Annotated in this window: 52 protein-coding genes (1 of these 52 running past the window's edge); 34 read left to right on the forward strand and 18 right to left on the reverse strand. The window is 40.7% G+C overall.

Going from position 1 to position 57,671, the window contains the following annotated elements:
* The 13 genes from HMO_RS14885 to HMO_RS0111655 form a co-directional block, all read right to left on the reverse strand.
* A partial coding sequence (locus tag HMO_RS14885; RefSeq protein ID WP_010303388.1) for a hypothetical protein occupies window positions 1-283 on the reverse strand: 283 nt, incomplete at its 3' end.
* Between the two features lie 85 nt (window positions 284-368).
* Window positions 369-1,703 (reverse strand): hypothetical protein, encoded by a 1,335-nt coding sequence (locus tag HMO_RS14890; protein WP_010303390.1) that lies wholly within the window; start codon window positions 1,701-1,703, stop codon window positions 369-371.
* A gap of 445 nt (window positions 1,704-2,148) precedes the next feature.
* Entirely contained in the window at window positions 2,149-2,757 is a 609-nt protein-coding gene (locus HMO_RS0111600) for a hypothetical protein (RefSeq protein WP_010303392.1), read from the reverse strand.
* Between the two features lie 208 nt (window positions 2,758-2,965).
* On the reverse strand, window positions 2,966-3,682 hold the full coding sequence (locus tag HMO_RS0111605) for a hypothetical protein (protein ID WP_010303395.1): 717 nt from the start codon (window positions 3,680-3,682) through the stop codon (window positions 2,966-2,968).
* 1 nt (window position 3,683) lies between these two features.
* Window positions 3,684-4,664 (reverse strand): hypothetical protein, encoded by a 981-nt coding sequence (locus tag HMO_RS0111610; protein WP_010303397.1) that lies wholly within the window; start codon window positions 4,662-4,664, stop codon window positions 3,684-3,686.
* Window positions 4,661-5,023 (reverse strand): helix-turn-helix domain-containing protein, encoded by a 363-nt coding sequence (locus HMO_RS14895; RefSeq protein ID WP_010303403.1) that lies wholly within the window; start codon window positions 5,021-5,023, stop codon window positions 4,661-4,663. The genes HMO_RS0111610 and HMO_RS14895 overlap by 4 nt, the downstream gene beginning before the upstream one ends.
* Window positions 5,024-5,120: 97 nt before the next feature.
* Window positions 5,121-5,801: a hypothetical protein gene (locus tag HMO_RS0111620; protein WP_010303408.1), complete on the reverse strand. Its 681-nt coding sequence runs from the start codon at window positions 5,799-5,801 to the stop codon at window positions 5,121-5,123.
* A gap of 492 nt (window positions 5,802-6,293) precedes the next feature.
* A complete protein-coding gene (locus HMO_RS0111625) occupies window positions 6,294-7,175 on the reverse strand; it encodes a LysR family transcriptional regulator (RefSeq protein ID WP_010303411.1) in 882 nt (293 codons plus the stop codon).
* A 984-nt stretch (window positions 7,176-8,159) separates the two neighbouring features.
* Window positions 8,160-9,044 carry a LysR family transcriptional regulator gene (locus HMO_RS0111635; RefSeq protein ID WP_010303414.1) on the reverse strand — a complete coding sequence of 295 codons (885 nt, stop codon included), beginning with the start codon at window positions 9,042-9,044 and terminating at the stop codon, window positions 8,160-8,162.
* Window positions 9,045-9,594: 550 nt separating this feature from the next.
* Window positions 9,595-9,792 carry a hypothetical protein gene (locus tag HMO_RS0111640; RefSeq protein WP_010303417.1) on the reverse strand — a complete coding sequence of 66 codons (198 nt, stop codon included), beginning with the start codon at window positions 9,790-9,792 and terminating at the stop codon, window positions 9,595-9,597.
* A 116-nt stretch (window positions 9,793-9,908) separates the two neighbouring features.
* Window positions 9,909-10,490 (reverse strand): mobile mystery protein B, encoded by a 582-nt coding sequence (locus HMO_RS0111645; RefSeq protein ID WP_010303419.1) that lies wholly within the window; start codon window positions 10,488-10,490, stop codon window positions 9,909-9,911.
* Window positions 10,487-10,960 carry a mobile mystery protein A gene (locus tag HMO_RS0111650; RefSeq protein WP_010303423.1) on the reverse strand — a complete coding sequence of 158 codons (474 nt, stop codon included), beginning with the start codon at window positions 10,958-10,960 and terminating at the stop codon, window positions 10,487-10,489. Before HMO_RS0111650 ends, HMO_RS0111645 begins: the two co-directional genes overlap by 4 nt.
* Before the next feature lie 123 nt (window positions 10,961-11,083).
* Window positions 11,084-17,494, reverse strand: a complete 6,411-nt coding sequence (locus HMO_RS0111655; RefSeq protein ID WP_033444768.1) for an AAA family ATPase — start codon at window positions 17,492-17,494, stop codon at window positions 11,084-11,086.
* Between the two features lie 143 nt (window positions 17,495-17,637).
* Here HMO_RS0111655 and HMO_RS0111660 point away from each other — a divergent pair, with 143 nt between their 5' ends.
* From HMO_RS0111660 to HMO_RS0111690, 6 genes are all read left to right on the forward strand, one after another.
* Complete coding sequence (locus tag HMO_RS0111660) at window positions 17,638-17,904, forward strand: hypothetical protein (protein ID WP_175282125.1); 267 nt, start codon at window positions 17,638-17,640, stop codon at window positions 17,902-17,904.
* Between the two features lie 52 nt (window positions 17,905-17,956).
* Window positions 17,957-18,349 carry a conjugal transfer protein TraD gene (locus HMO_RS0111665; protein ID WP_010303434.1) on the forward strand — a complete coding sequence of 131 codons (393 nt, stop codon included), beginning with the start codon at window positions 17,957-17,959 and terminating at the stop codon, window positions 18,347-18,349.
* 353 nt (window positions 18,350-18,702) lie between these two features.
* Window positions 18,703-19,512, forward strand: a complete 810-nt coding sequence (locus tag HMO_RS0111670) for a ParB/RepB/Spo0J family partition protein (RefSeq protein WP_010303438.1) — start codon at window positions 18,703-18,705, stop codon at window positions 19,510-19,512.
* 10 nt (window positions 19,513-19,522) lie between these two features.
* Window positions 19,523-20,071, forward strand: a complete 549-nt coding sequence (locus tag HMO_RS0111675; RefSeq protein ID WP_010303441.1) for a ProQ/FINO family protein — start codon at window positions 19,523-19,525, stop codon at window positions 20,069-20,071.
* A gap of 226 nt (window positions 20,072-20,297) precedes the next feature.
* The gene (locus tag HMO_RS14900) at window positions 20,298-21,449 is read left to right on the forward strand and encodes a Fic family protein (RefSeq protein WP_010303448.1); all 1,152 of its coding nucleotides are present in this window, start codon (window positions 20,298-20,300) and stop codon (window positions 21,447-21,449) included.
* 242 nt (window positions 21,450-21,691) lie between these two features.
* Complete coding sequence (locus HMO_RS0111690) at window positions 21,692-22,378, forward strand: hypothetical protein (protein ID WP_010303450.1); 687 nt, start codon at window positions 21,692-21,694, stop codon at window positions 22,376-22,378.
* Window positions 22,379-22,540: 162 nt separating this feature from the next.
* Here HMO_RS0111690 and HMO_RS0111695 read toward each other — a convergent pair whose 3' ends face one another.
* The gene (locus HMO_RS0111695) at window positions 22,541-25,414 is read right to left on the reverse strand and encodes a Tn3 family transposase (protein ID WP_010303452.1); all 2,874 of its coding nucleotides are present in this window, start codon (window positions 25,412-25,414) and stop codon (window positions 22,541-22,543) included.
* A 123-nt stretch (window positions 25,415-25,537) separates the two neighbouring features.
* Between HMO_RS0111695 and HMO_RS0111700 the strand changes: the two genes are divergently transcribed.
* The 9 genes from HMO_RS0111700 (at window position 25,538) to HMO_RS0111750 (ending at window position 35,715) form a co-directional block, all read left to right on the forward strand.
* Window positions 25,538-26,158, forward strand: a complete 621-nt coding sequence (locus HMO_RS0111700; protein ID WP_010303456.1) for a recombinase family protein — start codon at window positions 25,538-25,540, stop codon at window positions 26,156-26,158.
* 735 nt (window positions 26,159-26,893) lie between these two features.
* Window positions 26,894-28,549: a hypothetical protein gene (locus tag HMO_RS0111710; protein WP_010303894.1), complete on the forward strand. Its 1,656-nt coding sequence runs from the start codon at window positions 26,894-26,896 to the stop codon at window positions 28,547-28,549.
* A gap of 75 nt (window positions 28,550-28,624) precedes the next feature.
* Window positions 28,625-29,176, forward strand: a complete 552-nt coding sequence (locus HMO_RS0111715) for a hypothetical protein (RefSeq protein WP_010303898.1) — start codon at window positions 28,625-28,627, stop codon at window positions 29,174-29,176.
* Between the two features lie 48 nt (window positions 29,177-29,224).
* The gene (locus HMO_RS0111720; protein WP_100070088.1) at window positions 29,225-29,794 is read left to right on the forward strand and encodes a hypothetical protein; all 570 of its coding nucleotides are present in this window, start codon (window positions 29,225-29,227) and stop codon (window positions 29,792-29,794) included.
* Between the two features lie 5 nt (window positions 29,795-29,799).
* Window positions 29,800-30,120 carry a hypothetical protein gene (locus tag HMO_RS0111725; protein WP_010303905.1) on the forward strand — a complete coding sequence of 107 codons (321 nt, stop codon included), beginning with the start codon at window positions 29,800-29,802 and terminating at the stop codon, window positions 30,118-30,120.
* Between the two features lie 464 nt (window positions 30,121-30,584).
* Window positions 30,585-31,151 carry a recombinase family protein gene (locus HMO_RS0111735; protein WP_010303909.1) on the forward strand — a complete coding sequence of 189 codons (567 nt, stop codon included), beginning with the start codon at window positions 30,585-30,587 and terminating at the stop codon, window positions 31,149-31,151.
* A gap of 94 nt (window positions 31,152-31,245) precedes the next feature.
* Window positions 31,246-32,355 (forward strand): Fic family protein, encoded by a 1,110-nt coding sequence (locus HMO_RS0111740; RefSeq protein ID WP_010303911.1) that lies wholly within the window; start codon window positions 31,246-31,248, stop codon window positions 32,353-32,355.
* A 510-nt stretch (window positions 32,356-32,865) separates the two neighbouring features.
* Complete coding sequence (locus HMO_RS14905) at window positions 32,866-33,927, forward strand: SagB family peptide dehydrogenase (RefSeq protein ID WP_010303913.1); 1,062 nt, start codon at window positions 32,866-32,868, stop codon at window positions 33,925-33,927.
* A 591-nt stretch (window positions 33,928-34,518) separates the two neighbouring features.
* Window positions 34,519-35,715 carry a class I SAM-dependent methyltransferase gene (locus tag HMO_RS0111750; RefSeq protein ID WP_010303915.1) on the forward strand — a complete coding sequence of 399 codons (1,197 nt, stop codon included), beginning with the start codon at window positions 34,519-34,521 and terminating at the stop codon, window positions 35,713-35,715.
* 527 nt (window positions 35,716-36,242) lie between these two features.
* On the opposite strand, the gene HMO_RS0111755 is transcribed toward HMO_RS0111750, so the two are convergent.
* Entirely contained in the window at window positions 36,243-36,479 is a 237-nt protein-coding gene (locus HMO_RS0111755; protein WP_010303918.1) for a hypothetical protein, read from the reverse strand.
* 1,218 nt (window positions 36,480-37,697) lie between these two features.
* Between HMO_RS0111755 and HMO_RS14910 the strand changes: the two genes are divergently transcribed.
* Window positions 37,698-38,393, forward strand: a complete 696-nt coding sequence (locus HMO_RS14910) for an FAD-dependent monooxygenase (RefSeq protein ID WP_010303920.1) — start codon at window positions 37,698-37,700, stop codon at window positions 38,391-38,393.
* Between the two features lie 945 nt (window positions 38,394-39,338).
* On the opposite strand, the gene HMO_RS0111765 is transcribed toward HMO_RS14910, so the two are convergent.
* Entirely contained in the window at window positions 39,339-40,313 is a 975-nt protein-coding gene (locus tag HMO_RS0111765; protein ID WP_010303922.1) for a ParA family protein, read from the reverse strand.
* A 398-nt stretch (window positions 40,314-40,711) separates the two neighbouring features.
* On the opposite strand from HMO_RS0111765, the gene HMO_RS15865 reads away from it, so the two are divergent.
* Window positions 40,712-41,770: a DnaA N-terminal domain-containing protein gene (locus tag HMO_RS15865; RefSeq protein ID WP_010303924.1), complete on the forward strand. Its 1,059-nt coding sequence runs from the start codon at window positions 40,712-40,714 to the stop codon at window positions 41,768-41,770.
* 15 nt (window positions 41,771-41,785) lie between these two features.
* Here HMO_RS15865 and HMO_RS15870 read toward each other — a convergent pair whose 3' ends face one another.
* Entirely contained in the window at window positions 41,786-42,247 is a 462-nt protein-coding gene (locus tag HMO_RS15870; RefSeq protein ID WP_175282126.1) for a GNAT family N-acetyltransferase, read from the reverse strand.
* A 400-nt stretch (window positions 42,248-42,647) separates the two neighbouring features.
* On the opposite strand from HMO_RS15870, the gene HMO_RS0111780 reads away from it, so the two are divergent.
* Genes HMO_RS0111780 through HMO_RS0111790 form a run of 3 tightly spaced genes read left to right on the forward strand, consistent with a single transcriptional unit; the run spans window position 42,648 to window position 46,907 of the window.
* Window positions 42,648-43,970 carry a flavin monoamine oxidase family protein gene (locus HMO_RS0111780; protein ID WP_010303932.1) on the forward strand — a complete coding sequence of 441 codons (1,323 nt, stop codon included), beginning with the start codon at window positions 42,648-42,650 and terminating at the stop codon, window positions 43,968-43,970.
* A 5-nt stretch (window positions 43,971-43,975) separates the two neighbouring features.
* Complete coding sequence (locus HMO_RS0111785) at window positions 43,976-45,376, forward strand: HAMP domain-containing histidine kinase (RefSeq protein WP_010303935.1); 1,401 nt, start codon at window positions 43,976-43,978, stop codon at window positions 45,374-45,376.
* The gene (locus HMO_RS0111790) at window positions 45,336-46,907 is read left to right on the forward strand and encodes a hypothetical protein (protein WP_139016886.1); all 1,572 of its coding nucleotides are present in this window, start codon (window positions 45,336-45,338) and stop codon (window positions 46,905-46,907) included. Before HMO_RS0111785 ends, HMO_RS0111790 begins: the two co-directional genes overlap by 41 nt.
* On the opposite strand, the gene HMO_RS14925 is transcribed toward HMO_RS0111790, so the two are convergent.
* A complete protein-coding gene (locus HMO_RS14925) occupies window positions 46,896-47,354 on the reverse strand; it encodes a helix-turn-helix domain-containing protein (protein WP_010303940.1) in 459 nt (152 codons plus the stop codon). The two genes, HMO_RS0111790 and HMO_RS14925, sit on opposite strands and share 12 nt — an antisense overlap.
* Window positions 47,355-47,825: 471 nt before the next feature.
* On the opposite strand from HMO_RS14925, the gene HMO_RS0111800 reads away from it, so the two are divergent.
* From HMO_RS0111800 to trbC, 14 genes are all read left to right on the forward strand, one after another.
* Window positions 47,826-48,227, forward strand: a complete 402-nt coding sequence (locus tag HMO_RS0111800) for a hypothetical protein (protein ID WP_010303943.1) — start codon at window positions 47,826-47,828, stop codon at window positions 48,225-48,227.
* Between the two features lie 13 nt (window positions 48,228-48,240).
* On the forward strand, window positions 48,241-48,528 hold the full coding sequence (traL, locus tag HMO_RS14930; RefSeq protein ID WP_010303946.1) for a type IV conjugative transfer system protein TraL: 288 nt from the start codon (window positions 48,241-48,243) through the stop codon (window positions 48,526-48,528).
* 6 nt (window positions 48,529-48,534) lie between these two features.
* A complete protein-coding gene (gene traE, locus HMO_RS0111810; protein ID WP_010303949.1) occupies window positions 48,535-49,125 on the forward strand; it encodes a type IV conjugative transfer system protein TraE in 591 nt (196 codons plus the stop codon).
* The gene (locus HMO_RS0111815; RefSeq protein WP_010303951.1) at window positions 49,106-49,813 is read left to right on the forward strand and encodes a TraK domain-containing protein; all 708 of its coding nucleotides are present in this window, start codon (window positions 49,106-49,108) and stop codon (window positions 49,811-49,813) included. Before traE ends, HMO_RS0111815 begins: the two co-directional genes overlap by 20 nt.
* Complete coding sequence (locus HMO_RS15875) at window positions 49,795-51,069, forward strand: TraB/VirB10 family protein (RefSeq protein WP_010303953.1); 1,275 nt, start codon at window positions 49,795-49,797, stop codon at window positions 51,067-51,069. The genes HMO_RS0111815 and HMO_RS15875 overlap by 19 nt, the downstream gene beginning before the upstream one ends.
* A complete protein-coding gene (locus tag HMO_RS0111825; protein ID WP_010303955.1) occupies window positions 51,066-51,431 on the forward strand; it encodes a TraV family lipoprotein in 366 nt (121 codons plus the stop codon). Before HMO_RS15875 ends, HMO_RS0111825 begins: the two co-directional genes overlap by 4 nt.
* A gap of 4 nt (window positions 51,432-51,435) precedes the next feature.
* The gene (gene traC, locus HMO_RS0111830) at window positions 51,436-53,934 is read left to right on the forward strand and encodes a type IV secretion system protein TraC (RefSeq protein WP_083821310.1); all 2,499 of its coding nucleotides are present in this window, start codon (window positions 51,436-51,438) and stop codon (window positions 53,932-53,934) included.
* An 11-nt stretch (window positions 53,935-53,945) separates the two neighbouring features.
* Complete coding sequence (locus tag HMO_RS0111835) at window positions 53,946-54,302, forward strand: hypothetical protein (protein ID WP_010303963.1); 357 nt, start codon at window positions 53,946-53,948, stop codon at window positions 54,300-54,302.
* A gap of 85 nt (window positions 54,303-54,387) precedes the next feature.
* On the forward strand, window positions 54,388-54,630 hold the full coding sequence (locus tag HMO_RS0111840) for a hypothetical protein (RefSeq protein ID WP_139016887.1): 243 nt from the start codon (window positions 54,388-54,390) through the stop codon (window positions 54,628-54,630).
* On the forward strand, window positions 54,627-55,118 hold the full coding sequence (locus HMO_RS14940; protein ID WP_010303970.1) for a S26 family signal peptidase: 492 nt from the start codon (window positions 54,627-54,629) through the stop codon (window positions 55,116-55,118). Before HMO_RS0111840 ends, HMO_RS14940 begins: the two co-directional genes overlap by 4 nt.
* Window position 55,119: 1 nt before the next feature.
* Entirely contained in the window at window positions 55,120-55,758 is a 639-nt protein-coding gene (traW, locus tag HMO_RS0111850; RefSeq protein ID WP_010303971.1) for a type-F conjugative transfer system protein TraW, read from the forward strand.
* The gene (locus tag HMO_RS0111855; RefSeq protein ID WP_029449047.1) at window positions 55,745-56,188 is read left to right on the forward strand and encodes a hypothetical protein; all 444 of its coding nucleotides are present in this window, start codon (window positions 55,745-55,747) and stop codon (window positions 56,186-56,188) included. The genes traW and HMO_RS0111855 overlap by 14 nt, the downstream gene beginning before the upstream one ends.
* A 23-nt stretch (window positions 56,189-56,211) precedes the next feature.
* Window positions 56,212-57,189: a conjugal transfer pilus assembly protein TraU gene (gene traU / locus HMO_RS0111860; RefSeq protein ID WP_010303973.1), complete on the forward strand. Its 978-nt coding sequence runs from the start codon at window positions 56,212-56,214 to the stop codon at window positions 57,187-57,189.
* A protein-coding gene (gene trbC / locus HMO_RS16570) for a type-F conjugative transfer system pilin assembly protein TrbC (RefSeq protein WP_010303974.1) crosses the window boundary here: on the forward strand, window positions 57,174-57,671 show its 5' portion. Its footprint extends 45 nt past the window's final position; only the first 498 of its 543 coding nucleotides appear in the window; its start codon is at window positions 57,174-57,176; its stop codon lies beyond the right edge, outside the window. Before traU ends, trbC begins: the two co-directional genes overlap by 16 nt.

A 57,671-nucleotide genomic window follows, 5' to 3' on the forward strand; every position in this document is an offset into this window, starting at 1 on the left:
CCTTCTTTCCACCTAAATTATAATCCCCAAAAACTTCTAGTCCTAACATCATAGAATTTTGGAAAATATGGTCGTATCCAACGGATAAACCTAAGTTTGCTCGAACGAGGTGATTCCCTCCTTTTGAGTAGATGGCATCGCGTACTCCCTCATGTAAATTTAAATCAATATTTGAATAGCTAGAGCCTAAATCAGCCCCTACATAGAACCCTTGTAACCCTTTCGCGTTAGCTGATCCTAAGGCTAAACATAAAGTGAAAATTGATTTGTTAAGTTTATTCATAATAGTCCTCTTATAAGTTAGTTTTATTGTTTAGTTCTGGTTTTTCCTTATGATTTAACTTTCTTATTGGCTAGTCACCATATGGTTATTCCCTTCTGAGTGATAAAGATGATATGTAATCCCATCTGTCCTCATCGGTGGAGGTTGCCGTCAGCGTAATAGGAGGCTGTAAACCTGGAGCTTGAGCTTGGTGGAGACGTTCAGCTTCCTCCTGTCGTTGACGCTCGTCTTCCTCGGCAGCGCGTCGAGCATCTTCCTCTGCTTTGCGTTGGCGTTCCTGTGCCTCGGCAGCTTGCCGATCTTCCTCTGCTTTACGTAGACGTTCCTCTTCCTCAGCAGCCTGTCGATCTTCCTCTACTTTGCGTTGGCGTTCCTGTGCCACAGCAGCTTGCCGATCTTCCTCTGCTTTACGTAGACGTTCCTCTTCCTCAGCAGCCTGTCGATCTTCCTCTACTTTGCGTTGGCGTTCCTGTGTCTCCGCTGCCTGTCGATCTTCTTCTAGGTTGAATGCCCCTTCAACTTCTTCAGCAGTTCTCTGAGGTTCTTCTTGCGTCTGCATAACAGCATCTTCTTGGAAAAGAGGAGGCTCTAAAGTATTTTTTTCAGGAGAAGGGATGTGATCGGCTACCTCTTCTTCTGAGCTAGAGGTCGTTTCTACCTCTTGGGCCTCTTCTCCTAATAATTTTGGGGCTACAGCTCTAGGAACGCTTGTATGTCCCTTCTTCTTACGGCGCTTCTTATGCTTTTTAGGTGTTGTTGACACCGCCGGCACTGCTTGAAGCTTCTCTGGATGATTAATTCCTATCCACTCTTCGTCCTCTGATTTAGGAGTTAGGGTGAATACAAAATTTAATGCAGGAATTCCTTTTTCTAAAGCATTACGAGCATGGGAAGCTTTAGCGTCAGGATTCTCTTTTTCATTCATGAGGTTGTATTGTTTAAGATACTCTTCACCTGCTAACTCAGGTAAGGAATACTCCAATCGGAAGTGATTCGCTTGCCAGTTATGGTGAAGCGGCAAAGGATTCTCTTTATAAAATCCCTGCTCACGAATAGTGTTAACATATTCCCTTAGTGCAGGACTTAAGGATAAGACTTGAGAGAAGCTCAATTCTCTTAAATGATCAACGATATGGATAATATCCTGACCTTTATTCCTTCTCTCTTCTAATCCCTGAATAATATCATTAACGTTTGATCCTACTTCATCTAGTTTCCATTCCTCTCCATTATTGAATTTTTGGAAAACACCGAGGCCTTTCGGCTGTGGAACTTCACTTTTGCCAAATAGCGTCTGAAGTAATTGAGTCTCATTTTCGAGGGGGCATTTAGGCATTGGCTTTTCCATAGCCAGCCCCACAGTCGTTAAGGAGACACAAAGGAAGGCAATTTCCTTAAATCTATTTAATAATTTATTCATATACACTCCTCGTCGTTTTATGGAAAAGTATTCTTATAGTAATACTCTTCATCAGGGTTAATATTTCTAACGGAAGATAGATACTGCTTTTGAGAACCCTTAAATTGAAAGGATATACAAATTCTTTCTTCCTTTTAGAAGGTGTTATAAAGATCTCTATGTAGGTTGCTAATTTAATTGTTTTCTCTTTTTCCTCCTATGCTTTCTCGTTTTTTAAATGTCTGCTCTAATTATGTGAAATTGATGTTAGAGCAAGGCAATCTTAACGGAGTGATCCAACTTTTGCTTGTTGATACTCCTATTTAAGCTCGGGTTTAATAGATGCTTCAGCATGAACTAATAAAGTTCCTGGATTAGAGGGAGCTTCCATAACGCCCAATGAAACTCCAAAGCAACAAGTACCAAACAATAATGAAGTAAAGAATTTCCTCATCACATAAGGCCCTTAGTTATTTTTATCTGTTGAATGATCACAGATAATGGGCTCAGAGTTATGCCGTGTAATCATGAATTTCTTGGATTTTTGCAAAATCCATCCTAGAAGAGGCAAACTGATAAGGAGTTCAAAGCTAACACCTAGGAGCATGGTAACCCCATATCTCATCAGCCAAATTGTTGGTTCTCCTAGCTCATTCAGATCAAAGAGTCCTGTATAATAGTTGATAAGGATGGTAAGTATTGCAGGAATGTTAGTAATAACGAAATATAGGCTCCAGCTTAGTCTCTGCTTCTGCGAGTGAATGGAGAAGCATGGATAGGACTTAATTAAAGCTTGATAAAGATATCGTTTGTCAAAGATAAGAAATAGAATAATTCCGGCTAGATATACAAACGAATATATTATACTGAATAGAATTATACTTTTTGCTCTATTAGGATCGACAACTGCCTGTGCATTATTAGGATCTAATAAATGAAGATCTTTAAAATAGTCTTGCAGCAATAGCTCGCTAAGCCCAAAAATTATGAGTGAAATAATGGGAAGGTAGATTCTTTTGCGCCACCATTGAGCGTAGATTAACAAAAGATCTTTGTAGTTTAATTTGTTCTGCATAATTGGCTCACTTTTATCTGATAAGAGATCTCGACGTTCATTCGCTTAACTGCTTGGTTCAGAATTTCTCTGCATAAAAAGGTGCACCATGACCTACTTCTGGCACCCAAGGCTCTATTCATTAGTAAGTTGGTCATCGTAGAGGACTCTTTTAATAATAATTGTCTTCATTAGAGAAACTCTCTTACGAGAGTTTCTAAGAGGCCTGTTAGGCAGCCGCAGCTGCTTTATTTAAACGACTCTTAACAGCATCAAGATGACGATTACGCCTTATCTCCACAGGTTCATCCTGATGTACTTTCTTTGGAGAAGAATTACCCCAGAAATAGTTATAAGCAGTCTTGCTGAGAGACCATGAAGTAGTTGCAGCATATTTGCCTACTGACAAAGATAGTTCACCAGTTTTAAGGACGGCTTTAGCTCCGTATTCAGCAATACAGCCACCGGCTTCCATTAAAGTCTTTTGAGCGAGTGGAGATTCAGATACCATAATGCCAAACTTTGTGGCAGCAGCAATACCCGTTACTCCACTGATTCCTATCACATTAAGTGCATAGGAGGCACCGTAATAAGCTCCCCATAACAGAGCAGCTGGACCATACATATAGCTCACTGCCAAGCCAGCACCTAGCGCTCCTAACTTGATGGCTGATGAAATACTATTGGTAGTGGCGGAGGTCTCTTCCACTTGGTTGGCTGAATGCAGTTCTTGTATTGTCGCTGTTGTATTGTCCAACTTTGATAAGGCAGGAGTTTCATTGACAACAGTAAATCCCTGCACTTTGGCATCTTGGTATTTAGGATTCTCCTGCTCGAGCCTTTTTAGAGACCAAACGTTGGATCCTTTCCAAGCTGTATGAGTATCAAGGGCGTAGCCTTGACTGAGAGGTGAAGCTAGTAATAAGCTCAAGATGAGTTTCTTCATTTTACTTCCTTTCTGTTAAGTGAAGAACTCCCGAGTCTCTCAGATACGGCGGTCGAATTCCCATCTGAGAGACAAGGGCTAGGTTGTAATGCGGCTGTCTTGATGCATAAGGTGAGACAGGCACTACGAAAGGCTCTAAATTATGAAAAACTGGATGATATAGAGACGGAATGCAGAATAGGGAAGGCAGATTATCTACATTTATCTTTTTTCTTAGAGAAGGCTCTAATTGTAATGTTTCTTCTATATCTTGCATATGGCGTGCAAGAATCTCATCTGTAAAAGCTAAGATAGCATTAATTTTGCCTTCCCCATCTATGGACAGGAAACTGCCAATAATATCAAGAAGGTAGTATTCTTGTGTGCATTGCTTCTCAAGAATTGATTCAATGTGCTCAATAAATAGCGGATTCGTCAATATTGAACCCTCATCACTAAGAGAGTGCCATTGCTTTAATAGAAATTGGCTAGAGTTTTGAGTTAGCTCTCTAAAATAATTGAGCTGGGCTTCTTTCAAATAGGTGCTAAGAATCTCTTTCGCTTTAGGATCCTTTTTATACAAATAAAAGTTGATAAGCCCTTCATTAAAAGCATTTACTGCTGCCTTATGATCTAGATCTGTAGTCAGGTAAATCTTCTGGATGTCTGGATCAGTTATTTTACGGCAAACTTCTAAACCACTGCTCTTTGCTATTTGATCACTAATTATGACACAGGAAACGGCTTCAAATCGTTGGGGATTATAGATCTCCTCATGAAGATAAATTATATTATTGCAATCTAATCCCTCTTCATAACTGCTTAAAATTCTCTCGAAGAGCATTTCAGATTTCTCACTCTTATTTAAATAGTTAAGAGCTGATTCTATACTAGTGAAGTATGAAATCTGAGAGTGATCATTAAGCAGACTTGTAACTGACGCTGGATCCTCAACGATACAAACAGTTTTAGTGGGGAAGAAGCACAGAGGAAAGTATGTCATTTGTTTTCCTTAAGAAGCTTAATCTCTTCAATCTTTCCATATAGATCACTAACCTTTATTTGAATTTTCTCCCCCAGAAGGGGATCGAAGGACACCCATAACGAATCATGCTCAATATGAAGAGAGGTTTCTTCGAAGCCTTGATAAAAGTAATTGGGTGTCACAGAGAGAGTCTTGCATATCTGATATAATCGGCTAACAGAAATACCCTCAGCTTTACGCTCATATTTAGAAATTTGTTGAGGCGAAATGCCTAGCCTTCTTGCTAGATAAGTTTGTTTCATTTTGAGCGCTTTACGCCTCTCTTTGAGTCGTTTAGCTATATAGGTTTCTATAGTAATTAATTTATTGACCATCATTTATGTAGTGCCTGCATTAACTGTAAGGTGAAAAAATCTTTCCAAATGAAATTTAGCCTCTCAATAGATTGCTCGTATTTCCTTTTAGATGCGAACCTTAGAAATTGAAAACTTTTGGAAAATAAACGACGTTCTCCTTCTTGGAAGGAATAAAAGTTTCTTTCTGAAGTGTTTTAGGGTTCCTTGCAAGGGAAACAGTAAAACGGTTAGGATTTTGCAAGTAAATTCTGAGTAAATTAGAAGATTTTTGTTCTGCCCAAAGGACCTGCCAAAGCTTAATTTTCATATCATTTATATAATTGAATAGAATTTCAGAGTATGGCTCCCAGGTGGGTAAGATTAACGTCTGACGTTTTCCATCAACGGTCATGCAATAGGATGTTGTACTAAATATGTCGCTCAACGTTGAGAAATGCTTAGCTTCGTCTTCTGAAAGTCTGAAGCAGACATCGTTCTTATTTAGCTGCTGAGCACAGAAGATTATGACTGTTAAACTTTGAAGCATTAATTCAATTAAGGCAGCATCAAAGAGAGGTTGGCAAGTGTCCTCCAATTCTGGAGATTCTTCAACATTAAATGAACTAATAATTAAAGAACCAATAGAATCATGAAGTTTTATTGTAATGCGATAGTCAGTCTGATTCTGATGAAGAATGATTTGAGGACCTAATGGAGAAGCTGAGCATGTAATCTTATAAGAAAAGATTAAATTATTCTGCTTCCATTTAGCTACCAAGCTTTTTAAAGCCTCTACCATATTGAGTCTATTCAAAAACATTATGTCTACCTTATGAATAAGTTATGCCTGAAAGCTTTGATAATTAAGATTTCATACTTTTCCAAATGGTATTTATACTTATTCATTATGAAATTTTTTCATACTATAGTCCTAAAAACATAGGAAATAAGCCTTTCTAATAAATTTTCTCTGAAGAATAGTAAAATTCTAGCCAAAAATAACTTAGTATAAAACGCCATGGAATATTTTTTATTGTAATATTTATTATGTAATACTATTTTTTTATTATAATTTTATATAAATTCTAACTATAAAGTGAAATAAATCAATACATTCTCCTTCCTTATTTAAAGATATCTATTGACTTTAGGAAGCAGAAAAAGGTAAGAACTTATTCGTATAATTATAGAGGTTGATAATCAACCTACAGTTTAAAAAATAAGGAGAATAATTGTGAAAAAAGTCAATCTAGAGAATACTCAAACTATACCTCATCTGTGTATTACAATAGCGAAATAAATTCATCCCAGACTATTTAGATTTCTTTAAAAGATATCTATATAATAAGTTAATCTTTTTAGAATTTTGTCTATGCTTTAAGAACGTAAAGTATAAAGGTATTACTTCTCCTTTTAGCTGGGGTAATACCTCTACAAGTTCGGAATCAGTTATAATTGGATAATCGGGTAATTCAACAATTCCATATCCTTTAAGAGCAGCATTAAACATTCCTTGTAAAGAATTTATAACGAAGTATGATTCCCTTGGAATTTCAGATCTATTTCCTACATTCAAGACCCAATTTGTACTTCCATATGGACTATAGTAGTTGTCTTTAAACGTGATTAGTTTATGCCTATCCAAGTCTTCTGGGTTCTCTGGTACACCATTTTTTTTTAAGTAAGAATGGCTTGCAAATAATTTTATGCGTGCATCTAGAAGTGGCATTTGCATTAAGTGAGGCTGATGAGGAATATAAGTACATATAGCTACATCTGTTTCATTAATATTAATGTTCTCATTTGTGGTGTAAATTCTAGGCTTTATTCCAGGGTATTTACTTAGAAACTCATCAAGATTAGGTGTAAGCCATTCAGAACCTACAAATGGAGTCGTAATAATTTTAATCTCACCTTCTACTTCATCTTCTTTTTCATAAAATATTCTCCCAAAACTATTTGCCTGTTGTAACATTTTCTCAGCGAAAGCATATAGTCTTTCTCCTTGGGGGGTCATCCGCACGCCGCTGGGTACACGTTTAAAGAGCTCTGTGTCCATTTGTTCTTCTAAAGCAGTAATTGCTTTACTTAAAGCGGATTGAGATAAATTAAGATTGTTAGCAGCGCGCGTTATATTACCCTCGCGCCCTACTTCGTATATCAAAATTAATTTTCCTAAGGGTATACTTTTCATGAATGAACCCCATACCGCTGCAATAAGTTATAGTAATTATAAGAAAGATTATTTAAAGCCAAGTTAAATATAATCACATTGCATATTGTGCTTGGGCTTTATCGCTAAGAAACAGAGAATAAAATATTTTTAAGGGATACTAACCATCTTTGAGCCAATACTATTTAGGAATTCAAAGAATTAAAGATAAGCTCAAATCATAACTTTCTATTCTTAATAGTTATCCGATTGCCCCATATCTTCTATCGGTTCTAATAATCATAGGGAACAAGCTGCTTAAGAATTCTTCATGGTGAGTCGAGGCACACATTTTTATAGAACCTTGAATGCATTAAACTAGAAAAGCTCGTCTTAACTTTAAAATGAGGGGCGGAAGAATTATATTGGTATGATTTATTAGCCCTATCTTTGTTGAAGGTAACAAATACGCTTAATTTAGGAAGCCATAATTAAAAAATTTCATAATATCTCCATGACAGTTTAAAAGTTATTAGTGAGCACGTTATTTGTAGAAAGTTGACATTCAGTAGAAAAATTTATATTTAGATATCGTGAAATTAATAAACCTTAAAAAATTAAGTTTTAGGAGAACAAAATTATAATGAATAAAAAGGAGACACATTATGAATGGTACTAATTTAGAGAATTTGGATGCTTTGCCTGCTGTTATAGAAGCTATAATTAAAAATAGGGATCTTTTAGATTAATAATGTGCCTATTAAAAAGGTATTTGAAAAAGATGTGAGAAAAAAATTACTAAATTAATCCCCTCTTACGCCATATTTAAAAGATAAATATTGACTTTAAAAAGGGTACAAAGTATGAACTTACGTGTATAGTTATCACAGTTGATATTCAACCTACAGTTTAAAAAATAAGGAGAACAATTATGAATAAGGTTAAGCTTGAAAATCACCATGCAATTCCAACACTATGTATGGTTATAATACCTAAATAAGCGTTATACTTCCGCAGCTAGTAATATTATTTCTCTTTTTTTCTTAAATACTCATATAGTGACTGTATTTTCTTTGATGTTGCTCGTGACTGCGGATATGTATAGTATATTTTTATTTCAGGACCTATAAGCTTAGGTAGAACTTCTACTAAACCTAACTTTTTTACAATTGAATAATCAGGAAACTCAATAATACCATATCCTTGTAGAGCGCAATTTAATAGTCCATGTAATGATTCTATTTCAAAAAATGATTCGCGTGGCGAGGTTCCAGGTTTATTCCCAACGTTAAGTAGCCAATTAGTACTACCATAAACGGTGTAATGGTTTCCCTTATAAGTGATAAGCCTATGCGCATTAAGATCCTCACTTGTCTCAGGAGTTCCGTGTTTTTCTAGATATCTCGGACTTGCATATAGGCGTGTATAAGCTGTGAATAGAGGCTTCTGAATAAGATGAGGCTGATGAGGTATAAAGGTGCATATGGCCACATCTGCTTCAGAAGGATGAATATCTTCTGACTTTATTAAGATTTTTATATGCACTTGTGGATTTTTCAGAATATAGCCCTCTAAGCAAGAGGTTAACCATTGTGAACCAAGGTACGAGGTCGTAACAATTTTTAGGTCACCCAGTAATTCGTCCTCTCTATCAAAGAATCTTCTCTCATATGCGCTATGCTCTTCAATCACTTTTCGGGCATAAATAAATAATCTTTCTCCATCAGGGGTGAGACGCATTCCACCAGGGATTCTATCAAAAATTTTAGTTTGCATCTGCTCTTCTAATGCAGAAATTGCTTTACTTAGGGCTGATTGTGATAAGTTAAGCTTATTTGCAGCTCGGGTTATACTTTTTTCGCGTCCAAGCTCATATATAAGTTTTAATTTTCCTAAAGGTATACGTTCCATAAATTAGCTCCATAGTGCTGCAATAAGTTATAATTATTATAAAAAAGATCACTGAAAGTCCAGTTAAGTATAATTATACTGCCTATTGTGCTTTGAATTTATTCCTAAAAAGTGGAGAATAAAAGGTTCTCAAAAGATAGAAATTCTCTTTGTGCCAATATTATTTAAGATTTTAAAAAATTAAGGATAGCTCAATTCATACGATTCTACTCTTTATAGTTATCTTATTGTCCGATAACTTCATTCGATAACAGCGAAGATTAAGTCAAGATCTCTACCTTACTTATATGATGAACAATTCTTTTATACTCTTAGAAAGCGCAAGCGCTTTGTAGGAATCCTTACTAGTATTGATAGATAGAAACTCTGACCTGTACTGCAAACAAGAGAATAAGATACTCTAACCGAAATTATTGTTTGCTTTTTGAAAATGTAAGATAAAAGATCTTTAAAAGATAAAATGAGCGCTTCTTAAAATAAAGCTTCACAGTTAATAATAAATGGTTTTTTCCCTGCTTATCACAGGGAAGAATTTTCTGAGCAATTTACTTTAAGATTTAGAGCACATATTCTTATAAGCCTCTGAGTACTTTAACTCTGGAAGGTATGAGTCAATTAGAAGACGTAAAGCGAAAAAGTTGTTTTGACGACAATCAACGGCTTCTACTTTTTTGGCGTCTGAAGAAAGCACTGGAATGAGAACCACTAATCCAAATAAAAACAAGGTGGCCCAATTAAACTTCGTCATAATCTCTCCTCTACTATTGTGATAATATAGTTATAACTTTAAACTCATCGCCCAGAAAGAAAAAATTTGATAAGAATTGATTCATTTATCTATGCCTATGAGGAAGGGGCTATCCCTTAGCTTACTGCAAATCTTAGAAGATCTGCATAATTACCCTGATCAGCTTCTCTAAGGCAGCGAATATATTCCTGGCGTGTTTCAGAGGCTTGTACGAGGCTGATTCTTCCCCAAGACAATCTTTTATTTTTAAGACTGTATAAGATAGTATCGCCCATCAGCCGAGATAGCCTGCCATTGCCGTTAGGATACGGATGGATGGCGACAAGGCGATGATGAAAACGGACAGCAATTTCTTCAGCTTCATATGTTTGGTTGTCTACCCAAAATTGTGCATCATCGCATAACATCTTAAGACAGGAAGTAATCTCATAAGGTTTTACGCCGATATTTGTTTGATGTTTACGAAAGCTCCCCGCCCACTTCCATGTTTGGTCAAACATTTTCTTATGGATTCTATTAATGAACTCAATGGTTAAAATGTTCCTTCTTTTACGTGAAAATAAGTATCTTTCAGCAACAAGAATATTGGCTTGCTCCCATTCATTTAGTTGGTGCTGGGTTCTTATATGGTTTGGGATGAGCTTGTCAGCATCATCTTCATTAAAAGGGGTAGCCCCTTCCTCGTAGGTAAAGATCATTCATCAGTTTCCCAAAGATAGGAAATATTCTTCCTCGTCTTAATTTCATAGCGGAGTTGATTAACTAGCTCTTCCAGTTGATCGAGAAGAGCCTCAGTTGTAGGTTTCTGGTTTTCTAATCCCATTGTATGACTAGTTTTGTCTAGCATAGCTTGGGCTTTAATTCTGATCTGTTTCTCAATTTTTTCTTCCAGCGGTTGATTCGGAATAATAAAATAGACGACTTGGCAATCCAGGACCGCCGCTATGTTCTCAAGATTTTTTAAGGTTATCGTTCCCTTAGCTTCTGATTTTTCTAGCTTGCTTATTGATTGAGGAGTAAGGCCCGCTCTAGAGGCAAGCTGCTTTGCAGATACTCCTAATGCTTCACGGATAGCTTTAAGCCACCCCCCACGTGGGACTTTTATTGAAATCAGATTTCTTACTATCCCCAAGTCTTTATCCAGGTGTTTTCTATTCAAGCCATGCATATCAGTTTTCCTCTAAACAGCCTCAAAACACAACTCATGAGTTGATCAAGCTTTGAGTTATATCAACTTATAAGTTAACATATGTTTCAAAAAAATCAACTTATAAGTTGATATATTTCTAGATCAGATGGAGATCTGATTTTGGCGTAGAGCTTGTTGAGATAGAAGGAGACTATGGTGAGCCCTTCTTTCTTGAGTGTCTAAATCTTGCGTTTTCTGGATATGCTGCACGGTCTGTTGAGCAGTATCGAACTGCGTCAACCCTTGAGTAATTAGCTTCGACGTCACCTCGACTGAAGCTTCAGGAGAAGATTTGCCTAACTTCTCGGCGGCCTTCTCTATTTCTTTAAGTTGAGGTTCTACTTGATCAACTTTGGTAGCAATCACTTGGTCCAGTTTTGTCTTAAGCTCCGGGCAAAGATTAGCGAAGATTGTTATGTCTTGGGCTAGCCCTTGCCGCACCCCTTCGGGGAGGAGGGGATAGCTCGCTTTAAGATCAGCACTTGTGGCTTCGACGACCGACCTAAAAGCGGCTTTAAACTCTTGCATTTGAGGGGGTGAATAAGGCGTCTCCATCGCTAAAGAGTCACTCTTTTTCAAAGCCAAAGCTTCTATGGCAGCGGTGGTCGATGTCTGATCGAATGACCTTAAGTCAGTGCTAGCAGCGGCGATCCGAAGCTCATGACTGCGGGTCTCTTGATAGACGAGCTGCTTTAAGAGATGAGCTTGGGACTCTTCTTTGATAGGGAGCCCAACCTGCTGGCATAAACGGTCAATGGCTAGATAAGTTCTTAAGCTCTCCTCTTTAATACGCTGAGACGATAGCGGCTGAGCCGGCGGGTTGGCCTGAATTAAGGCGTCGATCTTAGGTGCAAGGGCTTGCTTCACCTGTTGTTTTGCCTGCGAGGCAATTAGGGTCTCGGTCACGAGCTTTTGCGCTGTTTCTGGAGTCAAGCTCTCCGGATACCTGTCCGCGAGATCCCATTTTTGAGGCAGCGTCTTTGGAAGTCGGACAATGGCAATACTGTTAGCCCCTCTCTCTTGACACAGCTTCTCAACTTTATGAGCAGCGGTAAAGCCCGCTTGATCATTGTCCGGCCAAACGACGACATCTCGCCCTTGGATCGGACTCCAATCGGCGCGAGAGACGGCTTGCGACCCTCCGAGCCACGTAATTACAGCATAGTGCGGAAATTGCTTTTTAGCGGCTTCCGCAGTTTTTTCCCCTTCGACAATTAACACAGGAGCGGTCGGCTTTTGTGCTAATTGATCGAGGCCATAGAGCGGTGACTCTTTGCCAAAGCCTTGCCATTTCCAATAACATTGATCGGTTTTGAGATCTTTGACATATACCAATGGTGGGGTTTTCTTGTCCCCTGTTTTCAGATTCTCAATACGCACCACATACCCTAAGAGATGACCGTCCGCATCTCTATAAGCATAGCGCCCGGTTTCTTGGCTATCTCTCAATTGATAATTGAGGAACTTATTGTTGGCAATATCTACGGCTTCTTGAGGGGCCGGGAAGATCGGAATATAACGCTTGTCTTCCACCGCTTTTTCGGCCGTGGCTTTATAAGCTTGATAGTCGCTCCAAACCCTTTCTCGGCTGGTCCCTCCTACCCAGTCTTGCGCCCAATTGACCGCCTCTTTATAAGTTCCCCCGAGACGGTCCTGGATTAATTTAAGCGGTCCGCCAAAACTCCCCTGTTCAAAGTCGGCATAAAGGCCCTGCTTCGATCCAGCAATGTGAACTGATTTTGAGCCCTTGCGGCCAAAGCGAATTTGAGTGGCCGTCTTGCTATGAATGGCTTCACCCGCAAACAATTCTTGTGCCAGAGCGCCGATGTCATGTTTAAGCAGCCCTTCTAATTCAGAGACCGAATAACTCCGATTGCCCCGAGAAAACTCTTTAAAAGAAAGAGGGGCTTGCGCAGCGGCTTGTTCATAGTCTACGCGCGCTTGAGTCAACGTTTGGACTTGGTGGTCCAATGGAGGCTTAGAGGCTGCGTCACAGCGCTGCTGTGCTGCTTTTAAAATGGAGTGATTATGGGCTTCCTGTTGCCCCCGGATCCTCTCCTCTTGCGCCGTGATTTTCTGGTAAGCCTCAAAGTTGGTGGTGGCCAAATTCTGAACAACTTCATGCCCTAACGCTCTAAACTCTTTTGGTTGAATTTTGCTTTGATGCAGGAGTCCGTAAAGCGGCTTGGAGCTCTTCTTATAGAGATCCGATAAGTCGGTTTGGTGCTGCTTCTCCAGCCCTCTCAAGGCTCTGTCCAGCGTATCCTTTTCACAGCGATCAATAAACAGATAGCTCCTTGCCCGGTCTTCTAAAGAAAGATCTTTATTGAGGACTGTCTGGACAGCTATTCTCAGCTCATGACGATGTGCTTGGGTGTGCAGCTGTTCCTCTTTTAAACGGAAAGGCTTTGTAAACACCGAGAGATCGTCTTTATCAGCTATTACTAACCGGTAAGCTAAGGCATCCAATTTATCTCGCTCTTGAGCATATGTTGACCAACTCGGCTGATTGTAAAGGCTTACCTGTTTATAGGGAGTTTCTCCTCGCTCTTGCGAAATCTCCGCAAAAGCTTGGCCACAGACTCGACGCTGCGTCGTATAGGCCACGACCGTGTCCCCTAAAGCGACTTGAGACTCTGTCAGCTGCTGACCCTTAAAATCGATTTGATGGAGGGTCGCCGCCTGATACAGCTCTTTATGATTAATCTGATGGGTTTGAAGCATCCGATACGTGGGAGAGCCGGCGCCACTCAGGACCTTTACCTCTTCTTTTAATTCATGATCCAGAGCCAACCAATCGACCAGCTGAGAAGCCGGATGCGCTTTTTCAAGCAGGGTAGAGGCATTTTTAAATTGATGACAGAGATGCTGAAGCTCACCTAAATGCTGATGCCCTTTCAGCTTGTGCGGATCAATCTGAAACAGCGTACACAGCGACTGGGTTGTCTCAGCGTCATAAGGGGTGAGTTGATGGGCCAAAGAATAAACCACCTGGGTGGTCTGTTGCCACTTTTCGTAAGCTGGCGCCTGAGAGAAGACAGCAGAGGGGGCCTGAGGGGGTTCCTGTCCTTTGACCCAGCTATGACAAGCCGTTGCCAACTTCCCGGCCTCTCGGCAAGCGATCTTATAAGCCGCCAACAGCTGAGCTTGCTGCCGTTCTTCTGGATGGGTTAAAGTCCTTGCTAATTGGAAGCGGTTATAATCTTGAGCGGCCTGAGAAAGCTCTCCCAGGTCCATGCCTTGATCCCTTAAATAGCTATGAGTCAGTTTCGGTAAGCTTTGCTGTTTCTCATTAAGATGGCTGTCAACCAGCACTATAGCAGCGTGGCCTTTTTGATCGAACTCGGTTGTGGTCCAGAATTGCGGTTGCGTGATCTCAAAGGAAGCCCTTTGATAAGTCCTTAAGGCCACGTCGAGTTCGATCTTCGCTTGCTCAAACTCTTGCCGGTATAAGGCGTGGATAGCTTGCTTTTCAATGACACCAAAGCCATATCCTAAGGCTGATCCCAGTTCCCGCATAAACGGCTTATGGATCGCTTTCCTCAAATGAATCTCTAAGGCCAAAGCATCGCGCTGCTCCTTTAAGGCTTCATAAGCTTGATAGTGGGGATGGGCTTGCGCTAAAGCGCCAACGCCGGCTGTCTTAATCTCTTCCCATAAGCTGCGGCCTTCTTGAGCGAGGCTTACATAAGCTGTTAACCGCTCTTTGGCCAGCTTTTCTTCCTGGCTTAGCGGCCGTTCTTTCAAGCCACAGGTGATTTCAATTTGTTGACGTGTCAGTTTGGCTTGAGCGGCATACAAGGCATGCTGATCAAAGTTAGCTAGAATGGCTTGCCCAAAAGTAGCTCGCTCGGACGCTAAGATGTTGAGACGCTCTTTGACTTCGGCATTGCCGTAAATATCTTCATGCGCTATGAGCTCTGCCATTTCTAGGGTAATGAGGCGGTAAGATTCGACATTGGCAAAATAGCCGCGATTGGCATCTTTAATGGTATAATCTAACGCCATATCTTTATAAGAAGCTCGTCCCAAGACTTGCTGCAACTTGGCAAAGGAGTCAAAGTCACTTTGGGAATAATATAGCCGGGTGTCATAGCGGTGACGCGTTAAGGCCACATAAACAGCGGATGAATCCATATAAGGGGAGGCTAAGACCAACGTCCAATCTACGGTTTGCCCTTGCGACTTATGGGTCGTTACCGCATAGCCATGCGCTACACTCCCCGGCTTGAGGCAAGCGGAGTCTATCTGAGCGATCAGCGTGTCTGAGAGCTTAACTGTCAACCGGTGGTAAGAAGTGGGGCCTTCCTCCCCCTCTTTATTGAGTTTCTCGATCGCTTGAACGGTGCCGCGGCTGCCATTGCGAATAAAGTGATCGGAGGTTACGTCAACGGGCTTGCCGCCTGAGGTATCCCAAAAGGTGACGCCGTCATTGGTGCGATGATTCTTGAGAAAGACCACCCGATCCCCGAGTGCCAAGGACAGGCCCAAAACGTGCTCCTCTTGGGTAGGCAACAGTCCGACAGACTTGAGGTTTTGACGAATAGCTCGATTTAAGCCTGCACAACTTTCATTACTGTAGGCCAACACTAAACCATTGTGGGAAGAGGTCTGCAGGCGCTGCACATAGTCTTGGGCCATTTGACCATAAACCGCTTGATGACTGGCCTCTTTCGTGGCGGCTTGAGCTACCGCAGTTAAATGGCCCGCATTTTCATACAAGGCTAAGCCTTGATGAATATTCTGATTGGAGAACTCTAAGGCGGCTTCCTTCATGAGAGGCAGCTTTTGGCGATTGATCTCCTTTAATTCAAATCGCGCTTCTGGTTTAATATGGTCTTCCATATAACGGTGAATATCGCCGGCTTCAATGGCGCTAAATTGACGGCCATCACCGACAATGACCAACTTGGCCCCTTTAGCCGCCACCCGCTCAAGGATTTTCTGCCAGTCGCGCGTCCCAATCATACTGGCTTCATCCACAATGAAGACAGATTTAGAAGTCAGATCATACTTCGACTCAAAGTAGAGCGTCTTCTGCGCCTTGTCGCGGTCTTCAGCGGTCCAAGCTTGGCGTTGTTCCCCTTTGGCTGACAGAACACTGTGAGCGTAATCCAGCTTTTCCCAACGATTGAGATAAAACCGCACGGTTTCAGCAAAACAACCCGTATCATCGCCCAGATTCTTGGCCGCCGCGGCGGATAGCGCGGACCCTACCACGCTATAGCCATGCTTTTCATAAAGAGTTTTAAGAACGCGCATCGAGGTGGTTTTTCCTGCTCCAGCCCGGCCCACCAAAACACTGACCTGATCCGGACGGCATATACCATAGATGGCGGCTTCTTGTTCGGCATTAAGCCGCGCTTCTGGATTCTGCGACTCTTTTCGCAGCTGGACATTCACCCGTTCAATTTCTTTAGCAATCTTTTTCGCAGAGATGTCTTTACCCCAGCTGTTGTCTTTGAGCTTCTCAAAGGTCTCAACCGCTTGCGATTCGATGGAGTGATAGTCTTGTGAGGTAAAGCGGACTTCGGTGGAGACATCTTCGCCCAATAGGACGAGCTGATCTTTCAGAGCATGAAAAACAGTACTCACCGCTTGCTCATTGCCGGGAAAAAAGTCCTCTATCTTTTTGAGCAATTGCGGCATGGTAAAGGTCGCATGGGTCTTGGTCATATAATCAAAAATAATTGAAGGATTAGCCAGAATCCGTTCCTGGTTTTCTTCACGGATCCGGTGATTTTCTTGACTTAAAAAAGACAATTCCCCTTGGTGCATCAAGCGCTGGGCATACCATCCTTCATGCACCGTTGGCAGCAAATCAATCCCAAGATCCATATAACTGGACGCCGTAACACGCTGCTCATAACCATGTCGTTCAAGATGCTGGTTCGTTAAGTCGGCCCATAAATGGCGATGATTTTTAAGCCCCGCTCTCGTACACAAGTCTCGATTTTTGGTCTTCGAGATTTCTCCGTTTTCATCCAAAGTGCGATGCGAGACCATGATATGCGCATGAGGATTCCCTTCTTCATCATGCAGGCCATAGGTCACATAATGCCCGTTGCTAACAAAGGCACGATAGACAAATTGTTTAACAAGCTCTTGGCTTTGGTCGAGCGTCAATTCCCGCGGCAAGGCCGCAATAATATTCATGGAAATGCGAGCACTATTTTTATGATTTTCGAGCGCTTTAGCATTTTTAAAATAGCTCTCTGCCCAGGCATCTTCGAAAGCTTCTAACGCATTCCATCCTTCTAAAGTTTTAAAGGCAGCGGGTGCATTTTTCGGAGCTGACACGCCCCACGAATGAATAGCTTCCTGATCGCGTCGATAAAATACTGTCTCTTGATTGCGGGCATCAAGAAGCCTCTCCCCGGTAATATAAGCAGCCGATTGAACCGTACTGCGACCGGTCGAGCGAGAGACGTGCGACACTCGAAAATGCATGATAGCCATAACACTTATTGTAACGCTGTAGGCTTGCTTGCACAAGGGTGCGTAAGTGCGCACTCCAATTTTCTTGTCGTGACATCGGATTTAATGCCTAATTTTCTTTTTACTCATTCTTAACCCATAACAGTTCTCTTTTTTTCTTGCATTACTGACTTAGGCTCCGCCAAAATACACTTAAGTTATGCATAAAAAGGAAACCGATGATGTCAAAATCGAGCGCTCATAAATATCAAACCCTGCTCTCGCAAAAAGAACAAATTGAAGCGGAGATCAAAGCTTATGAAAGTAAACTGGGGGAAGATCTGATTGCTTTAATCCGACAGAAAGGCGGCTTCAAAATCGACTACCATCGCTTGTGTGGAGCTCTGGTTGAAGCGCTTCACTCCATTCCTAATTCATCTGATAAACATGCCACGTGGGAAGCTGATGGAAAGAAATATCTGCGAGCTTTAGAACGTGCTGTGTGATAGTCAGATTAATCAAACTGGCGACATTTTTTTTCTCTAAGGTTCCTCTTTCATGTCTTCGTCTCTTCCTCCCCGCATTACCTATGAAGCGCTGCAAAAAAAATTACAGCAGCTTGAAGTGCAAAAAAATCGAATCACCGCTTCGTTAAACGAGCAGCACCACCACCAGCAAAAAGTGACAAAATCGGATCGCAATAAACGCACCCGCACGCTGATCCAACTCGGTGGCCTGGTGAAGCTTTCCGGTCTCATGGCGATCTGTGACATTGACGAAGGCAATGACTTACAAGATGAGTTTTGCGAGATGGATAAGGCCGCCACTCTTCTCGGCATTTTAATGACGTGCGTTGAAAATATGAGAACTGATCTTAATCTAGAGCATATGGAGGCCTTCAAAGAAAAAGGCATCCGCGCCCTCAAAATGAGCCCCTATTATACCCGCTAATTGTTACCATTTTTATTTCCTTTTTTGACAAGATCTTTCTTAGCCGTCCTTTGGAAAGCTCCTTCCTATCTTTAAAGAGCCTTAAGATAATTTTTTAACTTTTAAATCGTGTCAGATCTCTCTTTCAAATTCTTCAATTTATGAGAATCCATTTTGATTCTGGCAGGTTTTTGTCTCACGTCACGTACGTGACACTCTTCACAGTCTGGACAGAGATTACTTAACTCTAAAGTTAATAATAAACTGAGAATTGTTTAGGCAGAGAAGGCTTGGTTTCTAATGATTTTCTTTTGATAATTTATATAGATTATTGTAAACTATAAATATAAAATCGCAAACTGATTGACGGACTGATGCAACTCATTGAAGTAGACCCGAAACTGTGCCAACGCTGGCAATTTGCCGATCGCTCGGGCTTTGAATTTGGCGATATTTATGCGCTCTCGCAAGATATCCTCAAACATGGCCAAATTGAACCCGCAATCCTGAGAAAAAGCTCACCGGGCCAAGAGACCTATGAGGTTATAGCCGGGAGTCGCCGCTGGAAAGCCTGTTTAGAAGTAAATATTCCTCTCAAAGGCATTCTCCAAGACTTAACCGACGAGCAAGCAGCAATCGTTCAGATTAAAGAAAACCAGCATCTGCCCTTATGTGATTACTCTCGCGGCATGTATTATGCCAAACTTCTCAAGGAAAACAAAATCACCAAGACTCAGTTAGCAGACTCCATTGGCTGCTCGCGCGCCAAACTTGATAATTATCTGGCCTTTGATAAAGTCCCGTCCCTGATCTGGGATACCGTGGGAAATTTAACTCGCGTCTCTTCGCGCTCGGCTGCCGCCATTTTAAGCTTAGCCAATAAAGGGGAAGCTTATGTGGAAGCTTTAATTGAAATTGCCGATGATATTCGCAAAGGAGCAGGCTGTAAAGCAATTGAAGAGAAAGTGCTCCACATTGTCACCGGCTCGAAAGGCATCCTTGACTGTCAGCAGAAAATTGTGTTGCCCTCAGGACAATCGATTGCCCGGTGGACTAAAAAGGGTCTTGAGTTTGAAAAAGAACTCCCGTTGAATCAGCAGGAAATTGCCCAAATGCTCATCAAATACTTCCAGACGACCTTAAAGTCTGGCGTTGTTTCTCTTCAATCAAAAGTCAGTGAATAATAGGACGCGCATGACTCGAAAGCCCCTTACCCTTAACCCTACTCAAGTTCAGCAAGCTCAAACCAAGCTCAATCAACTGAAAGCTTATTATGAGACAGGACAAGAACAAATTGCCCCTAAAGCTCCCCCTCTTCCTAAAGAGGTAAGTAAAGAGGCAAAGCAAAAAAAGGAGCAGCGACAACAGCAGCTACAGGCTCGAAAAGAGCGCGCCCAGAGCATCCGTAAGGCCTTAGAATGGCTGCAAGAGACCTACCCCCACTGCTTTAGCAAGGATACACCCAAGCCTCTTAAGAAACGCATTGAGAAGGATATTTTTGAGCATGAGTTACCTTTTGCTCGGATCTTGATCCGCTATACCTTAGCTTTCTATACAAGATGGCATAAATATCTTAAGGCTTTGATCGACGAAACCCATCGCCACAATCTCCAAGGCGAGCCCGTGGAAGAAATTACGGAAACTGATAAAGCTTACGCTTTAGAAAAACTCAAACACCGTAAAGAGCGCTACCATGCTCGCCTCAAGGCTAAGAAGGTTAAGCCCTCAAAGGAGACTCTTTAAATGGGAAGGGACGTGAACATTATAGTTATTATATTCCTCTTATATTTATTAGCTTGGCTTAAACCCTTTTCCTTTTTAAATTTAAGGCCTCAAAGCTGCCGCTGGTGACAGCAAGGACTTTGAGGGAAAAGTGTAAAAGATTGGCTCGGTCATACCTACCTTCCTATTTCTGAGGAAATAGAGATCTCGAGCTTATTCTCTTGCTAAGTGGTATCAAGGAACTCAAATGAATACACAATTTACCTCAACGGCAAGAGAGGATACTCCCTTCAGTAATGAGGCAGCTTTGGAGAAAAGGTCTCTGACCCCTGATTTTGAATGGAGTACCGCTCTTGTGAGGACTCTTTCGCGAGCGGATTACCTCCTAGGCAAACTAGCTCAAGAAATGAATCACCTCTCGCCTCTCTTTATTTCATCGCTCCTCCTTCGAGAAGCCGTGGCTTCCGCTCGGTTAGAAGGGTCGCGAGCCACCCTTCGAGAGATTTTCCTCAATAATACCGGGGCTTATACTCCTCTTTATCCTTGGGAAGTGAAGCAGATTGAGAATTATGAAAAGGCCCTCACTTATGGAATAGAGCAGCTGAAAGAGGAATCGATATCGCTGCCCTTGCTTCAAAAGGTTCAGCACGTTTTAGAACAGGATATTGCTATTCCTCAGGGAGATCCAAGAAAGTTAAGAACTAACTTAAGAGTCATTGCCTCTGTGGCGTCCCTCCTGTCGAAACCTCATCATAAGCCTCTGTCCCAGGAAAGTTTCAGCGAGAGCTTAGAAAAGCTTCAGCTTTTATTTCAAGATAAACTTCTTCCGCCCTTAATCCAGAGCGCCCTGTGCTATTCTCACTGTGTCACTTTAGCCCCCTCCTTAGGAATAAGCCCTCAAGTTGGACGATTACTGCTTAATTTAGCACTCGTGGATCGAAAAGTATTGCCTTTTCCGCTGCTCTCCCTAAGTCCCTATTTTGAGGCGACACGAGAGACCTATGACTGGCCTCTTGATCCTTCTCATAGGAAAGGCAGCCTGACTGAGTGGCTGATATATTTTATCAACGGTGTGGCGACTCAAACGGAAGATACGCTCGACAGATTACAACGCTTAAGTGATTTGTTAAGTGCTTGGCAGACACAGCTTACAAGAGCCGGCACCTCAGTAACGAGAAGCATTGTTCAGAATTTAGTGAAGAACCCTTTTCTTTTAACAAGTAACGTTGCGCGCGACCTTGGGGTCAATTATACAACCGCGCAAAAGGCTATCCATAAGCTGGAAGCTGCTGATGTTTTGAAGAAAATTCATGAGAGCAAATGGGGGCGGATCTATTATGCGGAAGAGGTCTTATCTATCTTAGAGAGACCGGCTAAGGTTAATGCAGACTTTCTATAAATCCGTATGAATTTAAGCATTATCATGCATCTCAAGTCCAGTCAGAGAGAATAAATCAATTGAGTTAGGATTGAAGGTAGCTTAGTTTGTTACCATAAAAGCCCCCAAAAAGGCCCGTTGAGAAAAATTAAGGTGCTCATACTGATTAAAAGACAAGGTAATCTTTAATATGCGTAAAAAATAAAACCAAGTTAATAGCCACAACTATATCTTTTTTTCTGTGTTACAGTTTCGCAAATCCCATGGAAGATCCACGAGAGGGAATTAGCTTACCAGAAAGCCGTATCCAGCCAGGTTCAAAACATCCAAGAGACTTAGATATTTCTTCTATCTCAACCTCTATTACAGAGACAGAATTTCCCCCAAATAAAAAAGTATGTCCTGGACCTGATACTGAGAAGGGAAAAGAACCATATTCAGCAATAGAGTTTCAGCAATACACCCATTCTCATCACAATTCCTATTGTAGTGATCCGTTAAGAGCACTCTATATTGATAAAGGAGCCAGGCTTAAGTATGAGGATCAAGAAGCAGGTTTCAACTGGGAGATTCCCCTTTGGAGGGAGGACGATGATAAATACTCTGAAATCACATTTGCTCACTTAGGCGTTCAGGGTAACAACCCCTTAATGGTTAAGTTTGAAATAGGAGTCGAGCAAGATGAAGAACAGGAGATCCAATGGTCTTTCCGAGATAATCTGGATGATAATAAAATACCTAAGCTCTATAACAACTCCCCTGAGCAAACTCCCATACGATTCCCTTCAGATAATCCAAAAATCGTAGTTGTGGAAGGTAAAAAGCTTGAAACCCAAAATACGCCTAAAATTCGTGATCCCCGTTACCCTAATTTATCAATTAAACCTGTAAAGCAAATCAAATCTAATTCAGCGATTAATAAAAAAATTACCCTGTTATTGATGTCATAGGAGAGCAAAGTAATGACTGTAGGGAAAATGGGTATCCCCATTCCGAAATAGCATTTTTAAATGATTTATGGGCTCATGATCTACTCTCTCCGCTCTTATCCAGAATTTGCCCTAGTAGGGGTAGTTTGCGGAAAAGTGCAGGAATTAGGGTTTAAGTTGTTTTCACCATTTATAAAATCCTGTGAGGATGATATGCTCCCATCCCAGAGGTGAGAGATGCGCCAGTTTTTCTGGTGGCACATGTATCCCCTGTTGTTTCATATCGTGAATAATGCGGCCAAGATGTTTGGTGTTCCAATAGATGATGATGGCGGTGAGCAGATTGAGATGCATCATGCGCAAATGTTGATTTTCGGATGTACGGTCTGTGATTTCGCCTCTTCGGTTGAAGTTCAGCGCACGCTTTAAGGCATGATGTGCTTCGCCTTTGTTAAGACCCATTTGCGCTCTTCGCTGAAGGGCAACGGAGCTGATCCAGTTGAGGATAAAAATGGTGCGTTCAATACGACCGATCTCGCGTAAAGCGATAGCCAGCTCATTCTGACGGGGAAAGGATGCTAGCTGACGGAGGATATCACTGGGAATCACCTTATGTGTCATAATGCTGGCAACGAGGCGGATGATATTTGGCCATTGCTGTTCAATGCGTGCGATGCTAGCTTTCACCTTGAAAGGCTCTTTCATTGCTTTCGGTATGGAGATGCCTTTTATACTATAGAGCCTTAGTGAGGATAGATTGCGCAAACGGGGGGCAAACTGGTAACCAAGCAGTGCGCACATAGCAAAAACATGATCGGTAAAACCGCCAGTATCCGCATAATGCTCTTTGATGCGCTTACCTGTATCATTCATGGTCAAACCATCAAGGATATAGGGTGCTTCATGGGCAGTAGCAGGAATGGTTCGGATAGCAAAGGGCCCGTATTGACCGGAAAGATGGGTATAACCTTTGAATCCGGGAGTAAAGCCTTGCTTGGCATTGACCACATTCATTGCTTCTCCAACACCCCCTGAAAAAAAGAACTGTCCATCAGAGGAGGATGTCGTGCCATCCCCCCAGGCGGCAGATAATGGCAGATTCTTATGTTTCTCTATAATGACAGCCAATGCATCTGTCATGGATTCACTGGTGACATACCAGCTAGAGATACGCATTAGTGACCAGAAGGAAGGATGCGAACTGCTGCATAGTGCCATTTTCTTCAGCCCCATATTAATGCCGCCTGCCAGCAATACATTAAGCAAACCAACCTTATCGCTACAGGGGGATCCGGTATGGACATGGGTAAAATTGTCGGTAAATCCCGTATCTTCATCGACTTCTGTGAGAATGTCGGTGATGGAAATTTCCGGCATCTGTTTATAGATATCTAATGTTAGCGTATCCATGCCTTCCGGCAGCTGGCGGTCAAGCCGGTTGACACGTATTTTGCCTTTCTCAATGTAGCTGTTCGGCAGTGTTCCCTGGCGTATCATCCGACTCACCTGCTTAATACCCTCCTCCAGCAATGCTTGACGCTCTGCAAGCCATGTATCCGGCTGCAGAGGAATAGGTAGGGACACGGTTTGCTCAGCCTGCTGTATCGGTAACAGCTGTTGACTAGTGTCCCGATGAGTGCAGGAATCATTCACCCAAATATCACGGGAACGCAGACCATCACGAATGGCAAACAATAGAGCTGTTTCCCAGAGTTTTCGTTCCGGATCATTGCCCATCCGCTTGCACCATTTCGGATTCGCAAAGCATATAGGCAAGTTACTATTTGCCTGCTTTTCTGACTGGTTTAACGCTTTCAGCAATTCAATTGCGTCAAGCAATGGCTGTGCCGCCTGATTACCTTCAAAAATGATATCTTCCAGCATACGCTGTGTGTATCGCCTAAATTTACCATAGCCCAATAGAACAAACTCCAGCGGCTCACTCCCCAGTTTTTTAGTCAGCGCTTTGGCAGTCATTATAAGCATTTCTAATGCATCTGTGCTCTGAATCACATCTGCCACAGCACCATTGGTGGCATGGGCTTTCAGAAGCTTCTTACCCAGTTGCACAAAGGATATAAGGGTTTCATTTGCCAGTTTCTTGTGATCAATCAACTGGTCATCACGCATGCGCTTGCAGTCACTATAAACCTTTCCCACAATCCGGTCATGCGTTTCCAGAACTGCGTCTATGATCATGGCTTTCCATTGGATAGCACAGGTGGCAAGAATCGCCATTTGTCGTTCTTCCTTAATATCACGCAATCCATCAGCATAGTATGCCTCACCCTGCTGTTGCAGCCAGATAACCCGATGTGTAGGAATACCATCCAGCAAAGACTCGGGAATATCTAACTCTTGAAGATATTCCAGCTTTTCCAGAAGCCGATTCACATCTGCTGAATTATGCCCAACTTCAAACCGCTTCAGCCAGCCATGTATCGTCAATCGCCCATCAACGGTTTCTTCTAACATGGCATGCAGATTTTTCTTCATCCTTTCATCGAGCCGTGAAGCAATGCGTCCTACAATCTCCCTCTCAGCTGCAAGACGGGCATCAGCGCATAATCTCTCAATCACTGTAATACCCGGTAGAATGATTCTGCGTTTCCGACATTCCTGTACAAACAATGTCGCCAGCTCAGCGTTATTACGTGTTTCTATTGCTGCGTGTTTTAGCCATATTATGAATTCAGCTTCAAAGCGATGGAATGGGAGATAACCATAATGTTGCTGCAAAGCCCTTAGATGCTCATATCTGGTAACAGATTTATAGGTAAACTTTAAAAGTTGTATCTCAGATAATCCTATCTGAGCACCGACAAAATCAATCAGTTCTTTGGGTAATACATCATCAGTATGCAGATAACGCCCCGGATAACGCAGGGCACATAATTGTAAAGCAAAACCAAGACGATTGTGAGCATCCTGCTTGCGTTTGATACGGATGATGTCCTCATCACTCAAGATATAATAAGACAACATCGAAGATTCATCTGATGGCAATGCCATTAAATCATTACGTTGTCGTTCTGTTAGGATTGGACGATGTACCATACTTCATTCCTTTTTTATTGTTTTTAGGGTGTACCTTAAAAGTACCGGCAATAAAGGTATTTTTATTATCTATAATACCATTTATACTGTACTGGTTTTAGAAAACCATATATACAGTACCAAATGATCAGAATTTATGGATATTTGAGAGCCAGTACCAAAGAGCAGAATGCCAAGCGCGCAAAACAAGCATTGGAATCATTTGTTGCTGATGCCAATTCGGTAATCAGTGGCTGGTTCATCGAAAACGAAAGCGGGGCTACATTGAAACGGCCTGAACTCTTTCGCCTCCTTGATATCGCACAACGCGGAGACATCCTTCTGGTCGAACAGGTTGACCGTATCAGCCGCCTCAATAGTCAAGACTGGGAACTATTGAAATCACAGATTACCGGTAAGGGCATTATTGTAGTGGCCTTTGATTTGCCAACCTCTCATCAGTTTATCAATAGCAGAAGCGATGAATTTACACAGCGGATGCTCACCGCTATTAACAGCATGATGCTGGATGTGCTGGCAGCTGTCGCCCGAAAGGATTATGAAGACCGGCGACGCAGACAGTCAGAAGGCATCGCCAAAGCTAAGATGGATGGCAAATATAAAGGGCGCCCTGCTAACCTTAAACGAAATGAAAATATTACCGCACTTTTGAACGCGGGTAAAAGCTATACCGATATTGTGAATATTCTCGGATGTTCACGATCTACAATCTCAAAAGTACGCAAATCTACACCCAAACCCTAATTCCTGCACTTTTCCGCAAACTACCCCTAGTAAGATAAGGGGAATAATAATAAAACTTTATTCTTATAATGATAATTGTTCTAAGTGCCAAGAAGCCCTGTGTAAGTTTCGCTCACATTTAGAAAAAAAAGTTAATGAGCAACTGGGAACAAGGTTTCCCATTTTCTTCGTATCTATTAACAACAAACCCTGGAATTGTAACCCTTATCATCTCATGAGCGACGCCGGATGTGAGGATAAGAGGGGAAAAGACGGTTTCCTATTTAATATAAATTCTTTAGATTTAAATCGATCTCCGGAAGAAGAGTTCGAAGATAAATGGAAAGAACATTCTATAAGTAAATATGTCCCAATGGAGAATTTTAGGTGTCTATCGCGTCAGCAGTATAAACCCTACACTCACTGCATTGAAAAATATCCTGAGGATTCACTTCCTAGCTTATTTTTAGGGATTCAAGTTCAGCGTTGGGTGAAGTGACCATACAGTATAAAATCACGCTGAGTTTCAACTCAACCTTCTCTCTTTAATCCCATAAGTTTAAGAAAAGGGTATAATTTTTCAAAGACTTAACTAAGGGAGAAGATTCGTGTTAATAAGTCGATTTCTTCCTGTTGCTTGGGCTGCTCCCCCCTATCATCTTTTTGCTTGTCATTTTTTAGGGCATTTTTTTGATTGGAAAATTTAGCATTTAATTCCTATATCTAAAGAGATATTTATGCAAGGGGCAGCGTGTAATGATTTGTAGAGCTATAAATTATTTGACTCATATATTTTGTACCTATTTTATTCTGACCAATTTTTCATTAATTGCATCAGCCATGGATGCTCCCGTACAAATCACAGAGGGAACACCTTTCAAGTTTAAGATCGGTCTTGAATTCCAAGAAGGCAACCATTTAGTTCCCTGGGCTAAAAATAATATCCATTTCCAAAAGAAGCCTTTGTTTTCCTTGAATAAGGGAATGCAAGAACTCTGGCACTTGGTCTTCGATGGTAGTGACCTTGAATTTGTAACGCCTCCTTTTGCCTCTGACCAACAGCAGGATCACCAAGACCTTGAAATCTGCATCAACACTATCATTGTGGCCTGTCAAAAACTCGTATCCTTTTATCATCAAGGTTCTCCAGTTACCCTGCGACAATGGTTTAATGCTCTAAAGGAAGATTTCTCGGGCCAGGACTTTGAAAGTTTATCCTTGTACGAAACTCCTTTATTTTCTCGCCTTCCGCAGGAACCTTTATCATTTCCTAAAGAAAACTACATGCCAGTATTCCAGCCTCAGATAACCATCCAGCATCCTTTATCCTATACTATTCCATTGGTTGTCACGCTTTTTGGTAATTTGGAAGGAGGAACGGGTAGTATTTACGATGAATTTGAAATGGCATTCCCCTTTTTGAATAGTTTAAAAAGCTCGCTAGATGACCCAGGACAATATTTTACTGAAGAAAATGGTTTACTGTTTCTCTTCGCTTACACAGTTTGGACGATGACGCCAGCGCGCCCAAAAGATTTTTATTCTTATGGTAACGAGCTTCAAGATGCTTTCAAGAGGGCTAGGCAGGTTGATGCAAAAAGGAATTTAGCTTTACTATCCCGTCGGCCTTTTTCTTTAATGTGGAAAGAAATTAAAAACCAACGCCCTGAATCTTCTTTACCTTCTTTCCGCGACTTATTTTGTGAAAGGGTCATCAATAATAATAAGCTTTTTAGTTCAAAGAATTTAGCGACCCATTTTCAATATGTTAATTATGGGGCAGAGTACTATGATAAAGAATTACAGAAGCGACAAGACCTTTCGCCCCGATTGCCTCAATTATATAGCTCGCCCGAAGATGAGATACCAGATTCTGTTAAGTTCTTATTATCCCAGGGCATTATTGGCACCGGTATGATTAAAGAGTCTGATATTTTAAATCACGGTTCGCCCAAACCCCGAATAATCTTCAAAGACTATTGGCAAGAGGCTCTCGAGAGTATTGATAATCCGCACATACGTTATGAGATTGACCTTACGAACCCTCAACAAATAGCAATTAATGAAATTGACTCACAAGTTGATGCTTTATCACCGCCTTACTTTTCGAGTGAAGATGATTCAATGGGAGCATACAACCAGTTTCACCCATCTTATCAAGAATTTGATGCCAGCTATGGCAAAGCCATTATAGAATTCAGAGGTATTAAATTTGCGAGCCTTTGGGCCTTAGAAGAAATGGAGATCGAGAATTTTGATAAATTAAGGAGGAATTTTCTAACGGGTGAGGATATAAATTCTGAATCAACATTAGAAACTTTACCCAGTCAAATAAAATGTTTAGTTTTATTTTTAAATCAGCCAGATATTTTTGAAAAGGCAAGAAGAATTATAATACATAATTTACCTTAACTCTGACCAGATAGAAGTAAGAATTAAATTATAATTGCATTAATCGCACAAAATTAATATTTAGGGAGATAGCCAATGATTAAGAAGATTCCTCTTATCACTGTTTTATTAGGGTGTCATTTAGCTCAAGCTGTAGAATTTAATTTTGAGATGCTGCAGGGTAAAGCAAGGGCTTTTGCGGAGGAAATATACGATAAAGAAATTATCCCTCAAGAAAGAATTGAAAAAACCTTAAGTTTTTGTCTCTTAAATGGTGAACCCTATGAGGATAGAGATCTGTATCTTACTCAAAAATCAGCACCAAGACTTTGTGAAGAAAAGGAATATTTAACCAAAACTTTTAAACAAATTGGGTGTTTCTTCAGAACTTGTTTAGAGATTTATAATAAACCAGACCTAAAAGAGTCAAAGAAAATAGCTCTCTCAATTCTCTTGGAGATGGTAACAGAGCGATTAGACTACCGCCTATGGCATATAGAAATTAGGAGAAAAGCATTAGAGGAATTGAAAGAAGAAGAGCAAAAGAAAACCCAAGACACAACCATGCCATTAATCTCCTCTAAAGCAAATCAGCCTCTTGTCAATAACACAGATAAGTCTAGAAGTCAGGACCTAATTGTAAAGTAATAAGGACGATAAAGTTAAGCAGGTAAATCTTTGCACTGGAGAGGGCCCTTGATCAAGAAGATTTCTCTTATCACTGTTTTACTATGGTGCAATTTAGGTCAAGCGGTTGAATTTAACTTCGAGATGCTGGAGGATAAAGCAATCGCTTTTTCAACTAAAATAAATAGGACACAAACTGTTCCCCAAGAAACAGTCGAAAAAACGCTAAGTTTTTGTCTCTTAAAGGGTGAACCCTATGAGGATAGAGATCTGTATCTTACGGAAAAGTCAGTACCCCAACTTTGTGAAGAAAAGAAATATCTCCTAGAACCTTTTAAACAAATTAAGAGTTTCTTCAGAACTTGTTTAGAGATTTATAATAAACCAGACCTAAAAGAGTCCAAAAGAATAGCCCTCTCCATTCTCTTGGAAATGGTCACAGAAAAATTAGACTACTATTTATGGCATATTCAGATTAGGAAAAATCCAAGCCTTTTAAGCGAAGAAGATAAGAAGAAGAATGGGGACACTAACCTGTCTTTGATTCCCCATAAGGCTAATCAACCGATTGCCAATAATACGGGAACAACTAGAGGTGAAGATCTAAAAGTAAAGAATAGGAGCAATTATTCTCTTTAGAAGCCATGCTATGCATAATAGGGTTAGCTCAAGCAGTTCAGTGCGATTTCCATGGCCTTAATAGTATAGCAGAAACCATTTTTAGCCGTTTATGTTTCAGGACTGTTAACCCTCAAGAGAGAAGAGAGGCCACGCTTGATTTCTTCTATCTCGATGGTAAGCCCAGCCATAAAAGCACTCCCTTTTTAGTGGAAAAGCTTGTTGTCGAGCTTTATAAAAAGAATACATATCTCTTAGATATCTTTAAGAGTGATGATTATTTTACCTACTCCCTCAATATTTATAATCAAGCAGGTCCAAAAGGTGGCTATTTCCATGCTATTTGAGCGAATCACAGAGCGATTTGAACAATACCGCTTACTCCTTAATATTATTGAGGGTAAGGAACCAGATAATAAAGAACAAGAAGACCACCCAAAGATAGCTTTCACCCCCTAAACGAAGCTGATAAATCTGCTCATTTAACAGCTAATAACAGCGATAGCTCTGTGAACATTATAATGAAATGAGCATACTTTTTGCCCTCTTTTTCGCTTGTCGATCCTGAATTTGAGATTAAGGGTCCTTAAATAAAAGGAAATAAGGCTAGGCGTTTAAGTGTGATGCATAAGCGTTCATCATATTGCCATTCTACTATCCACAGCAGAGAGACACTGTTAATTTAAAGTATACTCTAAACTAACAAATTAAAACCCCTTTAAAATGCGTAAAGATAGGGTCAAAAATTTTATTACTTTACATAAGTAAATTGATGTTTTAGACTCTAACTTAACAAAAATGAGGTAAATTGATGGCTGCTGGAAAAATCATTGGTTATATACGTGTCAGTTCGTTCGAGCAAAATCCTGAGCGGCAGCTAGAAGAAATAAAAACTGATCGGGTTTTTATTGATAAGACCTCAGGTAAAGATACGGAACGGCCCCAGTTAGCAGAGCTCCTTAAATATGTCCGGGATGGGGATACTGTTGTTGTGCATAGCTTAGATCGTCTCGCCCGTAACCTTGACGATCTGAGGCGCCTTGTTCAAGAATTGACAGCAAAGGAAGTCAAAGTTCACTTTATTAAAGAAAGCTTAACCTTTACTGGCGAAGATTCCCCCATGGCGCACCTCCTCCTCTCAGTTATGGGGGCCTTTGCAGAGTTCGAACGAGCTCTAATCCGCGAACGTCAAATGGAAGGTATTGCCATTGCTAAAAAGAAAGGCGTCTATAAGGGAAGAAAGCGGGCATTATCCGATGAACAATTAAAAGACATGCAGCTAAGAATTGCTAGCGGACAGAAAAAATCACATATTGCTAAATCTCTCGGGATAAGTCGAGTCACTCTCTATCAGTATTTAACATCTTGCGGAGAATGAACATTATAATATCCGCAACAAATGCGGAGATTGTGGTTGTGATTGCGGAGAATTTTTTCTATACTTTATTTAAGTAGAAATGAAGGTTTCCCCAATGTATATTCATGAGCTAACAGATTGGCCAAAATTTCGGTGGAATAGAGAAGCTATTCTTGAGCAACTTATTCCTATACGCCATCAACAAGGCCTGCTTATAGGGAAGATGGAATCTTTAGGATTTAATCTCCGAAAAGAGGCAGTCCTTCAGACACTTACTCAGGACGTTGTAAAGTCCAGTGAAATTGAAGGTGAGCTTTTAGATACCTCATTAGTTCGTTCCTCAATAGCCCGGCGACTGGGCATAGAGATAGCTGGGATAGATAAAGTTGATCGCAACGTAGAAGGCGTCGTTGAAATGATGCTCGATGCCACTCAAAAGTTTCAGGAACCTATTACTAAGGATAGGCTTTTTGCCTGGCATGCTTCCCTTTTTCCTACAGGGCGTAGTGGATTATCCCGCATTACCGTAGGTCAATGGCGCAAAGGACCCATGGAAGTTGTATCAGGTTATATTGGTAAAGAAAAAGTCCATTTTGAAGCCCCCTCACCCGAAAAGGTTGATCTTGAAATGGATGTATTTTTGGATTGGTTGAATGGTGTCTCACCCTTAGATCCTATTATTAAAGCAGGTATATCCCATCTGTGGTTTGTTACAATCCATCCTTTTGATGATGGGAATGGACGTATTGGACGAGCAATCGTCGATTACATGCTCGCTAAATCAGAGAAAAGCTCCCAGCGTTTTTATAGTCTCTCCTCTCAGATCCAACAGGAACGTAAGGATTACTATAAAATTTTAGAACAAAGCCAAAAAGGAGATTTGGAAATAACCAAATGGTTAGAGTGGTTCATTAATTGCCTAGGACGAGCCATACAAGGAGCGAGTAGCACCCTAAATGCTGTACTCTTTAAATCACAATTTTGGCAAGCTATCGACAAGTTTTCATTAAACGAGCGCCAGAAAAAGATTATCAATCTTCTGTTAAATGGTTTCGAAGGCAAGTTAACTTCCTCCAAATTCGCTAAGATTATAAAATGCTCTCAAGATACGGCCTATCGAGATATCCTCGAACTTCTTAATTTAGGCATCTTAACTAAAAACCCAGAAGGGGGCCGAAGTACCAGCTATTCTCTTGTTGATCTCCCAAGCTTGCTACTTAAATAAACGCTATCAGGAGGGGGTTATCCCCCTTCTCCCAGCTATTAAGACTTTCAAAGCTTCCCTAATGGTAATTGCTAATAATAAGACTATCGACATGCCATCCTAGTACAGCTCCCCTGTTGACCCTTCCATCTTATGTAGTTTTCTCGGCTTTTTCATTAGCAACCAAGTTAGTTTCTTTTTTCTAAACTCAAGGTTCACATTGTTAACTTAATAATACAAATCTCCCCTATAATTGCGTGCTCATGATATGAGCTATCCCTATCTATATAGACTTAAATCGTGCTCTTCCTAATAGCTGCTACTTTATTAACGGGCAGCCATAATTTTTATTTAATCCTCTCCATGTAGTTATTTATTCTTATAAAAATAATCTAAATAAAACGAAGACTAAGCTATTGTTTATTGGTATATTATATTCCTCTTTTCAAAGTTTATGGATAAGGGTAATGTTATGCATTGTATATGCTAAGAATAGCTTTAGGGCTGTAGGAAGATTTGAAGGAAAAACTTATGTATATTAATCCTAATCTATTTTTCTTGATTAAAGATGGTCAATTTGTGGTTTGGGACTATCTTCATCATACACAATTCACTTTGGAAGCTGAATATATGGAGCGGTTGCGGCTTTGGGCAGAGGGAAAAGTTGAAAGCTTATCTCCAATCGATGCTGAGTTAGAAGAGGCGCAGCTCATCGCAAAAGAGCCTTTCATTCAACAGGAGTGGGGATGGGATGATCTTTCTAAAATATATCATATCGGGACAAGAGATATTGCAGAGCATTTGATTGGGTTGAGCCGTGAAGAGTGGATTGAAAACTACTTAGCGTATTGTAATACAATTGCGACTCATCCCCCAGCCTTTCATATTCAAAGAGAAGCAGGAGTTAGAGTGCCTCTTCCTACCCCCGATCTTTCCCTGTTGGAGCAAGAAAAATATTATTCTGTGGTTAAAAGACGGAAAACCAACCGCCACTTTAAGGGGGAAAAAATTTCTTTGGAAGTTTTAAGTGCACTATTATTTGTGAGTTTGGGGCCCATTCATGAGAAATGGACTGATTTAGAAGAAAACGGTTTACAGATTTTGGGGCGGCGCAAATCTTTTCCTTCTGCAGGTGGACTCCATCCCGAAGAAGCTTATTTAATTGCCTTACGAGTTGAAGGCCTCACGCCCGGAATATATCATTATGATTCAGTTGATCATCATCTAACTCTAATTGAGGAAAAATTTGCGGAAGAAGAATTGATTCCTCTTCTGTATGGTCAATATTTTGCCGAGGGCCTTGCTGCAGGCATATTTCTAACCTCACGTTTTGAAAAAGCTTGGTGGAAATATCCTCACTCACGCGGCTATCGGATGACATTAATTGATATCGGTCATGCCTCCCAGTCTCTGTTATTAACGGCAACAGCTTTAGGGCTAGATACATGGATGACAGGAGCTTTTAGTGACTCTCAAGTGGAAAAGTTTTTATCACTGACTTGTACAACTGAACAACCACTCTTTTTTATTGGGGTTGGCCATGGTCATTATAGTACTATAGAACCACATATACTTTCTCAGCTGTCCATTTAAGAGTATATATTATTTGATATAAAGCATGACAGGAATTAACTCATATTTGCTATCGTTCATCATAAGCTCGCATTGTCCACCATTTGTCCATCGATAAGCCTTTAGGGTATTTTAGGTTAGGAGGAGAAAGCTCTTGTCGTCCATTTGCCAACCATTTGTCTATTGTTTGTCTCCCATTAAAAGAGCTTTGTTTAAAAGAAAGGTCACTGTTAGAAGAAAGTGAAGGACTTAAAAAAAATATAGTGAAGCAGACATATGACGGTAATTTAGGGGATATCGGCACTATTTATGTAGAATGATACGGTCTGATTTTGTAACAGTATCTTTTTATGCCTTCTCGTAACATGATCACACAAAGTTAGCTCCATAACCTACTTTCTGGCAACTTTCTATAAAAAGCAGAGACCTCTTTAGAAATTACTAGATAATTAACCTTGATTGCTAGCGTTTCTTTACATTACTTTGCTAAGAAATCAATAAGTAGACCCAATTGGATAGCCAGGATAAGAAAAACGCCCCATTTATTTACCTATAAAAGAAGTGTCAGATAAGCTAATCATCATTCAAATTGTTATTAGGACTAGTGAGAAAATGCACAATAAACGTGTAAGATTTTTTATAACTTTGTTTTCTGTTTTAGCTCTTATCAGTGAAAAAGCTAATGCTTCTGAAAGAAAAGAGGCTTTTGACGGATTTCTGGATTCGTTTAGATCATCCAAGCAAATGCAAATTCGAAGCCAATTATCGGACAGCGACTCGGAAAGCACCACTGAAGAGGTTTCTGAAGACTCTGATCAATGGTGTGGTAATGATAGACTCCCAGAGTGCTTCTTAGAGGATAAGTCTTTAAAGGATGCAACCCATAAATTATCCAGTTTCAAATTGGAAGAACAATCAACTCAGGGAAATTTGGGTGTTATAACAGCAATTTCTAGTCAGGAGTCTAGAATTCTTTTAAAGGCACCTCCTGCACCCGCTACAATCTCTGTAAGTGACAGTGAGTATGACGCTGATGCTGAAAATCAAGTCACAAAAAGAATGCCTAAGAAGAAATATAAGAAAAGGCTTCTATTAGGAGAAGCAGATTTCAGTTTTACGGTCGCCTTGTTGAAGAAGCATGAAATCAAACATCCGTATTTTCCCGAAGCAATTACTACAACAGAACTATTATCAGAAAACGATTTGAAAGCATTTTATCCAGAAAGTTTTAAGGAAAATATGAAATACTTACAAGAGAGAGGGATCACTCCTCTCTTCAATGTGGATGCTTGTCGAATTGCAACAGATTTTAATCAACGTCGTTTTAAACGGATACACTTTAACTTTCCGCACGATAAAAGTGATTATAGAGACCGAACTCTACCTCCTCTTATAGGAAACTTCTTTTTAAACGCTAGTGCTCTGCAGATTAAAGGTGATAGAGTCCATATTACTTTACCTCATCCCCACACAGAATCACGAGAGAAATTTTACCAGGGGTATGTTTATGGCATATACGATGCAAGTTATAAAGCTGGATATGATCTTATAAAAAAACGTACTTTTAATAATAAAAGATATCCAGGTTATAAACACTGTATAACGAAAAAGAACGAAAGTGCCAAGATCGCTGAAGAAGGACGAGAATATATATTTGAAAAGAAGAGAGAAGCAGAGATACATTTAACACCGCCCCCCTCTGGAAGGGAGACAACATATAAAAATGTTAGTTATAATGCTCTTCCTGAGTTAAAAACTGATGAAGATAGTAGCGATTATTTCAGCGAAACAGAAGATATTTCAGAATAATTAGTTTAATAAAGCTGTGAGAAAGATTTGTTACTGTCACACTTTTCTTTGCTTGCTAAAGGGCATGTTATTATGCTCATTGTATATAGAGTGAAGAGCGATGGGATAGAAAAAAGACTTATATAAGGCTATTTTTTGCCTCCAAGGATGCAGCCGTATAAACGCAAATGTGTTACTGCTAATTATATTTTTTGCTGCGTTATATGCTTGTTATCTCTCTTTGAAAATATTTTGTTGATGCTCTAAATCTGGGCATGATATAAGATTTGAGGATCTCTGATGTGTCAATCTGTGCCATTTTACTCGAATAGAGCTGTTACCGCTTTAACTTGCTAAAAGCCTTATGTCCACCATTTGTCCACTGTTTGTCACCCGATAAAAGAGTATTGTTTAGAAGAAAAATCACTTTTAAAAGAAAGTAGGAACTTAAAAAAATATAGTGGAGCAAACCTATGACGGTATTTAATCTTACTAACCGCCTCACGTCCACCATTTGTCCACCTATATGCTTTTAAGAAACCCTGAATTCAGGATAAGAAAGTTCTTGTCGTCCTTTTGTCGTCTTTTTGTCCACTGATCATTTCCGTTAAAAAAGCATCCTTAAGGAGAAAGATAACTGTTAAAAGAAAGTTAGGAACTAAAATATATAGTGGAGCAAACTTATGGCGGTATTTAATCTTACTAACCGCCTCACGTCCACCATTTGTCCACCTATATGCTTTTAGGATACTCTGAATCAGGATAAGAAAGCTCTTGTCGTTCATTTGCCGTCTATTTGTCCGCCATTTTTCAGCCGATAAAAGAGTATCGTATAGAGAAGATAAGCCACTTTTAAAAGAAATTAGGAACTTAAAAAATATAGTGGAGCAAACCTATGACGGTATTTAATCTTACTAACCGCCTCACGTCCACCATTTGTCCACCTATATGCTTTTAGAATACCCTGCATCAGGATAAGAAAGTTCTTGTCGTCCATTTGCCGTCTGTTTGTCTACCGTTTGTCATCCGATAAAAGAGCAATGTTATGAATTAGGATCACTATTTGAAGAAAGGGTAGAACTTTAAGAAATGTAGTCGGCAAACCTATGACTCTACTTTATCTTGCTAGAAGCCTCATGTCCACTATTTGTCCACCAATATACTTTTAATATACTCTAAATCAGGAGAGGACAACTTTTGTCATCCATTTGCCGTCTGTTTGTCCACTGTTTGTCGACCATAAAAAAGCATCAGTTATAAGTACGATAGCTATTAAAAGAAAGTGAGTAACTTTAAAAAATTTAGTGAGGCAAGGAGGGGTATTAGCTCTATTTATGTAACATAATGTAGTATCAAAGCTTAATATTTTTTTGGAGACGTATCTTTTTGCAAGCGCGATAATTTTTGTAAAAATCCGCAGGGCAATCATATAAGGATGGGATATCTATCGATATGGCTAAATCTTTTTTTATTTTTACACAAAGCCACTTTTTTATTCTAATCTCTACGGAAACTAAGGCACTTTTTTTTAATAGCCGCTTTCTATTAATTTAACCGTGGGCTTAAACTTTACTCAGATTACATTAAGAACTTTGTTCCATAAGCGTATAGGAATAAAACATAGTGATAGGTTAGTCTTTAAGTAGTATAAAAAGGCGGCCAAACGGAGAAAATTTTAAAGCTCAGCGTCAACTAGCATTCCTGTATCGTAATGATCAAAGGGTTGAGAAGGATGAAATGTTAGCAGCTAATTGGTCTTAGAAGACTGCTAAAAATAATTACTAAAGCCCCTCATAGCTAAGTTTATATGCAAAACTAGCTTGGCAATAGACAACATTAGAATAAGGAAACCAGAGCAATTTGCAAGCTTGCTTGCAATTGACAGTACCCTCATTATGATTCTACTTTGACAACAGTCTACCTTTTATTGAGATGTTTATTGAAGTTTTCATACCATTAAGGCTACTCTAGAAATAACTTTTTATAGCATTGATCAATAATTTATGCATCATAAATCAGACGTATGTATTTTAGGGGGCGGCCTTGTTGGAGGGGTAACAGCCTTAGCATTAGCCAACGCGGGGTTAGCAGTAACTGTTATAGATATTGAAACACCAGAACGCCTGTTAGACCAAAAACTAGATGGCCGGACCACTGCCGTCAATCTAGCCTCTGCTCAATTTTTTTCTACAATTGGCTTATGGCACTCTATGCAAAATTATGCAGCGCCCATTAACTTCATCAAAGTGTATGAGGGCGGCCAGCCGTGGTCGATCAACTTTGACCATCGTGATCGTGGCACGGAACCTATGGGCTATATTGTCGAGAATCGCTATATTCGGCAAGCAATTTTTGCGGCAGCTTTAAATCACCCGTTGATTAATTGGCAAGCGCCGGCCAAGACACTGGCAAAGAAAATTACTCAGCCTCAAGCTACCATTTATCTGGAAAATGGTTGTGAGATTAAAACCTCTCTGATAATTTGTGCTGAAGGCCGCCATTCGCCGAGCCGGGAAGAAGCGGGGATCAATAAAAAGCAGTTCCCTTATGATCAAAAAGGATTAGTCTTTTCGGTTTATCACGACCAACCCCATCACAATATTGCCTGGGAGGTTTTCCACCCTTCTATGATGGTACATTATTTGCTAACAGTCTTATGTCCGCCGTTTGTCCAACGATATACTTTTAAGCTTTTCTAAACTATGAGGAGAAAGCTCATGTCGTTCATTTGTCCACTGTTTGCCACCCTATAAAAAAGCAATGTTTTGAAATAAGATCACTATTAAAAGAAAGTGGGGAATTTTAAATAATTATAGTGGGACCAACCTATGACGGTAATTTTTGTTGCTAAGAGTCTCATGTCCACCATTTGTCCACTATTATTTATGGTGCTGCTAAATTAAAATACATAAAATAACAGGAACTATATTGTGTCGAATGTTTACATTTACTTAGAGTCCTCTAAAGGCCTTTCTTTGGGATCTATAAATTAGAAAGGCGAGCTTATAGTTCTAAAAATATTATGCTATCTATAATCTTACATAATCAGAATGTTATTATGGAAGAATATTAATTATAAATGAGCGCCATCCATACCGTCCTTGTTGAGATAATGCAACGCTAATAATTCCCTTCTTAATTAAACGGTCTAATGTTCTCTTCAAGCCTGATTCAGGAATTCCTATAGCGTCAAGAATTTGATTCTTATTTATTAGCGGAGTCGGTCCTCTAGAATTATTAGCTAAGGATAAAATATATTGATAAAGCTTTTTCTCATTACCAAATAGAAAAGCAGGGGAACTTAGTACCGTTTTATCCTTAAAATTAGTCTTACTCTTATCGGTTGATTTAAGTTTCCTATTAGCTAGAGAGCTATCATCAATTATAGGTGAACTTGATTCACCTGTAGGCTGATTAGGAGAAAAATTATCAGTATAGCGAGAAAAATCTGTCTCCTCATTTGATCTTGGATTAGGTTCTAATAGCTCAGAGTTTTGAGTGTCGTCTATTTGTCCACCATTACAAGTAAAATTTTTGCCGTTGTACGGCCTTTCTTCAGAAGATATGTCAGCTTTTCTTATCTCAACTTTTCCAGCCGTTATCTTAGTTTTATTTTTTTTAGTAACTCTTCTAGACGCATCTATTTACCCTTTCCCTTTTTTTGGGGACCAGTCTCTCAATCCTAACAATTCGCGGGTTAATTCATCAACATCTTCCCGCGCCGCTGATTTCTTTCCATTTTCAAATATTGACCTTTTTTCATGAACAGAATTCTTAAACTCAGTGTCAGTTCTAACAACAATAGGTATTAATTTATGAAGCATAGCAGCATCTTTAACTAAAGCATGCATATATATAGCGCCCAATTTTTCACGAGCATCATATTTGTTCCAAACTAGTTTATACTCAAGATCTTTTAAATTAAAATCTTTCTTAATCATCTCTATTTCTGAGACACTAAATTGCATACCATCAAGAGCATATTGATCGGGGTTGACTGGTATTACAATTAAATCAGAACCGCAGGTTACTGAAGCATTAATTCTATTAATTGCAGGCGGGCAATCCATAATTACCAAATCATAATTACTGCGAATTGGTTCTAGGAGTTTACGAAGCATATCTCTAATATTTAAAGAAACTTTCTGAGACATTTCATAGTCGAGACGAGAGTTATTTAGATTAGAGGGGATAATATCGAAAAATTCATTTACACTAATAATAGCATCCTTAATATCACATTCTTGCCTGAAAATGTTAAGAAATACTGGCTTAGATCTAGTCTCTATATTGAAGCAACGAGATGCATTTCCTTGCTGATCAAAATCAATAAGAAGAACTTTAGCACCATATTGTGCACAGCGATAAGCAAAGTTTGTTGCTAGGGAGGTTTTTCCGGCTCCCCCTTTAACTACTTGAAAGCTAATATTTAGATTTGGATAATGAAAATCCCTCTCGCATAACAGTTTTCTAATAACATTTGAGGGAATAATAATTCTCTTATTCTGATTCTGAGCTGTTTCCTCAGACTGATTGTTTCGCTTTTCAAGCAAAGTATAAGCCGTTGATTTACTGATTCCCAACCCATAACTTAATTCAGCTGGCGTTAATCCAATCATTTTTTTCTCTCAAATTTTACATTATATAAAAATCTTACTATAGAAATTTTTTTGTTAAAAGACTCTTTTTTTTTCAGAAAAAATATCTATAATGAAATTATACCATTTATACAGCTCGATTGCGATCAACAATTGGGATTGCACTACGTAAATGTTAAAGAGAGGAATAAATTTGGTGAAATTCACTATTTAATAGAAAACCCCTGCGGTCAACAGGGGCATCTAAATTGTGTTTACGCGAGAAACGTAACACTATAAATCTAACTTTACACTATCATTATATCATGTTAGTGTCAAGACGTTCTGTTTCTCGCGTAAATCTTAACGAATTATTTCGGAGGTTTATGCGATGTCTTTATTTCTGTCGTATCAACATCTGCTTTCTTTGGAGAAAACAGATGTCATATAATAAAACTACGTCTCGGGTAGTTATGCTTGAGACAGACGCAATTCGTCACTTTGGGGCAACTACAGCAGCATTTCTTAGTCAGCTCAATTATTGGATACAGGGAAACAAGTCAGGTGTTATCCATCAAGGAATGCGCTGGATTTTTAATACAGCACAGGAATGGGGTGAGCAGATTGGCATATCTGAGCGTCAAGTACGCCGAATTGTAGCGGAATTAAGAAAATCTGGCATAATCTTAGTAGAAAAGCTTGCCGATTATAAGTCAAATCGTACAAATTACTATACGATAAATTATGATAGACTCAGCCAGCTTTATCAAGAGCAACAGCTGTCATCAAATGCTTCCCAAGTGGCACGATCATCCGGACAAGATGTCAGGATGGTTAAAACAAAGCTTACAAACAAGAAAAATATTTTATCTGACAGACAGGATGAGTATCAAAAATCAGGATCAAAATCTTGCCCGTCCAATAAGTCTATACCTGCAGCTATTTCCACATTTAGTAAGCAACTAGACTGTGAAGCAAAAAAAACTAATTCTATTCAAGATATGCTCGCCTATTGGAATGCTATCTTTCCAAATAATGCGGTTGAAATGAATTCTAATCTAGCAAGGTTGCTTATGGCAGCCCTAAAAACAAAGTTCAACTCAGATATGCGTCAATGGCAACATTATTGTAAAACCCTTGAGTCTAGTGCTTATCTTACAGGAAAGGGGTTCAATTTATCCATTTATTGGGCCTTAAAGTATGTAACTATAGAACGGGTCAAAGTCGGCGATTTTGGAGTTAAAGCGGTTTCAATGCCTGAGGAGAAACATCAACTTGAAAAGGATTATATTGAACAGATTAATTGTTTATCGGAGTCAGAGAGATGTAAAGAAGTGCGTATGAAACTTCTTAAGGTTTACGGAGCATATGCTTATAGAAATTGGTTTCAAGCCTTGAAGTTCTTCGTAAGTGATGAAAAAATTAGTTACATTGCGCCGAACCTTTTTCATGCAGATTATGTAGCACGTGAATATAGGGAAATTCTTAGTCGAGTGTAGGGGCAGGCAATAAAATTACTTGTTGTTGGAAAGATCCTTTTTTAAATGATACTGTTTATAATTTTTATGGAAACCTTCTCTTATAAATTCTAATTTAAAGCCATGTTTTATATAGAAGTCAGAGCACTGCCACCATTCCATAGTAGAAACGGAAAGAAAGTTAAGATTACGTTGTTTAGCTATTTCTTCGGCCTTTGCAAGAAGTGAGGAGCCGATCTTCTGATTTCTGTAATCAGGCTCTATCCATAGAATATCAATAATAAAAGCCCCATAGAATTCATACCCAGACAATCCCCCAATAGTTTCATCTTTTTGATTCTTTACTGCAAGAGCAATACTTTGCACTTTTTTTAAGCCTGTTTTAGATACAGCTTCATTAGTAATCTTTGTCCCCAAATAGCTGTCAAATTCCTCAGGATCCTCCGCTTCAACGATCTTAAAGTTATACCTATCTGCATATGCAAAATTATTAGACATCAAGAAGCATCCTAAGATTATAATTAAGAACAATTTTTTGAAAGGCATATATCTTATATTTGCAACCATAGAGTGATTTCTCTCAATTTATCAACTTACTTAACTTAAATATACATAATCTATAAGATAAATGTTGTATCACTTCTTGTAATTATAATATAAGTGACATATTTGTGCACCTGCAGGTATGGAAGGAGGCTAAGGTCTTAACTTTCCTTACATATAGCACAAATTATTTACAAAGTACCTCCGTTTCCATTCCCTTAACTAAATAAGGAGAAATTGATTTCCCAGAAAGGCTTTTTGAATGTTACTAAAAGAGTTTAGGAGATACCTTTTGTCGAGAACAATAATTATTTGTTGCCTTATATTTTCAAAATTGGACGTTTGGAGTTCTGAAATGCCAGAAGAGCGAGTTGTAATTATTGGTGCCGGATTATCAGGATTAACTGCTGGTTACCATCTTAACAAGCAGGGGATAAAGGTGGATATTTATGAAGCTCGCAATAGAATTGGAGGAAGAGTACACACCCATTATTTCCCAGATGGTTCTTTCGAAGAAGCGGGAGGTAAAGAGATTAATGATGGAGGAGCAGCCGAAAGATTGAAAGCATTAGCTAATGAGACCAAATGCAGGATTAGAATAGAAGAAGAAACCTACAAGGTCGAAGCAATAAGCCAAGACAACTTCCATCCAGAAAATCTGTTCAATTTATCGCTTAGCTTAGATGCACAAATTTTGGTAGATTCTCATCAATATTCAAATCTAGGAGCACGCTTGGATAAATATCTTGGGAAAAATGCTTATTTTAGGAGGCTGGTTGAGACTTGGATTTCATGTTATGAAGGTGTAAATAGTCATGAAATATCAGATGAAAAAGGAAAATTAGTTCTCACTTGGCTTATAAATCGCATAGATCTGGGTATTAATGGTTTAAATAACGGAAGAAAAAGGCCAACTATATTTTTTGCTGAAGGAGCCTCAAAATTTGTAGAAAAATTAGCCGCCCCCTTACAAGATTGTATCCATCTGAATATGCCATTGCTAAGTATAAAGAGCAATAAGGATAAGGCTTTATTAGTATTTAAAAATGGCCAACAAATCGAGGCATCTCAAGTGATTTTGGCTACGCCTTTTCCTTCTTTGGCATCAATACAAATAGATTCTTCCCTTTGGCCAGAATTGCAGAAGAATCAGACATTAGGAGCCCTTAGAGAGGGGGCAAACGCAAAGATTCTTATTTCTGTAAAGGGATACAAGGTAGATGTGCCTTTTACTTTAACACCGCATTTTACTGCCTGGTGGAACTTTGATCGGACTGTACTAACAGTCTACTTTGGAGGCAGGGACTCATTACAGTCCTTTAGTACGCAAAAAGAGCAGAAGAATATTTTTAATCAAATCTGGCCTATACTTTGCCAAGTTTATTCTCATCTTAAAGATAAAGACATAACCGTTGAAGACTGTTTTTTTCTAAATTGGAATGATGAACCTTTTTCAAAGGGAAGCTATTCGTTTGTAAAAAGTGGTAATGAAGATTTGTATGAAATAACTTGTAAAAGCTTTCAGCATGAATGCCGTAAAATATTTGAGCCGCTTAAAGGCTTAATATTTTTTGCAGGCGAGCACACTTCTTTAACACACCCCAGCACAATGGAAGGTGCAGTTGAGTCAGGAGAGCGGGCAGCTAGAATGGTTGCTCATCAAATTTTTAATGGATAGGAAATATGAAAGAGATCTCTCCTAAAGTTAAGTTTGGAATCCAATTCTTAGGTGCTTTTAGCTTATACTTCAGCTGTATTTTATTAGCCGAGGTTCTTGATATCAGAAAAGAATTTTCAGAGAGAGTGGGATATTTTACAGATCAAATTGCCAGTGAGATTAATAAAGGGATATGGGGAACACGTCTTGCTCTGTTAGAGGCGGAGAGAGCCAGCAGTAATAAAGCCGAAGAAAGTAATTGGCATGCCTTAGGGGCTCAAGATATCCAAGAACTATCGGCGTTCAGTTTAAAATTCATAGCTCAACATTATTTTAATGGAAAGAGTCAAAATACAAAGCTAAGCCTTAACTCTGAAGAGCTGCATTTACCATTTTTACCTGAGATATTTGTGGGCTATATAGTAGATTTACAAGCTCAAGATTTTGCTTATAAGCAACCATCTTCTGTATTCTTAAAAGAAAGACTTAATCTACGCTTATTCCGGCAAAAAAATCTTTTGGCTCCTAATTTAGTTCTCATAATTGGTTTATCTCCTCACATTGATTTTTATTATATACTTCAAAAAATTCGAGAAAAGGCCCTATTTGGCTTTATTATCTTTCTAGGATTTAGCCTGCTTTTATTCCGAAGAATTATAAAAGTGCAGGAAGCCCTCAAATTTGAAAGAATAAGCCTTCTGGATCAAACTATAAAGCATGACAAATTAGAAAACTCATTTAAAGTGAATCAAGAGTATCAAAGCGATATCTACAATTATTTTATTGAAACATGTCAGTCCATCAATGAATTATCCAATATCCTTAAAGAAAGTAAACAAAAAGGGTCTAAAATAGTTTTTTCTCCATTACACGAAGTAAATTTTTTAGAAAATATAGATAGCTTAAGCTCTAACAAGTTACAGAACCGCGTAGGTTTTAAAGTAGAGAAAATTAACGTTAAAAATTTAATATTAGAAGTTTGGTCTTTACTTTATGAAGAGATAACAGTGAAAAGTATCAGAATCAGTATCGTAATAAGAGATGAGGCAGAAATATATAACGATAAGTTTAGATTAAAAATACTGCTGGTTAACTTAATAACTCGATCCATCCTCAATAGCCCTCAGGGCGGAACTCTTATATTTAGTGAAGATCGAGATGCAGATCAAAACTTATATCTTAAGCTAAAAGATGAAGCTTATGAGGATAGTCTCGACTGTAATATTGAAGGAAAGGAATCCATTTTCATTATAAATTCAGATCAATTAAGTGATCTAGCTAGAATACTTCAGATAAGTTTCTATAATAATCATAAATCTAGCCGTGGAAATGATTTGTTAATATGCTTGCCTATAACGCTTAAGGATCCTGATGAAAAAATAAAGTGTGAATGGGGAAATAGTAATGTTTTTAAACTACCTTATTAATTCCTTATTATATATCAATCTTGCTATTGGACAAATGGTTGCTTGTAGAGCTACTGATTCACATCAGTTTTTCGCTATTCTCCATAAGCAGGATAATTATCTCACAGAGTATATTTTAAGGCTTTTATTCTTGCTCGGCGGGCAAAACATCTCATTTGATATCCTCTTAAATGGATTAGAAGATAGCATTGAGAACAAGAAAGAAGTAGCTCTTTCCCTGATTAGAGATCTTGAAAGTAAAAATGTTTTAAGAACATCCATTGAAGACGGAGAACTTTTTATAAACTTACTCATCCATGGTGACGCTAGAAAAAGCATAAGTAATAAATATGCTTGGCAGGGCTCTATTCAAGGAGCTTTTCGGTTACTATCCCAGGCTTTCAATAAAGATTGGGAGCATCTAATTGTGTATGCGCGAGAAAACCCTCAAATTATTCAGATCGCTGAAAATTTCTTCAGCATTCTTGAAATATTGCAAGAGCAACCAGAAGATGTGCTGCCAATTCAGATCCATCTCTTAGAATACTACATGTATGCTACAAGAGAGCACAGCAAGGCTATTGAGCTAATGCAAAAAATAGAAAGAAGCCCTAATTTTAATCAGCTTTCCCCGGAGCTTTATGCACTCTTTATAAGCAACAAGGGAAATATTGTATCTACTCACTTTTCTTCTAAGCCAGAACTAGTCAAAATAGTTATCAAAGAATTGGAAACAAGTTTTAAGATATTTCATGAAAAGAAAAACTATGGAGAAGCTCTGAGGATTTTATCTTGTTGGGCACAAGCTCACATTATTGGCGGTAATTTGGAAAAAGCTATTTCCCTCTTACGAGATGGAGAGAGCTTGGTTACACGCGTTGATAGGGATCGCTATAAAGCAATTTATTATTATGTTTACTCATGGTGCTCCTTAGAAAGTGGAGAATATGAAAAGAGCTCATATTATGCAAATAAAGCAAGTTCACACCTTCATGCTAGCATACCTACACCATTGCATTTCTTCTCAAGAAATCTCAATGCAGATGCTTTGTATAACTTGAGGCGTTATAAGGAGGCCTATGAAGTAGCTTGCCGTTCCCTGAAGGAGGCTACAGATTTTAATTCCAATAGAGCAGCAGATTGGAAAGGAGAAGCTTTAGTTGTTATGGCTAAGTGTGCTTTACGATCTAAACAATTTAGTCTGGCTGAAAAACATATTAATGAGGCTGATATAGAGTATTTCAATTTTTTTAAATCATCTGTGAAGCATATCGATCAAGCTGCATTAAAAACAGTAAAAGGAGAAATTTTATTAGAAAAAGGAGACCTTGAAGCAGCAAAAGTAGCCTTTGAGGAAAGCCAGAAAATATATTCTACTTTATTAAATAAAGATTCCTGGTTCGATGAACAGGGAATTTTGTTTGAGCTACTTGCAGTTCTCGCAAAGAAGATGGGAGATAATCCCTCAGTATTATATTATTGGAAAGCACATAAAAAACAGTTTGGAGCTACACATCCAAGGACCATAAGAATTAAAGCTTTATTGGCTTAAGGCTTTCTGCAGATTTTTCTTGATGAACCATTCACCGAATCTCTTATCAACCAACTTTTCTTCAGTTCCTAAGCTAAAAGTATAGATTTCTCTTATAAAAAAGAGAATTTCCTCAAAAGAGGGGGTATAACCTTTGCTGTTAAGGTAGTGATCAACGAATTCAATAGTGTCAATTGCTAGCCTTTTCACCCAAGGATGCTGCTCATTCATTTGTAAGCTTTGAGGTTCAGGAATAGAGGGTGGCTGATCTCTAACTAATTCGTCCACAGTACATCCTAGTGTATTAGCAATCGCTAATAAGGTTTCCATTGTCGGATTTTTTGAACGGCCAATTAGAATATTCCTTACGGCACTTACAGATAGGCCGGCTCGCCTCTCCAAGTCGGCTGGAGTCATATGGGCCGATTCTATTAAGTTTGCTAATTTCTTTACAATAATTTTAGTCATGCATTCTTCTTAATTATATCTTCTAATAAAACCATATAAGATATCTCCCTGTTTAACAAGGTGAGAGCTTTGTAATTTAAAAAAGAAACTCTTATTAACATCAAAGCTTTATATGAATAAAAGTATCTCAATTAAAACAATAAATACCTGACAGAAATATAAGAGTATCTTCTCAATAGTTCAACAATTCTCTACAAGTAAATTATTTAACCACTGAATGGTAAGATAAAAAACTTAAATTTTTAACACAAAACATTGTACAGAAACTTAAAATATATGTATGCTTACTTATATAGATAAGTATCTATGCTAATACGCGAGAAACAGAACAAAATTTTTAGCTTAGTAAGTCAGGAGCAGAATTACATAGAAACCCTGCAAAACCTCAAAAAATTGAGCATCTGTAACGATTGGAGGAGTTTTTATTGTCGTAAAGAGATAACAATTTAAAAGCACAAAAGGAGGAGTTAGATGAACTTAGAGTTAGAAACCCAAGGGGGCTTCAGAGATAGAGCGAGAGAAATAGGGGTTAGATCGTTTGTTTTCCTTCAGAAACATGAGGCGGTGGTCGAGAAACTCGTATCTTTCAACCGCAGTTTCTTTTATGTAACGGTTGGGTTAATGGTTGCCTTATCTATGATTGATTGTGCGGATGCAATAACCGTTCAATCTTTGAAAGCTCCGATTCAAGAGTTAAAGAAAGAGATCTTTGGGGGATGGATGTTTGTTGTCCAAATCATTTCTGCGGTTGGGGGAATTGTCATTTCTGTTATTGCTCAAAGCTTAAAACCTCTAGGATGGGGTGGGGCGACTGCTGTAACAGCCCACTTTTATGACAAGTATATTGGCGATGGTAAATCTGGTTTGATTTAGTAGGAGACTCTTCATGTCGGGTAACCGTCACCTTATTCTTAATCATGTGGATAGCCCGCTCAAATATTTATTATGGACAAAAGGAGAAGTGGCCTTATACATAGGTCCGCTTATGGGCGGCTTAGTTTGTGACCAATTGACCGTGGGAATAGCTATATGCGCCGCCAATTACTGGCTCAATAGACAGTATAAAAGGAGGTTCGGCAAAGGGCAATTCCAAGCTGTGGCTTACTGGTTTTTACCTTCTCACGGGCAGTTAAAGAAGCTCCCTCCCTCTCATATCCGAGAATATTTAGGGTAGAGTCCGATGAAGTTCAATTTGAGAGAAAAACGTCTATCGCATCTGGTGCTCCAACGCAATGTGTTGGCTGGCTTAAGTGCGAGTCTGTTAACAATCTGTACAATTCAAGCAGCGTGTTTATTCTTCAAATCAGAAAAAACAATCGTGGCTCCTTTGGAGCTGGAGCATAGCTTTTGGATAGAAGGAAACCGGTTTTCTCCCAACTATTTAGAAGAGATGGCGGGGTATTATACCCATCTGCTCTTAGATGTCACCCCAGCCAATATTCTCTATCAAGGCGATGTCTTGTTAAGAGCGGCCGAACCAGCATCCTATGGCACGCTCAAACAGAAACTCTTTGAAGAGAGTCATCGCTTAAAAAAAGAGAACCTATCTTTGGCGTTTTCACCCGTTGAATTTCAGGTTTACCCGGACCACCTGATGGTTGACGTCACGGGGGACTTAATGAGCTATGTAGCCGATAAAAGGGTCTCTCAAAACCGAGAAACCTATCGTGTCACCTTTTCTTCTCAAGGATCTCGCTTGTTCTTGAAGGGGTTCTCGTTGGTGGCATCAGATAAGAAAGAAGAGGAGTTCAATGATCAATCGCAAGATTAATGCTATGGTGGTCGGCTTAGGGATCTATTGGGCAACCGCTCTCTATGCCGGGTCTCAAGTCATCCATATCGATGCAAACACACGCTTAGAAGCTACCATTGCCCGAGATTATTTGAACCGAATTGCGGCGTCGAATGATCGCATTACGGAAGTCTTTGGCGATGAAGCGACTTATGCGATCCAAACCGATGAGGTTAAAGGCCAGATCTTTATTAAGCCCTCTGAAGCCAATGGGCTCAAACCCATCTCGTTAACCTTAATTACAGAGTCGGGTCAGGTCCAAGATTTGACCTTAAAGCCCAGTGACCAAGGGTCTGCGACGGTGATCTTGAAAGGCTCTAAAAAGAGTTCTCCTAAGGTTGAGGCTTCGGCTCAGTATTTGGAGTCCCCTTTACCCGTGCAAGAAAAAATGATCCGGGCTATGAAAATGTTGGTTCTAAGTCAGTTTCCAGAAAGTGACAGAGAGCGGCCCGATCGCAAAGAAGTCGATGGGGTGTCGATTCGGCATAAAAAATCTTTCCACGTGGGACCTTATCAGGGGCATCATTATGAGCTAACCAATACCACAGAAACCTTACTGGATCTGGATGAAAAAGCCTTTTATCAGATAGGAGACCTAGCCTTAAGCTTAGGAGCTAAGGTGCTTCAAGCTCAGGGATCCACATCATTATGGGTCATTCACCGATGAAACTGCCAAAACTCGCCTTAGATCAGATTAAACAGCGTCAAGTTATGCTCTTTTGGGGACTTGTCAGCGTAATAACGCTACTTCTTGTTACGGTTGTCGTCTTACTCGTCAACCAAACAGAAGGCAAGATCGATCCTCAACGGAGCTATAAAAGCGAAATTTCAACCGCAACGGCGCGGCTGAGCCCGCAAGAAACCTGGATGGAGCAGGTCAAAATTGAGAATGAGTTACAAGCCAAACGGCTAGAAGCTCTTGAAAAAAGTCTTGAGAAGATTCTCAAGCTCAACTCAGAAAAAGCCCCCAAAGAAATTGACCAGCCAACTCAAGTGGCCGAGCTTCAATCGGAACTCAAGCAAAGCATGCTTCCGTCTCAAGAGCTACCTATGGCCCCCAGCGGTTATCCAGGGGTTTCCCAACCTATAAGACAGCCAGCCTTTCGCTCGGCAGGAATTCAAAAGATGAGCCTCAATCTCGTCAATTCGCGCCAAGATCAACTGCTTAAAACGGTTGACAACTATATTCCAGCGGGTTCATTTGCCCCAGCGGTAGTGTTGGAAGGGGTAGATGCCAGTACCTCAGTGAATGCGCAAGGTGACCCTCGGCCAATCACCCTGCAAATTACGGAAGATGCCTACTTACCGTCAAATTATCGCTCGAAACTCAAAGGCTGTTTTGTCACCGCAGCTGCGGCAGGGGATATGTCGTCGGAACGGGCTTATGTGCGCTTAGAGAAACTGAGTTGTGTGGAGAAGAAAACTGGCGAAGTGATTGAGATCAATGTGAAAGGGCATTTAGTCGGCGGAGATAGTAAAGCCGGTCAACGAGGCCGTTTAGTCGATCGTACGGGGCCGTTAATGCGTAATGCGGCGGTAGGGGGATTCTTGTCCGGAGCGGCGGAGTTTATGAGTCAGAATCGCAACCCCATTAAATTCTTACCGTCGGGCTTGGCGGAAACCCAAACAACCCCGACCACGGATCTCTTAGGGCAAGGATTTTCCAAGGGAGCTAGCTCTGCTTTGGATAAGTATGCCGAGTATTACATTAAACGAGCCGAGCAAATGCAGCCTATTATTGAAGTTGCCTCGGGGCAAGAAGTGGCGGTGATCTTTACTGAAGGATTCTCTTTGTCCGAAAGTCTGACCCGTACAGCGATCTCGAAAGCCAATGACCATAAACGCTATCAACAACTGAATCAGATCAGTGAGGGCGAAAAACCGGTTGAGGCATGGTTACCTAAGGAAGGAGAACACCCATGAAAAAGACCTCTCTACTATTGCTGGCAAGCTTGTTGTCAGCCTGTACCGTTGGTCATGAAGAGTTTAACTGTCCCAATGACTCTAAAGGGTATGGCTGTAAAGGTCTTAAAGAAGTCCATGCCTTGGTCAATCAAGACAAAAAAGAGGAGGCCCCTATCCTCAGTCCTATCGCCCCTCATAAGGTTGATCTGAGGAAAGTTGCCTCTTCAGATCAGGCGATGATCCAACGCGCTCAAGAGGAACACTTACGCATCTGGATTGCCCCGTTCCAAGATGACCAAGGCAACTTCCATGAACCCAGCGTCATTCATACGGTCATTCGGCCATCTTACTGGCAGATGAATACCATTAATTGGGAGTAGAGAGATGAGAATGTTGGCGAAGTTAGGCGAAAAGCTGTTTCAAAGTTTTGGCGAACGGGATTATGGAGATGCGGGCCAATCTTCTATTCGGGATGCCTATGCCCAAATGGCGGCCTTTCATAAACTGTGTGATCTGTTTCCTTATGACAGCTTTGATGAAACCTATGCGGTGTTCATTAATGATGAAAGTGTCGGGTTTATCGTTGAAACACCCCCGCTTGTGGGCTCGTCAGAAGAGATGCAACGGGAGATCTCGAATCTGTTTCTCAACATTTTTCCGGAAGAATCCGGTATCCAGTTTATGCTTTGGGCGGATCCTCATATTGGTGACCAGTGTGAAGCGTATTGCCAAGCCCGGGCCGGGCAGGGCGAAATCTATGAAGAGATGGCGAAACATCGCGCCGCTTATCTGAAATCGTTAGTGTTTAACTCGAAACTCAGCCCGTTTGTTTTACGCAATTTCCGCTGTGTGATCAGTTTTAATATCAAAACGGACAAAGTTACCTCCTTTGTTTTAGAGCGCGTCCATCAAATTCTGACCCAAGTGACCTCGACGCTTGAGATGGTCGGGCTCTCGGTCAAAGTGTGGCGGCCTGAAGATCTCATCAATACCTTGCAGGGGATCCTTCATCTCGATTTAGAGCAGACAAATGCTGAGACCTACCCTTGGAATCCATTGCAACGCCTATCAGATCAGTTGCATGACCCCTCGTCTAATGTTGTCCTCAAGTCTAAAAAAATCTATTTGAACGATGGGAAGATAGAAGCGCGGGTGTTGAAAGTAATGCAATACCCGCCGGAATGGTCGTTACATGCTATGAAATTGCTGATTGGGGATGAGCAACGGGATTTAGCGCAAATTCCCTGCCCGTTTATTTTACATTATGGGATTTATATTCCTAAACAAGAGGCCCATAAGACCAAAATTCTAACCAAGGCGGCCTATGTTGAGCACCAAGCAAATTCACCAATCGGTAAACATTTGCATTCTATTCGACGAGAAGCTGCAGAGTTGGCGTTCGTGAAAAATGAGTTAGAAAAGGATGGCCGGATTATCTATAGCGAGATGAATCTGGTCCTCTTATCTACCCCGGATCAGATCACCAAAGCTCAAAGTATCGTTACTAACTATTATGCCTCAAAAGAATGGAAGTTGAAGCCAATCACCTTTACAACCTTTCCCAGCTTTTTAATGGTTTTCCCGATGATGTGGGACGAAGAGCGGGTCCAGGATGTTTTGAAACTTAAAATGCATAAAACAACTTTATCGACGGAATCAGAGAATCTCCTTCCCCTCCAAGGAGAATGGCATGGGACCAAAACTCCGGCCCTGATGTTGGCCGGTCTAAATGGCCAATTATTTAACTGGTTCGTGTTTGACAATAACTCAGGAAACTTTAATGGGGCTGTGATGGGTAAATCCGGCTCTGGCAAGTCGGTCTTGATGCAAGAAATAACTGCGGCAACGCTGGGGATTGGCGGACAAGCTTTCATTCTCGATGTCGGCCGCAGCTTTGAGAAAATGTGTCTAGCGCTCAAGGGGCAGTTTATCCAGTTTACCTCTCACACCCCTATCTGTTTGAACCCATTTTCTTCTGTTCCGACCGATCATCTGGAAGAGACTGCTGACTCTTTGTCAGCTCTCAAATCTGTATTAGGGTTAATGGCGGCGCCCACTAAAGGATTATCCGATATTGAAAGTTCGATCTTAGAAGAAGCGATGATGAGCGTTTGGGAAAACCAAGGCACAGACACCACAATTTCAGACATTGCCACCTATTTGACCTCCAGTTCGGATCCCCGCTCTAAAGATCTTGGCCGGATGTTGTTCCCTTATACAAAAGACGGAAGCTACGGTCGATTCTTTAATGGCAAATCCAATGTTGATCTAGATGATAAACTGTTTGTGGTTGAGTTTTCTGACCTAGAGTCCCGACCGGACTTGAGGTCGGTCGTTCTTCAAGCTATGTCCTTAAAAATTACTGATCGCGTCTATCGCTCCGATCGCTCTTATCCTCAGATGTTAATTGTTGATGAAGCCTCGGACCACTTGATGAATATCCATGAAAGCAAATTATTCGATACAGCGACCCGTCGGTTCCGTAAATATCAAGCGAGCATCATTATCGGGACGCAAACAGTCGAAGATTTCTTTCAAAATCCTGGTGCCGAAGCGGCTTTCAATAACTGTGAGTGGCAATGTTATTTGAACCAAAAACCGAGTGCGATCGAGCTGTTAAAAAAGAATAGCAAACTGGTTTTAACACCAAAGCAAGAAGCCCTCATGAAATCGTTGAAAACTGTGCAGGGGAAATATTCGGAAGTGATGATTAATGGTCCGGATGGGTATGCGGTGGGGCGGCTTATCTTGGATCCGTTCTCGATCCTGATGTATTCGACGAAAGGCCAAGAATATACCTTGGTCAAGAAACTCGTCGACCAAGGGTATAGCGTCAATGACGCGATTCAGATGCTGATGGATTCGAATCGGCACGCAGCATAAGGAGGAAGAGGATGCGCAAAGTAATGGTGATCTTAGTCTTGGCCGGAAGTTCTCTGGCAGACTCGGGGAGTCAGGTAGACCGGATTCCTTATGCCAAGCCGGTCGTGAGAATCTCTCTGCCACGAGTATTAGAGGTGATGGGTCGCCTGCAAGAAATCGAGCGCCAAAATGAGGCGCCGAGAACTCTTTTATTGTATACCCTGGACGATCGACTCGAAAAGCTGATGCATCACCTGAAAGGCTTGATCCACGCCTATGAGCAAGAGGAAAAGGTGCGCTTGGATATTACGGCGATCGAGGAAGATACACCCGATTATACGGATGACTTTATAGAAAAAATGAATCAGAAAGTAGGCCACAATGAATAAATGGATGGGAAGCGTGATGGCGGTCATAACGGTTATCAGTTTTGGAACCGTTCTTTGGAGCGCCCAAAGCCACCCGAAGTACGGGGTGATCGACATCAACTACATTGTAGTTGAGCAAGCGAAAATCTTGGCGAAAAAAAATCCAAACGCGCCTGTATCGCCGCAGCGGCTTCGGCAAATTACCGACCACCTTAAAGAAACAGTGGGACAGTGGTGTGCCGACCACAAGGTCCTCTTATTCTCGAAAGGAGCCCTATGGGGCGGAGAGCTACCCGATTACACCCAAGAAATCTTGACAGTCCTTGAGTTGCCAAGGAGCGACGCATGATCTCGATGGAGTTTCTCAAATCGCGTCAGCAATGGAAGCAGTGTGGAATAGCCTTCATTGTCGGGATGCTGGGCATGAAAGTAGTGGAAAAGAATATCCATTTTGTGGTAAATAGCACAGATTCCTTGCCTTACAAAGCGTTCCTTCATCTCCCCAACAAACTGCCGCAGAAAGGGGACTATACCTTGATAGATTCGATTTGGTACGACGCCAAACTGATTAAACAAGTGGTGGGGGTTGCGGGGGATGAAATTGCTTATACCCCGCAAGGCGAGTTAAAAATTGGGAATCAGGTTGTGGGCACACCCAAAAGCCAAAGCCGAGATGGGCGTCCCTTGACTCCCCTCAAACCCCAGATTATTCCAACAGGCAAAGTTTTTCTGTATGCGCCCCATTCGTCAAGCTTTGATTCTCGCTACGAAGAGCTTGGGTTGGCGCCGATTGAAGCGCTTCAAGGCACCGCTTATCCTTTAGACCGGGGGTCCTAGGATGCGACTTTTATTTCTAGTGGTACTCTTGGCTTGTCATATTAGCTGCCCAGCAAAAGATCTAGGGTGTTTTGGTGCTACTTTTCCGATTGCAGAAGAAAGCTTGCTACAGGTGCTGGAGTCTAAGCTTACCCAGATGTATCAGTCCGGCCAACTTGAAATCCATCAAAAGCAGCTGCAAGAGCGGATGTCTCATAAGGCGCTAAATCCGTTAGCGGTTCCGGGGCTGAGGCGGGCCCAAGAAGCTAAAACCTTTCTGTATGATCCCAGCATCACGGTGCCCTATGACCTCAAAGATCAGGACGGGCGCATCTTTCATGGCGCCGGTACCCGGGTCAATCCTTTGACGACCCATCGATTGACCAAGCCTTTACTCTTCTTCAATGGCGAGGACCCTGATCAAGTTGCGTGGGCTCTCTCGCGCCACCAGAAAGATCCCAGGAGCAAACTGATTCTCGTCCAAGGATCGCCGTTCCATCTCTCCCAAACTCACGAGCTTCGGTTTTATTTTGATCAAGGAGGCGCCTTAATCAAAAAATTGGGGATCCGCGAAGTTCCGGCCCTGGTGACCCAACACGAAGATCACCTAAAAATTACTATTATTGACCTGACCCAGGAGACGCCGCATGACACCAAATAACCTACCGCCGCACCGACCTTCTCTGTTCCAGGAAATTGTGGGGCTGTTAAAAGATCATCCTCAAGCTGCTAAATGGCTAAAATTCATTGGCGGCAGTTACCTGATTATCCAGGTCCTGACTCTTTTCTTTGGGGCTGCCATTCTCTATACGGTCTGGAATGCCTTTCACGAGAACAAGAGCCGTTTTGACAATCACCTCGCTGAGCTTAATCAGCTTGTCAACGACCCAGAAAAGAAGTCTGCTTTTGAAGACTTTGTTGAGCGATTTGATCGATCGGTTGAAGAAATTGACCGCTGGAATACGACCAAGGAATCAAGACCACCGATTTCCCCACCACATCAGCTTACTCTTGGAGATAGCTTGGTCAAGGATTTACATTCCTCCCCAGATGCCGAGGATAACGAGCCTGAACCAGTAATTAACCGCTAGCTTGCCGGGAAGGAAAAAAACTAATGGTGAGACGGAAGATGATCCTCATTTGGTTGTTTATGAGCCTGGCTGTAGCTCAAGCCAAGTGCAACGGCCGCTTCGTTAATCCCCTTACGGATGTGTGTTGGAGTTGTATCTTCCCGATCACCATTGGTGGGGTGCGAGTCTCAGCTTCCGGGGAAGATACGCCGAATGTAACCACCCCTTTATGTACGTGTACGACGCCGTTTCGCCGGGTCGGGATTCCCATCTCGTTTTGGGAGCCCGTGCGCTTGGTTGATGTGACCCGGGAACCTTATTGTCTGGTCTCCATGGGGGGGATTCAGCTCATGCGTCAGGGAGTGAAAGGTCATGGCGCGGTCGACAACGGGCGGACTGGTCGCATGCGGTCCAGCTTTTATCAAGTTCACTGGTACATGTATCCTTTATTGTACTGGCTCGAACTTCTGACCGATTTTATCTGTATGGAAAAAGGCGATCCCGATTTAGCCTATATGACGGAACTCGACCCTTTCTGGGATGATGATGAAACGGCCTTCATTTTAAATCCGGAAGCGGTGCTCTTTGCCAATCCCGTAGCTCAAGCCGCTTGTGCTGCTGATTGTGTGGCCGCTAGTGCCGGGTTTCCGTTGGATCCTTTATTCTGGTGTGATGGGTGTCAAGGCAGTTTGTACCCATTTGTTGGCACGGTGGCTGCCCATGTGGGTGGGGTCCAAGCCAGTTTGTTGTTGGTTGGGCGGATGATTGCAAAGCTTCACCGTCAAGGACAGCTTTGGGGCACCATGGGACCGATGGGGTGGTGTGATCGGTATCCGATGCCGATTTTGAAGAAAAGTCAGTATAAAACGCAAATGGTCTATCCAATTCCTTCCACCACATCGCGTCAATGTCATCCCTTGGGGCGGAGTGAACAGCTTTGGGCGAGCGGTAAAGAGTTTCCCTATCAAGGAGAAGACTTTGGCTATCTGATTTGGAGGAAACGATCATGTTGTCTTTTGTAAAGAGCGGTTTTCTGTTTTTATCGTTGGCTCAGGCGACTCCGTCGGTGGAAGACCTCCAGCAGAATCCCGCCTATGCGGCTGGGGTAGCGTGGGCCAAAAAGATGGCGCAAGCTCCTCAAAGCAAGGATGAGAAACATTGTTGCCAAGCTGCGGCTTACTTAAATAAAGCCGTTCAAGAACGACCCCGTCTTTCTGAGCGCCAGATGGTGAAGCAGAACTCAGAGCAAATTCTGGTGTTTGTGTCGTTTTCCATGCCAGATGCCTCTCTTAAAGCTTTGGCTCATTCTGCCGCCCTTCAGCCGGTGACCTTGGTATTGCGCGGACTGATTGAGAATAGTTTCAAAAAGACTGGGGAAAAGGTTAAGGATCTCAACACTGCCCTGGACATTAATCCCCAAGCCTTTGAGGATTATCACGTTACTCAAGTGCCGACCTTTATTCTTGTACGGCACGGCAAAGAAGTTGCGCGGTTGTCTGGTAAT

This window comes from Candidatus Odyssella thessalonicensis L13 (assembly GCF_000190415.1).
Lineage (GTDB): Bacteria > Pseudomonadota > Alphaproteobacteria > Paracaedibacterales > Paracaedibacteraceae > Paracaedibacter > Paracaedibacter thessalonicensis.

What these genes read in the sequence shown, in the direction of transcription:
- HMO_RS14890 (WP_010303390.1), bottom strand. Translation starts at nt 1,703, where the DNA reads ATGAATAAATTATTAAATAGATTTAAGGAAATTGCCTTCCTTTGTGTC.
- HMO_RS0111600 (WP_010303392.1), bottom strand. Translation starts at nt 2,757, where the DNA reads ATGCAGAACAAATTAAACTACAAAGATCTTTTGTTAATCTACGCTCAA.
- HMO_RS0111605 (WP_010303395.1), bottom strand. Translation starts at nt 3,682, where the DNA reads ATGAAGAAACTCATCTTGAGCTTATTACTAGCTTCACCTCTCAGTCAA.
- HMO_RS0111610 (WP_010303397.1), bottom strand. Translation starts at nt 4,664, where the DNA reads ATGACATACTTTCCTCTGTGCTTCTTCCCCACTAAAACTGTTTGTATC.
- HMO_RS14895 (WP_010303403.1), bottom strand. Translation starts at nt 5,023, where the DNA reads ATGATGGTCAATAAATTAATTACTATAGAAACCTATATAGCTAAACGA.
- HMO_RS0111620 (WP_010303408.1), bottom strand. Translation starts at nt 5,801, where the DNA reads ATGTTTTTGAATAGACTCAATATGGTAGAGGCTTTAAAAAGCTTGGTA.
- HMO_RS0111625 (WP_010303411.1), bottom strand. Translation starts at nt 7,175, where the DNA reads ATGAAAAGTATACCCTTAGGAAAATTAATTTTGATATACGAAGTAGGG.
- HMO_RS0111635 (WP_010303414.1), bottom strand. Translation starts at nt 9,044, where the DNA reads ATGGAACGTATACCTTTAGGAAAATTAAAACTTATATATGAGCTTGGA.
- HMO_RS0111640 (WP_010303417.1), bottom strand. Translation starts at nt 9,792, where the DNA reads ATGACGAAGTTTAATTGGGCCACCTTGTTTTTATTTGGATTAGTGGTT.
- HMO_RS0111645 (WP_010303419.1), bottom strand. Translation starts at nt 10,490, where the DNA reads ATGATCTTTACCTACGAGGAAGGGGCTACCCCTTTTAATGAAGATGAT.
- HMO_RS0111650 (WP_010303423.1), bottom strand. Translation starts at nt 10,960, where the DNA reads ATGCATGGCTTGAATAGAAAACACCTGGATAAAGACTTGGGGATAGTA.
- HMO_RS0111660 (WP_175282125.1), top strand. Translation starts at nt 17,638, where the DNA reads ATGATGTCAAAATCGAGCGCTCATAAATATCAAACCCTGCTCTCGCAA.
- HMO_RS0111665 (WP_010303434.1), top strand. Translation starts at nt 17,957, where the DNA reads ATGTCTTCGTCTCTTCCTCCCCGCATTACCTATGAAGCGCTGCAAAAA.
- HMO_RS0111670 (WP_010303438.1), top strand. Translation starts at nt 18,703, where the DNA reads ATGCAACTCATTGAAGTAGACCCGAAACTGTGCCAACGCTGGCAATTT.
- HMO_RS0111675 (WP_010303441.1), top strand. Translation starts at nt 19,523, where the DNA reads ATGACTCGAAAGCCCCTTACCCTTAACCCTACTCAAGTTCAGCAAGCT.
- HMO_RS14900 (WP_010303448.1), top strand. Translation starts at nt 20,298, where the DNA reads ATGAATACACAATTTACCTCAACGGCAAGAGAGGATACTCCCTTCAGT.
- HMO_RS0111690 (WP_010303450.1), top strand. Translation starts at nt 21,692, where the DNA reads ATGGAAGATCCACGAGAGGGAATTAGCTTACCAGAAAGCCGTATCCAG.
- HMO_RS0111695 (WP_010303452.1), bottom strand. Translation starts at nt 25,414, where the DNA reads ATGGTACATCGTCCAATCCTAACAGAACGACAACGTAATGATTTAATG.
- HMO_RS0111700 (WP_010303456.1), top strand. Translation starts at nt 25,538, where the DNA reads ATGATCAGAATTTATGGATATTTGAGAGCCAGTACCAAAGAGCAGAAT.
- HMO_RS0111710 (WP_010303894.1), top strand. Translation starts at nt 26,894, where the DNA reads ATGATTTGTAGAGCTATAAATTATTTGACTCATATATTTTGTACCTAT.
- HMO_RS0111715 (WP_010303898.1), top strand. Translation starts at nt 28,625, where the DNA reads ATGATTAAGAAGATTCCTCTTATCACTGTTTTATTAGGGTGTCATTTA.
- HMO_RS0111725 (WP_010303905.1), top strand. Translation starts at nt 29,800, where the DNA reads ATGCTATGCATAATAGGGTTAGCTCAAGCAGTTCAGTGCGATTTCCAT.
- HMO_RS0111735 (WP_010303909.1), top strand. Translation starts at nt 30,585, where the DNA reads ATGGCTGCTGGAAAAATCATTGGTTATATACGTGTCAGTTCGTTCGAG.
- HMO_RS0111740 (WP_010303911.1), top strand. Translation starts at nt 31,246, where the DNA reads ATGTATATTCATGAGCTAACAGATTGGCCAAAATTTCGGTGGAATAGA.
- HMO_RS14905 (WP_010303913.1), top strand. Translation starts at nt 32,866, where the DNA reads ATGTATATTAATCCTAATCTATTTTTCTTGATTAAAGATGGTCAATTT.
- HMO_RS0111750 (WP_010303915.1), top strand. Translation starts at nt 34,519, where the DNA reads ATGCACAATAAACGTGTAAGATTTTTTATAACTTTGTTTTCTGTTTTA.
- HMO_RS0111755 (WP_010303918.1), bottom strand. Translation starts at nt 36,479, where the DNA reads ATGAACGACAAGAGCTTTCTTATCCTGATTCAGAGTATCCTAAAAGCA.
- HMO_RS14910 (WP_010303920.1), top strand. Translation starts at nt 37,698, where the DNA reads ATGCATCATAAATCAGACGTATGTATTTTAGGGGGCGGCCTTGTTGGA.
- HMO_RS0111765 (WP_010303922.1), bottom strand. Translation starts at nt 40,313, where the DNA reads ATGATTGGATTAACGCCAGCTGAATTAAGTTATGGGTTGGGAATCAGT.
- HMO_RS15865 (WP_010303924.1), top strand. Translation starts at nt 40,712, where the DNA reads ATGTCATATAATAAAACTACGTCTCGGGTAGTTATGCTTGAGACAGAC.
- HMO_RS15870 (WP_175282126.1), bottom strand. Translation starts at nt 42,247, where the DNA reads ATGTCTAATAATTTTGCATATGCAGATAGGTATAACTTTAAGATCGTT.
- HMO_RS0111780 (WP_010303932.1), top strand. Translation starts at nt 42,648, where the DNA reads ATGCCAGAAGAGCGAGTTGTAATTATTGGTGCCGGATTATCAGGATTA.
- HMO_RS0111785 (WP_010303935.1), top strand. Translation starts at nt 43,976, where the DNA reads ATGAAAGAGATCTCTCCTAAAGTTAAGTTTGGAATCCAATTCTTAGGT.
- HMO_RS14925 (WP_010303940.1), bottom strand. Translation starts at nt 47,354, where the DNA reads ATGACTAAAATTATTGTAAAGAAATTAGCAAACTTAATAGAATCGGCC.
- HMO_RS0111800 (WP_010303943.1), top strand. Translation starts at nt 47,826, where the DNA reads ATGAACTTAGAGTTAGAAACCCAAGGGGGCTTCAGAGATAGAGCGAGA.
- traL (WP_010303946.1), top strand. Translation starts at nt 48,241, where the DNA reads ATGTCGGGTAACCGTCACCTTATTCTTAATCATGTGGATAGCCCGCTC.
- traE (WP_010303949.1), top strand. Translation starts at nt 48,535, where the DNA reads ATGAAGTTCAATTTGAGAGAAAAACGTCTATCGCATCTGGTGCTCCAA.
- HMO_RS0111815 (WP_010303951.1), top strand. Translation starts at nt 49,106, where the DNA reads ATGATCAATCGCAAGATTAATGCTATGGTGGTCGGCTTAGGGATCTAT.
- HMO_RS15875 (WP_010303953.1), top strand. Translation starts at nt 49,795, where the DNA reads ATGGGTCATTCACCGATGAAACTGCCAAAACTCGCCTTAGATCAGATT.
- HMO_RS0111825 (WP_010303955.1), top strand. Translation starts at nt 51,066, where the DNA reads ATGAAAAAGACCTCTCTACTATTGCTGGCAAGCTTGTTGTCAGCCTGT.
- traC (WP_083821310.1), top strand. Translation starts at nt 51,436, where the DNA reads ATGAGAATGTTGGCGAAGTTAGGCGAAAAGCTGTTTCAAAGTTTTGGC.
- HMO_RS0111835 (WP_010303963.1), top strand. Translation starts at nt 53,946, where the DNA reads ATGCGCAAAGTAATGGTGATCTTAGTCTTGGCCGGAAGTTCTCTGGCA.
- HMO_RS14940 (WP_010303970.1), top strand. Translation starts at nt 54,627, where the DNA reads ATGATCTCGATGGAGTTTCTCAAATCGCGTCAGCAATGGAAGCAGTGT.
- traW (WP_010303971.1), top strand. Translation starts at nt 55,120, where the DNA reads ATGCGACTTTTATTTCTAGTGGTACTCTTGGCTTGTCATATTAGCTGC.
- HMO_RS0111855 (WP_029449047.1), top strand. Translation starts at nt 55,745, where the DNA reads ATGACACCAAATAACCTACCGCCGCACCGACCTTCTCTGTTCCAGGAA.
- traU (WP_010303973.1), top strand. Translation starts at nt 56,212, where the DNA reads ATGGTGAGACGGAAGATGATCCTCATTTGGTTGTTTATGAGCCTGGCT.